Source organism: Mycobacterium shunyiense (assembly GCF_058270075.1).
Window position 1 is genome coordinate 112,439 of record NZ_JBZDPU010000001.1, and the last position, 56,719, is coordinate 169,157.

Annotated in this window: 56 protein-coding genes (2 of these 56 cut by a window edge); 19 read left to right on the forward strand and 37 right to left on the reverse strand. The window is 66.9% G+C overall.

The window, feature by feature from the left end:
• The 7 genes from AC4ELH_RS00565 to AC4ELH_RS00595 all read right to left on the reverse strand — a co-directional run.
• A protein-coding gene (locus tag AC4ELH_RS00565) for an alpha/beta hydrolase (protein ID WP_448446745.1) crosses the window boundary here: on the reverse strand, nt 1–441 show its beginning. It extends 483 nt beyond the left edge of the window; only the first 441 of its 924 coding nucleotides appear in the window; its start codon is at nt 439–441; the stop codon falls past the left edge of the window.
• A gap of 3 nt (nt 442–444) precedes the next feature.
• Complete coding sequence (locus AC4ELH_RS00570; RefSeq protein WP_448446747.1) at nt 445–1,980, reverse strand: flavin-containing monooxygenase; 1,536 nt, start codon at nt 1,978–1,980, stop codon at nt 445–447.
• Complete coding sequence (locus tag AC4ELH_RS00575; RefSeq protein WP_448446750.1) at nt 1,962–2,666, reverse strand: SDR family NAD(P)-dependent oxidoreductase; 705 nt, start codon at nt 2,664–2,666, stop codon at nt 1,962–1,964. Before AC4ELH_RS00575 ends, AC4ELH_RS00570 begins: the two co-directional genes overlap by 19 nt.
• Nucleotides 2,667–2,704: 38 nt before the next feature.
• Complete coding sequence (locus AC4ELH_RS00580) at nt 2,705–3,517, reverse strand: HpcH/HpaI aldolase family protein (protein ID WP_064886926.1); 813 nt, start codon at nt 3,515–3,517, stop codon at nt 2,705–2,707.
• Nucleotides 3,514–4,482: a zinc-binding dehydrogenase gene (locus AC4ELH_RS00585; RefSeq protein ID WP_448446752.1), complete on the reverse strand. Its 969-nt coding sequence runs from the start codon at nt 4,480–4,482 to the stop codon at nt 3,514–3,516. Before AC4ELH_RS00585 ends, AC4ELH_RS00580 begins: the two co-directional genes overlap by 4 nt.
• A gap of 1 nt (nt 4,483) precedes the next feature.
• Nucleotides 4,484–5,659: a cytochrome P450 gene (locus AC4ELH_RS00590; protein ID WP_064959970.1), complete on the reverse strand. Its 1,176-nt coding sequence runs from the start codon at nt 5,657–5,659 to the stop codon at nt 4,484–4,486.
• A 61-nt stretch (nt 5,660–5,720) separates the two neighbouring features.
• A complete protein-coding gene (locus tag AC4ELH_RS00595) occupies nt 5,721–6,425 on the reverse strand; it encodes a hypothetical protein (protein WP_064886928.1) in 705 nt (234 codons plus the stop codon).
• A gap of 75 nt (nt 6,426–6,500) precedes the next feature.
• On the opposite strand from AC4ELH_RS00595, the gene AC4ELH_RS00600 reads away from it, so the two are divergent.
• The gene (locus tag AC4ELH_RS00600) at nt 6,501–7,361 is read left to right on the forward strand and encodes an SMP-30/gluconolactonase/LRE family protein (RefSeq protein WP_448446755.1); all 861 of its coding nucleotides are present in this window, start codon (nt 6,501–6,503) and stop codon (nt 7,359–7,361) included.
• A 12-nt stretch (nt 7,362–7,373) separates the two neighbouring features.
• Nucleotides 7,374–8,195 (forward strand): thioesterase family protein, encoded by an 822-nt coding sequence (locus AC4ELH_RS00605; RefSeq protein WP_448446757.1) that lies wholly within the window; start codon nt 7,374–7,376, stop codon nt 8,193–8,195.
• A 45-nt stretch (nt 8,196–8,240) separates the two neighbouring features.
• Here AC4ELH_RS00605 and AC4ELH_RS00610 read toward each other — a convergent pair whose 3' ends face one another.
• Both AC4ELH_RS00610 and AC4ELH_RS00615 read right to left on the reverse strand, forming a co-directional pair.
• Nucleotides 8,241–9,419: an alpha-hydroxy acid oxidase gene (locus tag AC4ELH_RS00610; RefSeq protein WP_498882968.1), complete on the reverse strand. Its 1,179-nt coding sequence runs from the start codon at nt 9,417–9,419 to the stop codon at nt 8,241–8,243.
• A complete protein-coding gene (locus AC4ELH_RS00615) occupies nt 9,416–10,324 on the reverse strand; it encodes a cyclase family protein (RefSeq protein ID WP_498882969.1) in 909 nt (302 codons plus the stop codon). The genes AC4ELH_RS00610 and AC4ELH_RS00615 overlap by 4 nt, the downstream gene beginning before the upstream one ends.
• A 29-nt stretch (nt 10,325–10,353) precedes the next feature.
• Here AC4ELH_RS00615 and AC4ELH_RS00620 point away from each other — a divergent pair, with 29 nt between their 5' ends.
• Nucleotides 10,354–11,583, forward strand: a complete 1,230-nt coding sequence (locus tag AC4ELH_RS00620) for a cytochrome P450 (RefSeq protein WP_498882970.1) — start codon at nt 10,354–10,356, stop codon at nt 11,581–11,583.
• 75 nt (nt 11,584–11,658) lie between these two features.
• On the opposite strand, the gene AC4ELH_RS00625 is transcribed toward AC4ELH_RS00620, so the two are convergent.
• On the reverse strand, nt 11,659–11,850 hold the full coding sequence (locus tag AC4ELH_RS00625) for a ferredoxin (RefSeq protein ID WP_448446765.1): 192 nt from the start codon (nt 11,848–11,850) through the stop codon (nt 11,659–11,661).
• Nucleotides 11,851–11,859: 9 nt separating this feature from the next.
• Nucleotides 11,860–13,116, reverse strand: coding sequence for a cytochrome P450 (locus AC4ELH_RS00630; RefSeq protein ID WP_498882971.1), 1,257 nt, complete (start codon nt 13,114–13,116; stop codon nt 11,860–11,862).
• Between the two features lie 87 nt (nt 13,117–13,203).
• Between AC4ELH_RS00630 and AC4ELH_RS00635 the strand changes: the two genes are divergently transcribed.
• Together AC4ELH_RS00635 and AC4ELH_RS00640 are read left to right on the forward strand one after the other, a co-directional pair.
• Nucleotides 13,204–13,740, forward strand: coding sequence for a TetR/AcrR family transcriptional regulator (locus tag AC4ELH_RS00635; RefSeq protein ID WP_064931210.1), 537 nt, complete (start codon nt 13,204–13,206; stop codon nt 13,738–13,740).
• A 36-nt stretch (nt 13,741–13,776) separates the two neighbouring features.
• Entirely contained in the window at nt 13,777–15,990 is a 2,214-nt protein-coding gene (locus AC4ELH_RS00640) for a glycoside hydrolase family 3 C-terminal domain-containing protein (RefSeq protein WP_498882972.1), read from the forward strand.
• On the opposite strand, the gene AC4ELH_RS00645 is transcribed toward AC4ELH_RS00640, so the two are convergent.
• Nucleotides 15,978–17,159: a CoA transferase gene (locus AC4ELH_RS00645; protein ID WP_498882973.1), complete on the reverse strand. Its 1,182-nt coding sequence runs from the start codon at nt 17,157–17,159 to the stop codon at nt 15,978–15,980. The genes AC4ELH_RS00640 and AC4ELH_RS00645 overlap by 13 nt on opposite strands.
• 55 nt (nt 17,160–17,214) lie before the next feature.
• Between AC4ELH_RS00645 and AC4ELH_RS00650 the strand changes: the two genes are divergently transcribed.
• From AC4ELH_RS00650 to AC4ELH_RS00665, 4 genes are all read left to right on the forward strand, one after another.
• Complete coding sequence (locus AC4ELH_RS00650; RefSeq protein ID WP_064959911.1) at nt 17,215–18,354, forward strand: phosphotransferase; 1,140 nt, start codon at nt 17,215–17,217, stop codon at nt 18,352–18,354.
• A gap of 43 nt (nt 18,355–18,397) precedes the next feature.
• Entirely contained in the window at nt 18,398–18,955 is a 558-nt protein-coding gene (locus AC4ELH_RS00655) for a TetR/AcrR family transcriptional regulator (protein WP_064886940.1), read from the forward strand.
• Nucleotides 18,956–19,163: 208 nt separating this feature from the next.
• Entirely contained in the window at nt 19,164–20,648 is a 1,485-nt protein-coding gene (locus tag AC4ELH_RS00660; RefSeq protein WP_498882974.1) for an aldehyde dehydrogenase family protein, read from the forward strand.
• Complete coding sequence (locus AC4ELH_RS00665; RefSeq protein ID WP_448446778.1) at nt 20,648–21,061, forward strand: nuclear transport factor 2 family protein; 414 nt, start codon at nt 20,648–20,650, stop codon at nt 21,059–21,061. Before AC4ELH_RS00660 ends, AC4ELH_RS00665 begins: the two co-directional genes overlap by 1 nt.
• A 77-nt stretch (nt 21,062–21,138) precedes the next feature.
• Here the strand turns inward: AC4ELH_RS00665 and rlmN are convergent, their stop codons facing one another.
• Both rlmN and AC4ELH_RS00675 read right to left on the reverse strand, forming a co-directional pair.
• The gene (gene rlmN, locus AC4ELH_RS00670; RefSeq protein ID WP_064886943.1) at nt 21,139–22,230 is read right to left on the reverse strand and encodes a dual-specificity RNA methyltransferase RlmN; all 1,092 of its coding nucleotides are present in this window, start codon (nt 22,228–22,230) and stop codon (nt 21,139–21,141) included.
• A gap of 13 nt (nt 22,231–22,243) precedes the next feature.
• Nucleotides 22,244–23,098, reverse strand: coding sequence for a LysR family transcriptional regulator (locus AC4ELH_RS00675; RefSeq protein ID WP_064886944.1), 855 nt, complete (start codon nt 23,096–23,098; stop codon nt 22,244–22,246).
• A gap of 170 nt (nt 23,099–23,268) precedes the next feature.
• Here AC4ELH_RS00675 and AC4ELH_RS00680 point away from each other — a divergent pair, with 170 nt between their 5' ends.
• Complete coding sequence (locus tag AC4ELH_RS00680; protein WP_448446964.1) at nt 23,269–24,222, forward strand: DMT family transporter; 954 nt, start codon at nt 23,269–23,271, stop codon at nt 24,220–24,222.
• On the opposite strand, the gene AC4ELH_RS00685 is transcribed toward AC4ELH_RS00680, so the two are convergent.
• The 4 genes from AC4ELH_RS00685 to AC4ELH_RS00700 all read right to left on the reverse strand — a co-directional run bounded on the left by AC4ELH_RS00685 (nt 24,130) and on the right by AC4ELH_RS00700 (nt 27,193).
• Entirely contained in the window at nt 24,130–24,975 is an 846-nt protein-coding gene (locus AC4ELH_RS00685; RefSeq protein ID WP_064886945.1) for a phosphatidate cytidylyltransferase, read from the reverse strand. The genes AC4ELH_RS00680 and AC4ELH_RS00685 overlap by 93 nt on opposite strands.
• Nucleotides 24,976–24,998: 23 nt before the next feature.
• Nucleotides 24,999–25,556 carry a ribosome recycling factor gene (gene frr / locus AC4ELH_RS00690; RefSeq protein WP_055112951.1) on the reverse strand — a complete coding sequence of 186 codons (558 nt, stop codon included), beginning with the start codon at nt 25,554–25,556 and terminating at the stop codon, nt 24,999–25,001.
• Nucleotides 25,557–25,598: 42 nt separating this feature from the next.
• Nucleotides 25,599–26,354, reverse strand: a complete 756-nt coding sequence (gene pyrH, locus AC4ELH_RS00695; protein ID WP_055112949.1) for a UMP kinase — start codon at nt 26,352–26,354, stop codon at nt 25,599–25,601.
• Between the two features lie 146 nt (nt 26,355–26,500).
• On the reverse strand, nt 26,501–27,193 hold the full coding sequence (locus AC4ELH_RS00700; RefSeq protein ID WP_448446782.1) for a class I SAM-dependent methyltransferase: 693 nt from the start codon (nt 27,191–27,193) through the stop codon (nt 26,501–26,503).
• 45 nt (nt 27,194–27,238) lie between these two features.
• On the opposite strand from AC4ELH_RS00700, the gene AC4ELH_RS00705 reads away from it, so the two are divergent.
• Together AC4ELH_RS00705 and AC4ELH_RS00710 are read left to right on the forward strand one after the other, a co-directional pair.
• Nucleotides 27,239–27,670 (forward strand): MarR family winged helix-turn-helix transcriptional regulator, encoded by a 432-nt coding sequence (locus AC4ELH_RS00705; RefSeq protein WP_419186543.1) that lies wholly within the window; start codon nt 27,239–27,241, stop codon nt 27,668–27,670.
• 56 nt (nt 27,671–27,726) lie between these two features.
• On the forward strand, nt 27,727–28,848 hold the full coding sequence (locus AC4ELH_RS00710; protein WP_498882975.1) for a glycerate kinase: 1,122 nt from the start codon (nt 27,727–27,729) through the stop codon (nt 28,846–28,848).
• A gap of 6 nt (nt 28,849–28,854) precedes the next feature.
• On the opposite strand, the gene AC4ELH_RS00715 is transcribed toward AC4ELH_RS00710, so the two are convergent.
• From AC4ELH_RS00715 to rpsB, 7 genes are all read right to left on the reverse strand, one after another.
• Nucleotides 28,855–29,310, reverse strand: a complete 456-nt coding sequence (locus tag AC4ELH_RS00715; protein ID WP_055112942.1) for a DUF350 domain-containing protein — start codon at nt 29,308–29,310, stop codon at nt 28,855–28,857.
• Nucleotides 29,311–29,326: 16 nt separating this feature from the next.
• Entirely contained in the window at nt 29,327–30,490 is a 1,164-nt protein-coding gene (locus tag AC4ELH_RS00720; protein WP_064959905.1) for a glutathionylspermidine synthase family protein, read from the reverse strand.
• Nucleotides 30,491–31,045: a hypothetical protein gene (locus AC4ELH_RS00725; RefSeq protein WP_064886950.1), complete on the reverse strand. Its 555-nt coding sequence runs from the start codon at nt 31,043–31,045 to the stop codon at nt 30,491–30,493. It lies immediately after the preceding gene.
• Between the two features lie 136 nt (nt 31,046–31,181).
• Nucleotides 31,182–32,633, reverse strand: a complete 1,452-nt coding sequence (locus tag AC4ELH_RS00730) for an amidase (protein ID WP_064959904.1) — start codon at nt 32,631–32,633, stop codon at nt 31,182–31,184.
• A 59-nt stretch (nt 32,634–32,692) separates the two neighbouring features.
• A complete protein-coding gene (locus tag AC4ELH_RS00735) occupies nt 32,693–33,547 on the reverse strand; it encodes an LLM class F420-dependent oxidoreductase (protein ID WP_498882976.1) in 855 nt (284 codons plus the stop codon).
• Nucleotides 33,548–33,768: 221 nt separating this feature from the next.
• Complete coding sequence (gene tsf / locus AC4ELH_RS00740; protein WP_498882977.1) at nt 33,769–34,596, reverse strand: translation elongation factor Ts; 828 nt, start codon at nt 34,594–34,596, stop codon at nt 33,769–33,771.
• An 18-nt stretch (nt 34,597–34,614) separates the two neighbouring features.
• A complete protein-coding gene (gene rpsB, locus AC4ELH_RS00745) occupies nt 34,615–35,448 on the reverse strand; it encodes a 30S ribosomal protein S2 (RefSeq protein ID WP_064886954.1) in 834 nt (277 codons plus the stop codon).
• Nucleotides 35,449–35,782: 334 nt separating this feature from the next.
• On the opposite strand from rpsB, the gene AC4ELH_RS00750 reads away from it, so the two are divergent.
• The 3 genes from AC4ELH_RS00750 (at nt 35,783) to AC4ELH_RS00760 (ending at nt 37,724) form a co-directional block, all read left to right on the forward strand.
• Nucleotides 35,783–36,247, forward strand: a complete 465-nt coding sequence (locus AC4ELH_RS00750; protein WP_498883054.1) for a M23 family metallopeptidase — start codon at nt 35,783–35,785, stop codon at nt 36,245–36,247.
• A 144-nt stretch (nt 36,248–36,391) separates the two neighbouring features.
• Complete coding sequence (locus AC4ELH_RS00755) at nt 36,392–36,709, forward strand: hypothetical protein (RefSeq protein WP_003881050.1); 318 nt, start codon at nt 36,392–36,394, stop codon at nt 36,707–36,709.
• Between the two features lie 49 nt (nt 36,710–36,758).
• Nucleotides 36,759–37,724, forward strand: a complete 966-nt coding sequence (locus tag AC4ELH_RS00760; RefSeq protein WP_498882978.1) for a TIGR03621 family F420-dependent LLM class oxidoreductase — start codon at nt 36,759–36,761, stop codon at nt 37,722–37,724.
• Here AC4ELH_RS00760 and AC4ELH_RS00765 read toward each other — a convergent pair.
• The 10 genes from AC4ELH_RS00765 to AC4ELH_RS00810 all read right to left on the reverse strand — a co-directional run bounded on the left by AC4ELH_RS00765 (nt 37,721) and on the right by AC4ELH_RS00810 (nt 48,552).
• On the reverse strand, nt 37,721–38,620 hold the full coding sequence (locus tag AC4ELH_RS00765; RefSeq protein WP_448446796.1) for an alpha/beta fold hydrolase: 900 nt from the start codon (nt 38,618–38,620) through the stop codon (nt 37,721–37,723). The two genes, AC4ELH_RS00760 and AC4ELH_RS00765, sit on opposite strands and share 4 nt — an antisense overlap.
• Before the next feature lie 10 nt (nt 38,621–38,630).
• Entirely contained in the window at nt 38,631–39,527 is an 897-nt protein-coding gene (locus tag AC4ELH_RS00770; RefSeq protein WP_065147246.1) for a tyrosine recombinase XerC, read from the reverse strand.
• 68 nt (nt 39,528–39,595) lie between these two features.
• Nucleotides 39,596–41,518, reverse strand: coding sequence for an acyl-CoA dehydrogenase family protein (locus AC4ELH_RS00775; protein WP_498882979.1), 1,923 nt, complete (start codon nt 41,516–41,518; stop codon nt 39,596–39,598).
• Entirely contained in the window at nt 41,515–42,561 is a 1,047-nt protein-coding gene (locus AC4ELH_RS00780) for an oxygenase MpaB family protein (RefSeq protein ID WP_448446800.1), read from the reverse strand. The genes AC4ELH_RS00775 and AC4ELH_RS00780 overlap by 4 nt, the downstream gene beginning before the upstream one ends.
• 22 nt (nt 42,562–42,583) lie before the next feature.
• A complete protein-coding gene (locus AC4ELH_RS00785) occupies nt 42,584–43,207 on the reverse strand; it encodes a TetR/AcrR family transcriptional regulator (RefSeq protein WP_448446802.1) in 624 nt (207 codons plus the stop codon).
• 209 nt (nt 43,208–43,416) lie between these two features.
• Nucleotides 43,417–44,577, reverse strand: coding sequence for a lactate 2-monooxygenase (locus tag AC4ELH_RS00790; RefSeq protein WP_448446804.1), 1,161 nt, complete (start codon nt 44,575–44,577; stop codon nt 43,417–43,419).
• Nucleotides 44,578–44,600: 23 nt separating this feature from the next.
• Nucleotides 44,601–45,464 (reverse strand): siderophore-interacting protein, encoded by an 864-nt coding sequence (locus AC4ELH_RS00795; protein WP_498882980.1) that lies wholly within the window; start codon nt 45,462–45,464, stop codon nt 44,601–44,603.
• An 82-nt stretch (nt 45,465–45,546) separates the two neighbouring features.
• Nucleotides 45,547–46,674, reverse strand: a complete 1,128-nt coding sequence (gene dprA, locus AC4ELH_RS00800) for a DNA-processing protein DprA (RefSeq protein ID WP_498882981.1) — start codon at nt 46,672–46,674, stop codon at nt 45,547–45,549.
• Nucleotides 46,671–48,182 (reverse strand): YifB family Mg chelatase-like AAA ATPase, encoded by a 1,512-nt coding sequence (locus tag AC4ELH_RS00805; protein WP_064867665.1) that lies wholly within the window; start codon nt 48,180–48,182, stop codon nt 46,671–46,673. Before AC4ELH_RS00805 ends, dprA begins: the two co-directional genes overlap by 4 nt.
• A gap of 1 nt (nt 48,183) precedes the next feature.
• Nucleotides 48,184–48,552, reverse strand: a complete 369-nt coding sequence (locus AC4ELH_RS00810) for a YraN family protein (protein WP_498882983.1) — start codon at nt 48,550–48,552, stop codon at nt 48,184–48,186.
• 140 nt (nt 48,553–48,692) lie between these two features.
• Here AC4ELH_RS00810 and AC4ELH_RS00815 point away from each other — a divergent pair, with 140 nt between their 5' ends.
• The 4 genes from AC4ELH_RS00815 to AC4ELH_RS00830 are packed head-to-tail and all read left to right on the forward strand — an operon-like array spanning nt 48,693 to nt 54,918.
• The gene (locus tag AC4ELH_RS00815; protein ID WP_498882984.1) at nt 48,693–49,709 is read left to right on the forward strand and encodes an iron ABC transporter substrate-binding protein; all 1,017 of its coding nucleotides are present in this window, start codon (nt 48,693–48,695) and stop codon (nt 49,707–49,709) included.
• Nucleotides 49,710–51,284: an ABC transporter permease gene (locus AC4ELH_RS00820; RefSeq protein ID WP_498882985.1), complete on the forward strand. Its 1,575-nt coding sequence runs from the start codon at nt 49,710–49,712 to the stop codon at nt 51,282–51,284.
• Nucleotides 51,281–52,339: an ABC transporter ATP-binding protein gene (locus AC4ELH_RS00825; protein ID WP_498882986.1), complete on the forward strand. Its 1,059-nt coding sequence runs from the start codon at nt 51,281–51,283 to the stop codon at nt 52,337–52,339. The genes AC4ELH_RS00820 and AC4ELH_RS00825 overlap by 4 nt, the downstream gene beginning before the upstream one ends.
• A complete protein-coding gene (locus tag AC4ELH_RS00830; RefSeq protein ID WP_498882987.1) occupies nt 52,336–54,918 on the forward strand; it encodes an AMP-binding protein in 2,583 nt (860 codons plus the stop codon). Before AC4ELH_RS00825 ends, AC4ELH_RS00830 begins: the two co-directional genes overlap by 4 nt.
• On the opposite strand, the gene AC4ELH_RS00835 is transcribed toward AC4ELH_RS00830, so the two are convergent.
• Together AC4ELH_RS00835 and AC4ELH_RS00840 are read right to left on the reverse strand one after the other, a co-directional pair.
• On the reverse strand, nt 54,838–55,641 hold the full coding sequence (locus AC4ELH_RS00835; RefSeq protein WP_498882989.1) for an acyl-CoA thioesterase: 804 nt from the start codon (nt 55,639–55,641) through the stop codon (nt 54,838–54,840). The two genes, AC4ELH_RS00830 and AC4ELH_RS00835, sit on opposite strands and share 81 nt — an antisense overlap.
• Nucleotides 55,638–56,719: the 3' portion of a CoA transferase gene (locus AC4ELH_RS00840; protein WP_498882990.1), read on the reverse strand. 145 nt of this gene lie beyond the right edge of the window; 1,082 of the gene's 1,227 nt are visible here — the last part of the coding sequence; the start codon falls outside the window, past its right edge; the stop codon is at nt 55,638–55,640. The genes AC4ELH_RS00835 and AC4ELH_RS00840 overlap by 4 nt, the downstream gene beginning before the upstream one ends.

A 56,719-nucleotide genomic window follows, 5' to 3' on the forward strand; every position in this document is an offset into this window, starting at 1 on the left:
GGCATCGATGTCGAGTTCCCCGGCCAGCGTGGCTGCCCAGTTGAGCACCACCATCGCATCGTCGAAAGCGGCCGGATACGGATACTCGGGCGCCAGCCGATAATCCATCGCGATCACCGTGCACCTGGCCCGCCTGGCCAACTCCACGCATTGGATCTGGTCGGTGTCGAGATTGCCGAGGACGAAGGCACCCGAATGGCAGTAGACGACCACCGGCGACGGCGACGGTCCACCGCGGTAGATGCGAACCGGGATGGTGCGCCGCCCGAGTGCGACGCGGGCCCCGACGATCTCCACACCGGGGGTGTCCAGCACCTGCGCAGCGTCCCGCCGACGCTGATCCAGCGAGGTACGCACCACGCCCAACTGCTCGGCGCTCAGGTCGGTCCGGGCCTCGGCAAACCCGTGTAACGCGGGGTCGAGGCGCTCCAGCCAGGCCATGGCTCAGCCGTCCGTCCGATCGGCGGCCGCGGGGACCCGGGCCGGGTAGTTGATGGGCGGTTCGAAAGTGTAGTCCGCGGACCGGAACCGGCGGGTCATCGACCAGAAAGCTCGGGCGCTGCGCGGCCACTGGGTGACCACCCGGCCGCTCGGGGCCCGGAAGTAACTGCTGCACCGGGTCAGCCACACGGTGCCCTGCATCCACCGGTCGATGTCGGCGAGAAACGCGGCCATCGCGCCGGGACGCACCGCCACATAGGACTTACGTTTGCGCCGAAGGTGTTTCAGGGCCCGCACCACGTAGCGGGCCTGCGCCTCGAGGATGAAGATGACGCTGTTGGAGCCGACATTGGTGTTCGGCCCGTACAGCATGAAGAAATTCGGGAAGCCCGGCACCGTCATGCCCAGGTAGGCGAATGCCCCGTCACTCCAGGTGTCGTGCAGCGACGCCCCGCCTTCACCGGTCACCTCGATCTCACCCAGGTAATCGGCCGCCGCATAACCGGTGGCGCACACCACGACATCGACGTCGAGTTCCCGGCCGTCCTCGGTGACCAGGGACCGGGCCCGCAGCGCACGAGCCGGGCTGGACACCACCTCGACGTTGGGCTTGGTTAACGCCGCGATGAAATCCGGGGAGAACACCAGTCTCTTGCACCCCAGCGGGTGATCCGGGGTGAGCCGGGCGCGCAATTCCTCGTCGGCGACGGTCGATTCGAGGAGGTTGAGTGCAATCGCCTTGAACTCTTGGGTCTTGTCGCTGCCGTTCTCGATGACCGCGATGTTGGATTCACTGCGCAGCCACAGCCGGGTCCGGTAGATCTTCTTCGCGAACGGCACATGCGCGAACAGCCAGCGTTCCCGGTCGGTGTACGGGCGGTCGGGCTTGGGCAGCACCCAGGTCGCCGAACGTTGCACCGAGTACACCTTGTCGGCCACCTTCGCCAGTTCCGGAACCACTTGGGAAGCAGTCGATCCGGTGCCGAGAACGGCTACCCTGGCACCGTCGAGCGCCACGCTGTGATCCCATTCAGCGGTGTGCATGACGGTGCCGGTGAACGGCTCCTCGGCCACCAGATCCGGTTGCAGCGGCTGGGTGAACAGTCCGATGGCGGACACCACGATGTCGAAGCGGTGCTGCCCTCCCGAGGCCGTGGTCAACAGCCAACTGTTGGTGTCGACATTCCACCGCGCCGAGGTGACCTCGGTGTTCAGCTGCAGATGCGGACCCAACCGGTAGCGCTCGGCGCAGCGCTCGAAGTACTCGAGGATCTCCGGTTGCCCCGCCCACAGCCGGCTCCAGCCGGCATTGAGATCAAACGAATACGAGTAGAGGTGCGACTTCACGTCGCAGGCCAGACCTGGGTACGTGTTGATCCGCCAGGTTCCGCCGACCCCGTCCTCGCGGTCGAAGATCGTGAAATCGTCGAAACCCGCCTTCTTCAGGAAGATTCCGAGCGCCAGCCCACCCGGACCGGCACCGATGATCCCGACTGACAGTCTTGAACCGGGCACCTGCGTCATCCGATCTGCAGACATTGGCCGCCGTCGATGACGAGCTCCGAACCGGTGATGAACGCCGCCTGGTCGGACAATAGGAACGCCACCGCGTCGGCCATCTCGCTCGGCTTGCCCAGCCGCCCCAACGTGGCCCGCTCCGCCAGCCGGGCCTGGGTGGACTCGTCGAGCATCGGCGTCTCGACGGGGCCGGGAAAGATCGAGTTGACCCGGATCCCGTGACGGCCGAGTTCGGCGGCCGCCACCTGCGTGAGGCCGCGCAGTGCCCACTTCGACGAACCGTAGGCCGCGTGGTGCGGAAACGGGCGGATCGCGCCGGTGCTGCAGGTGTTCACCACCGCGGCGTTGTCCGCGCGCCGCAGCGGCTCGAGCGCTGCCTGCAGTCCCAGGAACGGCCCCAGGCAGTTCACTCGCCACAAGCCCTCGAAACCGCTCGGGGTTTCCTCGGCGATCGAGGCACTGTGCAGCACACCGGCGTTGTTCACCAGTGCGTTGAGCCCACCAAATCGGGCCACGGTGGCCGATACGGCAGCTTGCCAGTGCTCTGACGATGTCACGTCGAGCTCGACAGCCAACACATCGTCGCCGAACTCCATTGTAGTAGGGGTGAGTTCGTCGATCAGATGATCCCCCGCGGTCACCCGGTAGCCGTCGGTCACCAGCCTGCGCACGATGGCCGCGCCCTGGCCCCGGGCAGCTCCGGTCACCAAGGCCACCCGGGTGCGGCCGGGCTGTGGTCCTGCGTTCAGTTGTAGCCTCCTCGTTCGGTGCCGGTCGCGGCTTGCGCGGGGGCAGACGGACCGTCGGTATTTCCTGTTGCCTCGTTGAGGTGTTCGGTGGCACCCCGGCGCAGCGCCTGCGATTCCGAGGCCAGCGTGATCATCTGGAACCCCAAGTCGGCCATGGCCTTTCCGAGTTTTCCTGCGCCGGCATGGATCCCGGAGACCAGTCCGGCCGCATGGGCGGCAGTCCGGATCGCGACCATCGCCGCCCGCACCTCGGGATGCGTCCAGGCATCGGACAGTTGGTAACCCATCGAGATGGCCAGATCAGCCGGGCCGACGTAGATCCCGGTGAGGCCGGGCACCGCGCAGATCTCGTCGGCAGCAGCCAGACCCCGCGCGGTCTCGATCATCGCGAACACACTCACCCGGGCTTCCAGCGCTGCGGTGTCGTGTCCCAGACCAGCACGCAACGGCCCGAAGCTGCGTATCCCGGCGGGCGCATATCGCGTAGCCGCCACCGCCGAGGCGGCCTGCTCGGCCGATTCCACCATCGCGATGATCACCGCGTCAGCGCCGGCGTCGAGCACCCGGCCGATCGGTGCGGGATCGGCCGAGGGCAGGCGCACGGCGGTGGCGATCGGCACGTGCTCCAGGCGCCGCAACAGCAGCGCCACGTCCGCATCGTCGAGATACCCATGCTGAACGTCGAATCCGACGTAGTGGTATCCCGCCGCGGCGAACTCCTCGGGCCCGAGGATCGTCGGCCCGACCACCCATCCACCCCAGACCTGGGAGTTGGATGCCAACGCGTCCTGCAGGCGACTGGGGTTCATCGGGTGATCGCAATCTTGACGCGCCCGGGCACCGGACGACAGGCCAGTTCGAATGCCGCCTGCACATCGTCCGAGCCGAAAGTGTGGGTCACGTAGCTGGGCAAGAGGTCGGGATGCTCCCTGGCAAACTCGTCGGCCCGGCGCAGCACGCGCTGACGGTCCAGTGTCACACCAGATTTCAGGGTGAGGTTGTTCCGCAACATCGTGCGCATGCTGATCGGATAGCTGTCGTCGTCGGGCACCCCGAAGTAGAACACCGTGCCCCCGAACGCGGCGGCTTCCAACGCGTGGTTGAGCGTGGCGACCTGGTGCCCGACCGCCTCGATGACGACATCGGGCTTGTCCGCGTGTTCCAGATGTCGGACCCAACGGTCACTGGTGGCCCGGACCGCGTCGTCAACCCCGAACTGGGCGCTCACCGAAGAACGATCCACCGGATCCACCCCGGTAACCCGTGCGGCACCGAAAGCCTTTGCCACATAGGAGAACAACAAGCCGATCGAGCCCTGTCCGATTATCGCGACGTGACGGCCTTCCAGAACCGGCAGTTGTTCGACGGCGTAGAGGACACACGCCAGCGGCTGCAGGCCGACGGCCTGTTCCGGCGTCAGCGCTGGATCGTAGGAGACCAGCCCGGCTCCGTCGGCGATCACGCGGCCCATCAGACCGTCGAAACCCGACGCCCACCCCACCACCCGCTCGCCCGGCCGGTGGTCCGGATGGCGGCTGGCCAGTACCTCGCCCACGATCTCGTGGATGGGGAAGCCGTTCATCTCCGCCGCGCAGCATCCGGTGTCCCCCGGCAGCTTGCCTTGGGTTCCACGGAATCCCGGGAGATCGCTGCCACAGATACCGGCGGCCAGGAAGTCGAGTAGTACCTGGCCGTCGGCCAAAGATTCCGGCGATGGTTCTGAAACCTCTTGCCGCTCGAACGTAAATGGAGCGACGAGTCGATACGACCACACGTCACACCTCCACGGGAATGTTGTTCCAGCCCCACTGGAAACTCGACGGCGGCCGGGATGCCGAGGCCTCGTCGATGCGGTAATCAGGCACGCGCTTGAGGAATTCCTGGATCATGATGGTGATCTCCAGCCGGGCCACGTGTACGCCGAGGCAGAAATGCTGCCCGTGGCCGAACGACAACAGCCGTTCGATGGGCCGGTTCCACACGAAATCGTCCGGATTTTCGTACTCCCGTTCGTCTCGGGCGGCCGACGCCAGCAGTGTGATGACCCGTTGCCCGGGATTGATGGTGGTGCCGTGAACGGTGTACGGCCGCCGCACCGTCCGGGCGAACCACTGCGCCGGGGCGCTGTGCCGGATGATCTCCTCGCGGGCGACCGGCACGTTGGCGTCCAGATCGGAACGTACCGCGGCCAACTGGTCGGGGTGCCGGAGCAATTGCCACAGCCCGGTCGCAGTGATCTTCGGAACCGTCTCGGTGCCGCCGATGAACACGCCGAGCATCTGCACAGCGGCTTCCATGTCCCCGAACGCCGATCCATCCGGCAGCCGGAAGTCGATCAGGGCATCGGCGATCGGCACGCTGCCGTCGTGACCGGCTGCGCGCCGCCGCTCGATGATCGGGGTGAGGTAGGACAGGTAGCCGGGGCGGGCGTTGCCCACCTCCACCCCCTCCCCGGGTTGCGCGAGGCTGCCCGCGTTGACCGTGGCCAGCACCTCCGGCGCGAGATCGACTGGCAGTCCGACGAACTCGCACACCATCGCGGCGGCGACGATGCCACCGTAATCCTGCGTGAGGTCGAAGGTGCCGCGTGGCAGCAACTCGTCCAGGCGCTCGTTGGCCAACGTTCGGATCCTCTCGGCCAGCTTGGCCGCCGACCGCGGCCGAAACTGCGCCGAGGTGCACCGCCGCACATTCTCGTAGAGCGGGGAATCGAAGTTGGCGTGGAAGGGCATGGGATGAAGCGGCGGATCGGGCACCGGGCCGTCGTTGCGGTTCGCCAGCACGTTCGCGGCCGGCAGGGTCCCCTCCGAGGCGACGAAGGTCCCGTCGTTGAGTCCGAGCACGTTCCAGATGTCGTCGAACCGGGACAGCGCGTAGGTGTCCCATTTGTCGATGTAGTACACCGGGTACTCGTCGCGCAGGATCCGGTAGTACGGCAGCGGGTTGGCCATCACGTCCGGATCGAACGGATCGTAGGTGAAATCCTGCAGCACGGGCTGATTCACGGCAGTCCTACTTCAGCGGCGACGGCGGCAGGGCTGAAAGAATGGAATCTTCCCAGCCGTCGCGAAGCGCGGGCGCCACGCTCATCCAGGTGACGATCTCCGCGGGCGGATTGCCCTTCCACGACGGGTAGTGGTTCTCGAAGCAGTCCCAGTCGTCGTCGAGTGCCCAGTAGTGGATCACCTCGTTGAACCGGAAGGTGGTGATGAACGAACCCAGCCAACGCTTGCCGGTGCTTTCCGACCACGGCACATACAGCCGCTCGAGTTCCCGGATGTAGTCGTCCTGACGTCCGGGCTTGGTCTCCATGATCTCCTGGATCACCAGGCCCGCACCGAAGTTCGCCTCTCGCAACTGTGCGAGTGTCCGGTTGTACTTGCCGGCGTACATGATTCGGCCCTCACCACGGGCCCCGATCTCGGACAGGTAGGACGCCCACTGCAGTGCGGGCTTCTCGTGGCTGCCGCCGACCGCCTGCGCCTTGCCGATCCGGGCGTAGTCGGCGAATGCGTCGATCTCCCAGATGATCGTCACCTGCGGCCAGTGCCCGTTGTAGGGCGTGGTTTCCCAGATCGAGAACAGCCGGGCTCCGAGGTCCTCCATCATCGGCTGATAGACCTCACCGAAGATTTCTGTGAACCGATCGGTTCGACCGGACCCAAGGTCGATGGTCTCGTGCAAGTACAGCAGCGTGTGGCCGTAGAACTTCTTCATCACGACGCTCCGGTGGTTGACAGTGACACCCTGCGAGCGTGACACTTGAGGCGTGTTTTGTAAAGGTGCGGGAACATGACGGCGGGAACCGACCAAACCGGGACAACCGAACTGGCACAGGGTTTCTGTTTTGGTGAAGGCCCGCGCTGGTTCGAGGGTCTGCTCTGGTTTTCCGACATGTTGGGCGAGGCCGTGCACACGGTCACGCTGGCAGGCTCCATGACCACGCTGCCTGTCCCCGGACATTCCCCGTCCGGGTTGGGTTTTCGGCCCGACGGCACCCTGCTGATCGTGTCGACCGAGCGCCGCCAGGTGCTGCGCTACGACGGCGACGCAGTCGAACTTCTGTCCGATCTGACCGACCTGGTCCCCGCCGCCCTCGGTGACATGGTGGTCGATGAGCACGGCCGGGCCTATGTCGGATCGCAGGCCCGTACGGATGGGGTGATCGTGCGCATCGACCCCGACGGCACCACGGCTGTCGTCGCCGAACATCTCGACTTCCCCAACGGCATGGTGATCACCCCGGACGGCGCCACCCTGATCGTCGCGGAGTCCACCGCACGACGACTGAGCGCCTTCACCATCGGCGCCGACGGCGGCCTCACCGATCGGCGGGTGTTCGCCGAGAGGCTCGACGGCCCTCCCGACGGTCTCGCGATCGACGTCGAGGGCGGGGTGTGGGCGGCATTGACGTTGGCCCACGAGTTCCAGCGCATCGCGCCCGGCGGATCGGCCATCACGCATCGAATCGAAACCGACGGACGTACCGCGATCGCGTGCGCCCTCGGCGGTGTCGAGGGACGCACGCTGTTTCTGGTCACCACCACCGACGCCTATCCGGAGCGACTGATCGGCACCAAACTGTCGCGGGTCGACGCGCTGATGGTCGAAACGCCCGCTCCGGGCGATCACGACTCACATCACCACCACTGACGACAGGTAGACATGTCTGACTCTTACTACGAGCTGATCGACGAGAACGATCCGATCGGAGCGAAATTTCGCGCGACCGACATGGCGCGCGGCACCTGGTCGGCGGCGATCCAGCACGGCGCCCCGGTATCGGCGTTGCTGGTGCGGGCGCTGGAAGTGTGTGAGCACCGTGCCGAAACCCGGTTGAGCCGGGTGGCGATCGATCTGATGGGCGGCGTGCCGTCGGAAGGTGATCTGTGGGTACGTGCGCAGCTGGAGCGACCGGGCAAGCAGATCGAACTGGTCAGCGCCGAAATGCTGGCGACCGGGCCCGATGGTGATCCCCGGGTGGTGGCCCGGGCCAGCGGTTGGCGGATGTTGCGGCTGGACACCACCGCGGTCGCGCACACCGGGGTCGAGCCGCTACCACCGCTCGAGCAGGCCCGCAGCCGCGACATGGCCAAGAACTGGGAGCCCAACTACGTGCACAGCGTGGACTGGCGCTGGCTGGCGGTGCCGCAGGCCCCCGGGCCCGGTGAGTCCTGGCTCAAGCCGACGGTCGACGTGGTCAAGGGTGAGCCGATGACGCCGTTGCAGCGGCTGTTCGCGGTGGCCGATGACGCCAACGGAATCGGCTCCAAGATCGACATCCGAAAGTGGACGTTCCTCAATACCGATCTGGTCGTGCACATCCACCGAGTGCCGGACGGCGAGTGGATCGGCATCCGTGCCGACACCAACTATGGGCCCGACGGTATCGGCACCACGGTCGGGACGCTGTTCGACCAGAGCGGTGCGGTCGGCGCGATCCAACAGTCGGTGCTGGTGCGGCCGCGTCCGCCCAAGCGTTCCTAACGCGAGCAGACACTCAAGTACCCGTCAATAGCGCTTTTTGGGTACCTACGCGTCTGCTCGCCGAAGAACGTCACGGGTCAGGTCGGCGACGCTCGCCACGCCCATCAGCGTCAGCGTCGACCGGATCTCGGCAGCCAGAATGTCGAGCACTGCGCCCACCCCCGCGCCACCGGCAACGGCCAGTCCGTAAAGGTAGGGCCGGCCGATCAGTACGGCGTCGGCGCCGAGAGCCAACGCCGTCACGATGTCGCTACCGGTTCGCACGCCGCTGTCCAGCAGCACGGTGGCGCGGCCGCCGACCGCGTCCGCGATGTCGGGCAACGCGTCGACCGACGCGATCGCGCCATTGAGTTGACGCCCACCATGATTGGACACCACCACCCCGGTGGCGCCCACGTCATCGATCGCGCACACCGCATCGCCGGGTTCCAGCACGCCTTTGACGAGGAACGGCCCGTCCCAGCGCTCGCGGAGCGCGGCGACGTCACGCCAGCTGAGATCCGGCCGCATCCGGCGATTTTGGATGCTGACGGATTCCACCGCCCCTTTCGCTCCGGCGGTATGGGTGAGACTGCGCATCGTCATCCGCTGGTGTCGCAGCAGCCCGTACCACCAGTGCGGCCGGATCGCGGCGTCGGCGATCCGGCGCGGAGTGAGGATCGGCGGGTGCCCCATGCCGGTGCGTCGCTCCCCCGTCCGGTTGCCCTGCACGGGAACGTCGACCGTCACCACCAGGGTGCGATACCCGAAGTCACGAGCCCGGCTGAGCATCGAATCCGAGAACGGGCCGTCGCCCCAGGGATACAGCTGGAACCAGTGGTCGGCCGAGGTTCCCGCCGCGACTTCCTCGATGGAGTACGACGACGCCGTGGACAGCGTCAGACGGGTTCCGACACGTTCGGCGGCTTGCGCGGCGGCCAGTTCACCCGACCAGTGCGCGAGGCCGGTGAGTCCCGTGGGGGCCAGCACCACTGGCAGTTCGAGGCGCTGCCCGTCGATCGTCACTCCCACGTCAGCGCCTGGGTGCCCGGCCAGAACCCGTTGGCGTAGAGACCAACTCGAAAAGGCGCTGCGATTGGCACGCAACGTGCGCTCGTCTTCGGCCCCGCCGTCGAGGTAGGCCCACACCATTTTCGGCAGTACCCGGCGCGCCACGTCCCGATAGTCCTCGACCGTGACCAACGGGGTCGGTGTGCGCAACCGGTACTGAAAGGCCGGGCTCATTTGATCGCGATGGGCGTGACGGGTGAGCCGACCGCGTTGCTGATGTGCAGCGGCGGCGCCACGAACAGGAAACTCCACAGGCCGTCAGCAGCACAGTCGGCGGCCAGCTCGTCGAGATCGAGGATCTCGGCCAGCGGCATGCCCATGTCGCGGATCAGGATGCAGTGCAGCGGCAGCGTCTCCCTTGTCTCGCTGGGGATCACCTCGATGGCCCAGTTGTCGCTGCCCACCGCTGCGACGCCACGGTCATGCAACCAGCGCGCACAGTCGATGCCAAGGCCCGGCTCGGTGGACATCCAGTCGTCGCGGCCCTGCGCCAGCAGCCTGCCCCGCCACCCGGTGCGCACCAGCAGGAAGTCGGCCTCGCCGACCGTCACGCTCTGCGCCTGTTCGGCCGCTTCGAGATCGGCCGGGGTGATCGCGGTACCGCCTTCGAGCCAGTCCACTCCGTGCAACCGGGCGATGTCGAGCAGCACCCCGCGCCCGGCGATCTTGTCGGTGAAGGCGTCGACAGCCAACTGACGGGCTCCGGCACGGGTGCGGACCTGGTCGGTCGAGTAGCCGTTGTACAGCTTGTCGTCGTAGGCGACGTGCGACAGGGCGTCCCACTGGGTGCCGGACTGCAACGGCATGATGATCCAGTCGTCGGCGACTTGCAGACCGTGCGGTTCCCAGTCGTCGGGCTGCATGGACATCAGGTGAACCGGGTTGAGCCGGCCGCCGATACCGCTCTGGGGACCGTCCTTGCCCACCGGGATGCTCAGCTGAAACACCTTGCCCGAACGGACTTCACCGGCCGCGGCCTGCACGTGACGTGGCTCGACGAGGTTGAGGGTGCCGATCTGATCATCGGGCCCCCATCGGCCCCAGTTGGACAGTTCCCGGCCGAGGTCTTTGAAACTCACGCTTTACAGAATTGCACAATATTGTCAACATGACATCTATGGTCGCCGCCCATTTTCCGCTGCTGTCGTTCGACACCACCGACCCGGCGTTCGTCGCCGAGCCGTGGGAGCGGTACCGCGAGATCCGGGATCTGGGCGGAGTCGTCTTCAACGAGCGGATCAACCGCTGGATGGTCGGCGAGTTCGACCTGGTCAAGCAGATCCTCAGCGCACCTTCACGGTTCGGCTCCGAACGCGGCCAGGTGGAGCACGCCGCGGTGTTCGGCGGACCGACGATGGAGTTCTACGACGGTCCGCACCATGATCAGATCCGGTCGATCTGGTCCGGCGATTTCCGCCCCAGGACCTTGGCACGGCTGCGCCCGGTGATCACCGAGATCGTCCGGTCAAGGCTGGAGCCGGTCGCCGCCAGATTGCGTGACGGGGAAACCGTCGAGGTGGTCTCGGAGCTCACCCGCGGCATACCGACGGAGGTGATCGCGCACATGCTCGCAGTCGAGCCGGAGATGGTCGGCCAGTTCACCGCGTGGAGCGACGCGATGGGCGCTTCCGCCGAGGGCTACAGCATGCCGAACGGGCACGGAGCTGACTTGATCGCAGCCGGGAAACACGCAACCGCCCAACTGAATTCCTACATTCGTGAGCAGTTGCCCCGCCGCGGCTGCCCCGCCGACGACAGCTGGGATCTGATCGGGACGATGGTCGCCCACGAATACGCGTGTGAGCACATGACCGAGCAGGAGATCGTCGCCAGCAACACCCAATTGGTGTTCGCCGGCAACGAGACCACCGCCAAGCTGCTCGCTCAGATCGTCGCGACGCTGGCCACACATCCGGATCAGCGCCGAGCCCTACAGGCAGATCGCACTCTGGCGCTGGACGCGGTGGAAGAGGTGCACCGCCTGGAAACGGTGTCGCACTCCATCTTCCGCGATGTGGTCGGTGACGGCGTGACCGTCGGTGACGTTGCCATGGCCGACGGTGAACGGATCACCCTGCTCCTGGGCGCGGCCAATCGCGATCCGCGACGCTGGGAGCAACCCGACGACTTCGACGTCACCAGGCGCAAGCTGTCGCACCTGGGATTCGCGTTCGGCCTGCACAGTTGTCTCGGGATGAACTTGGCTCGTCTGGAGGCCCAGATCTTCCTCGAGGAACTGATCGGCACCGTGGGTGACTGGCAGCTGGCCGGTCCGCTGGACTACGGCACCAACTACACGGTGCGCGGGCCGAGCCGGGTACTTGTGTCGCTGGGCTGACGATTCAGTCGCCCAATGGCCAGTTATGACACGAATTCCGGAAGATCGTGCGCATAGCTGGCCGGTCGACGTGATTCAGCCCTGCATCCGCAGAGCCCCAGCCGGACACTGAGTCACAGCTTGCTGCAATCGTTCCCGGTCGCTCTCGGGGTGGTCGTTGCCGTGGATGTGCACCATGCCCTCGTCGGAAACCTCGAACACGTCCTCGGCGATCGATTCGCAGATGCCGTGCCCGGTGCACTTGCCCAGATCGACTTCCACGCGCATGGCCGCGACCTACGCGATGTGCGCGGGCACGCGCTTGATGCCGTGCACGAAACTGCTGTACAGCAGTTCGGGCTCACCGAACTCGACGGCCTTGAGCCGAGTCAGCAACTCACGGAACAGATGTCGCAGCTCGGTCTTGGCCAGCTGATTACCCAGACAGAAGTGCGGGCCGCCACCACCGAAACCGACCTGCGGATTGGGCGAACGACTGAGGTCGAAACGGCCGGGCTCGGTGAACACCGACTCGTCCCGGTTGCCCGAACAGTAGAACAGGCCCACCTTGTCACCGGCCCTGATCTGCTGGCCGGCCAGTTCGACGTCCTCGGTGGCATGCCGCGCGAACTGGATCACCGGGGTGGCCCACCGAACGAATTCCTCGGTGGCCAGGCCGATCCGGTTGTCGAAATCCTCCAGCAGCCAATCCTTCTGGTCCGGGTTGGCGGCCAGTGCCATCATTGCGTGGGTGGTGGTCTGCTTGGTGGTGTCATTCCCCGCCGAGGCGAGCAGGATCAGGAATGCCCCGATCTCCTCGTCGGTGAGCCGGTGACCGTCGACCTCGGCGTTGACGATGCTGGTCATCAGGTCGTCACCGGGGTTGGCCCGCCGGAATTTGGCCAGCTCGACCCCGGTGTTCGAGATCAGCATGATCTCGTTGATGGTGGCCATCGCCCGTTCCTCGAGCGAGGAGTACTCGTCGTCGCTCATGCTGAAGAGCTTTTCGGCCGCCTTGGCCAGTGCGGGCTGGTCGGCGGCGGGCACACCGAGCATGTCGGAGATCGTCCGCATCGGTAGCTGCGCCGAGCACGCCTCGACGAAATCGACGTCGCCGGCACCGATCAGGTCGTCGACGACGGAAACCGCGTTGCGGTGAATCTGCTCCTCGATCTTGCGCACGTTCCGCGGGGTGAACGCCGAGCTGATCAGGCGGCGGTACGTGGTGTGCTCGGGCGGATCCATCATCAGGAAGAACGTGGCGAACTTCTGTACGTCGGCCGGCATCGGATCCAGCGCCACACCCTTGGTGGAAGTGAACAACTCAGGGTGCTGGCTCACGAACTGGATGTCGGCCCGGCGGGTGATCGCCCAGAAACCCGGCTCTTCGACGTCGAAGAGCGTCGAGAGCGGCTGATGCCAGCTCAGGCCGTCACCGGCCCGCAACCGAGCGAAAGTCTCGTCGCGCTTCGCGAACGGCTGGCTCCAGAAGTCGTGCGACGTGATGTCGAATGGGCTGTATTCGCGTGCCTGCGGTGAGCTGGCAACTGTCACGGTATTCCCTCCCTGCACGGCGTCCGACCACGGTGTCGCGCCACGAATTAGCGTGACAGTTCGTCGATAGTTTGTAAAGCTGTGGGCATGGCGGAAATATCGTCCATCGACGACGAGAGCAGTACCCGCGGCCGGATCCTGGCCGCCACCGCCGAGGTGCTCGGGGCCAACGGGATGACCAAGCTCAGCCTGTCCGAGGTGGCGATGCAGGCCGGGGTGTCCCGGCCTACGCTCTACCGCTGGTTCGCCTCCAAACAGGAGCTGCTCGACGCGTTCGTCGTGTGGGAGCGCCGGTACTACGAACAAACGGTGGCGCAGGCCTCCGCCGACCTGCCCGAGGGCGAGCACCTGGATGCCGCCCTGCGCACCGTAGTCGAGTACCAGCAGTCCTACCCGGGCCTGCGCATGGTCGATATCGAGCCCGAACACGTCATCAAACGCCTCACCCAGGTCATCCCGCTGATGCGGGACCGCCTGCAGCGGTTGACCACCGGGCCCGATGCCGACATCGCCGCTGCCACCGCGGTGCGGGTGGCGGTCTGTCACTACCTGGTCCGCAGCGATGACGCCGACGATTTCCTCGCACAGCTTCGCCATGCCGCCGGTGTCCGAAACCCGCATTGACCTGGGCAAGCCGCATCCGGCGCTACGCTGGCGGCGGTGACCGACTCCACTGATGCCATCGCCGGGCTCGACCTGACCGACCAGGCCGCGCTGGGCAGCGGCGCGAGCTTCTGGACCACCAAACCGATCGGCACGGTGCCGGCCATCATGCTCACCGACGGACCACATGGCGTCCGTCGTCAATCCGGCAGTGCGACAGATCATCTGGGCATCTCCGGCAGTGATCCGGCGACCTGTTTTCCGCCCGCGGTCGGGCTCAGCCAGACCTGGGATCCCGAACTGGTGGAACGGATCGGTCAGGCTCTCGGCGACGAAAGCCGTGCGCTGGGCGTCCACGTGCTGCTCGGCCCCGGAGTCAACATCAAGCGCGACCCACGGTGCGGGCGCAACTTCGAGTACTACTCCGAAGACCCGCTCCTGTCCGGCACGCTCGGGGCGGCCTGGGTGCGCGGCGTACAAAGCCGTGGTGTCGGCGCGTCGCTGAAACACTTCGCGGCCAACAACGCCGAGCACGATCGCATGCGTGCCAGCTCCGACGTCGACGTCCGCACGTTACGTGAGATCTACCTGCGGACGTTCGAGATCGTGGTGCGCCAGGCCCGACCCTGGACCGTGATGTGCTCCTATAACCGGATCAACGGCGTCTATGCCTCGGAGAACACCTGGCTGCTGACCACGGTCCTGCGTGACGAATGGGGTTTCGACGGCGTGGTGGTCAGCGACTGGGGCGCGGTGTCCGACCGGGTCGCGGCGGTGGCCGCGGGCCTGGACCTGGAGATGCCGGCGACCGGTGGCAGCTCCGATGCCGAGGTGGTGCGCGCGGTCCGCGCCGGCGAGTTGGACGCGGCTGCCGTCGCACGGGCCGCCGCACGGGTGGCCGACCTATCGCGCCGTGCCACCCGGACAACCCCCGCTGCAACATCATTCGATGTCAATGCCCACCACGAGCTGGCCCGCGAGGCGGCCACTCGAGCCATCGTGTTATTGAAGAACGACGATGATCTGCTGCCGCTGGCGCCGTCAACCCTTGCGGTCATCGGCCGGTTCGCCCAGGAGCCCAGATATCAGGGTGGCGGCAGTTCCCATGTGAACCCGTCCCGCGTCGACATTCCGTTGGACGAGATCCGCAGGCTGGCGGGCGACCATCCGGTCAGCTACTCCTCCGGAACCGACGTCGCGGCTGCAGCCGCGGCCGCTGAATCTGCGGAAACCGCAATCGTTTTCCTCGGACTCACCGCCGAAGAGGAATCCGAGGGCTACGACCGCGAGCACATCGATCTGCCGCCCGAACAACTCGACATGTTGCGTGCCGTCGTCGAGGTCCAGCCGCGCACGGTGGTGGTACTGGCCCATGGTGGCGTGGTACGCCTCGACACCGTCGCCGATCTGGCCCCGGCGGTCATGGACGGGGCGCTGCTCGGGCAGGCCGGCGGCGGCGCGCTCGCCGACGTGGTGTTCGGCGTTGCGAACCCCTCGGGCCGGTTGGCCGAGACGGTGCCGCTGCGGCTGCAGGATTCTCCGGCCTATCTCAACTTTCCGTCCGAATCGGGTCACACCGTCTACGGGGAGCGGATGTTCGTCGGCTACCGCTGGTATGACACGCGGGATCTACCGGTGGCATTCCCGTTCGGCCACGGCTTGTCCTACACCCAGTTCACGTACTCGGATCTCGAGCTGGAGGCTACCGGTGCCGGTGTGACCGTGCGTGTGACGGTCACCAATACCGGAGACCGACCGGGCCGGGACGTGGTGCAGGCCTACGCCGGGCTACCCGGCTCCCGCGTCGGCAGGCCGGCGCGTTGGTTGGCCGGATTCGCTTCGGTCACCCTCGAACCAGGGCGCCGACAGACGGTCGAAATCGCCGTCGACCGAACCGATCTCGCGTACTGGAGCACGGATGCCGCCCGCTGGGTCGTGGAATCCGGCGGATATGAGGTGTCGGTGGGGGCATCAAGCCGAGACATCCGGCTGAGCGCGACGGTGACCGTCGCCGGCGACGAGCCGGCGCGGCCGTTCACCCGGGAGTCGACGCTGGGCGAACTGCTCGCCGACCCCACGGCAGCGCAGACCATCCTGACGGCGCTGGGTAGTGCATCCCCGTTCGGTGCTGCCGATTCCGCGCTCGGCAGCGACCTGCTGCGGATGCTGGAATCAGTGCCGGTCGGTCGGATGGTCGGGTTCTCGGCGGGCAAGGTCACCCGCGAGCAGCTCGATGAACTGCTCGCGGGCATCAACGCTCACCGATCCTGACCGCCCTGTAGCTCGGCCAGGATCTCGTCGGTGTGCGCCCCGAGGGTCGGGGCAACCATGCGTGGCTGCCACGGCGTGGCCGAGAAGTCGGCGGGGCTGGCCACCATCGGCACGGTCGACATGCCGTCGGGCACTTCGACGATGCCACCGGCAGCGTGGAACTGCTCGTCGGCGATGACGTCGTCGAGGCTGTTGATCGGCGACCAGAAGAAATCGGGCTCGCCATCGAAGAGCGGGGCCCAGTGGTCCATCGGATGGGCAGCGAAGATGGTGTCCAACTCGGCGATCAGCTCGCGGGCGTTGCGGTACCGGTCCCGCGCCGTGGCGAACCGGGTGTCGGTCAGCCAGTCCTCGCGAGCCACCACCCGGCACAGTGCGGGCCAGTGCCGGTCCCCCTGCAGCCCGACGATCCAGAAGCGCTTCCCGTCACCGGCGGCGTAGTTGTTCATACACGGGTTGGCCATTGCCTCGCGTTGACCGATCGCGATCTGTTCACCGCTCATCAGCACGGTGTTGAGATCGAAGCTGACGGTGTAGGCACCCTGCCGGTACAGCGAGGTGCTGACCAATTGGCCTGTGCCCGTGCGGTTTCTGGCGAGCAGCGCGGCGCACACCGCGGCCGCCAGCGTCATTCCGGCGGAGTGGTCCCCCATGCCACCGCGCTGAAACGGCGGAGTGTCGCCGGGGCGGGTGAGCAGATCGGCCACACCGGCGCGCGCCCAGAACGCGGCGACGTCGTAGGCCGCCCGATCCGCCTCCGGCCCGGTCAGGCCATAGCCGGTGACCAACCCGTACACCAGACGTGGATTGCGCGCCGCGACGGTCTCGAAGTCGAGTTCGAGCCGGCGCAACGCTGCCGGGCGCACATTTGTCAGGAAAACGTCTGCGGTAGAAAGCAATTCCCGTGCGTTGTCACGTCCCTCGGTGGTGGCAAGGTCGAGGACGATGCTGCGCTTGGACCGGTTGTCCATCTCGAAGGGCGGGTTGGCCGCCACGCCCAGGTCCGGATCGAGGCCGAGCATCCGACCGAAGGTTCGCGCCGGATCACCCGAGGGCGGTTCGATCTTGATGACGTCGGCGCCCCAGTCGGCGAGGATCGCTCCGGCGGCCGGCGCGGCGACCCACACGCCCAACTCGATGACCCGAAAACCCTCCATCGGACCCGCCATCAACGCTCCTTCCGAAAATGCTTTACAATCTGATTGAGATTTGTAAACTTGGCCAATGCTCACACCGGCCCGCCGCCTCGTCCCTGTCGCCGGCTTGGCCGCACATATCGGCCATGGCGTGCAACGTATCGCAACCGACGCGGCCGTCAGCCGAATGCGTGCAATGCCCCGCCGCATCGGCGACCTCGACCCGGCCTACCTGTCGCAGCTCACCGGGCGCAGGATCGAATCGGTATCGATCATCGGCGGTGACGCCGGCACGTCGTCGCGGGCGCGACTGGCACTGACGGGAGTCGACGCGCCGGAATCGGTCTTCGTCAAGATGCCCGCCGAAACCGCGGCCACCCGGATGATGGGCGAGCTGGGCCGGCTGGGGCACACCGAGGTGCGCTTCTACCAACAACTGGCCGACGGCCTGCCCGGAGTGCCCCGCGCCTACGGCGCCGCCTTCGATGCCCTGACCGGGCGGTACGTACTGGCATTGGAAGACCTGACGCTCAGCCCATGCGAGTTCACCGACACCCTGCATCCACTGGACAAGGACCGCGCCGCGCAGACCGTCGAGCTCCTGGCCCGGGTCCACGCTTCGTTCTGGGGGCGGCTGCCGGCCAGAACCGGCACCGGGCCGCTGGGCTGGCTGTATTCCGCGTCCGGGGACCACACCTCGCTGATGACCGGTTCCCTGCTCAAGCTGTCGACGAAACGGCTGGCCGAGAGCACCGACATACCGGTGGCCGACGGCCGGTTCATCGACGAGAACTATCGCGCGGCGGCCCAACTACTGGACCGGCCACCACACACCGTGATGCACGGTGACGCGCATCCGGGCAACCTGTTCTTCCGCGACGGCGAAGCGGGCCTGCTCGACTGGCAGGCCGTGCGCCGCGGCCATCCGGGCCGAGAGCTGGCCTACACGCTGGTCACCTGCATGACCACGGCCGACCGGCAGGCTGCCGAACGCGACCTGCTCGACGAGTACCGAGGCGCACTCGCCGCGGCGGGCGGACCGACACTGGGTCACGATGACCTGTGGGAGCGCTATCGGCTCGGTGCGATCTACGCCTACGCCGCACCGGTCATCACCGCCGGACTCGGCGGTATGCAGGATGAAGGTATCGCAATAGAAGGAGCCAGGCGGGGCGTGGCAGCCTTGGCCGACCTCGAGACTGTGGCAATACTCAAGAAGTTGCTGTGATGGTCCTACCATTTGGTGAACCACGAACAACCAAGGCCTGGACGTGAATGAACCTCTACCCGCGCAGCGGGACGCATCAGTCGAAGACACCTCGACACGCCACCGAATCCTGGTCGCGACGGCCGAGGTGCTGGCCCGCAGCGGTCAGACCAAGCTGAGCCTGTCCGAGGTGGCGCTGCAGGCTGGCGTTTCCCGGCCCACGTTGTATCGCTGGTTCGCCGACAAACAGGAGCTACTCGACGCGTTCGGTACCTACGAGCGCGAGATGTTCGACCACGGCATCAGCCGCGCGACCGTAGGCCTGCGCGGCAACGAGAAGCTTGACGCCGCACTGCGTTTCATCGTGCAGTATCAGCAGTCGTATTCGGGGGTCCGGCTGGTCGACATCGAGCCGGAAGTCGTGATCGCCCAACTGGCCAACGTCATCCCCCTCATGCGCGCACGACTGCTCAAGCTGCTGTCGGGCGCCAATGCCCCGGTCAAGGCGGCCACCGCGATCCGGGTCGCGGTCTCGCACTACATCGTGCGCAGCGATGACGGCGACCAGTTTCTGGCGCAGCTGCGTCATGCCGTCGGCCTGAAACAGCCCGACTCGAACTGAGAACTCCAGCCTCGCCGCTACTTGTTTCTGCTCGGTTCTGATTGTTTCTGCTCGGTTCTGAACCCCTTTCCGTCACGCCGGCGTGACTCTCGGCGCCGACCGCCACTCTGGCGTGACATTCGGAACTCTACGATCGCAGAGACTTCCCGATCGGTCAATCCTCGTTTTGAGGGGTGACACGACACGTAAATTTTGTAAAGCTATCGGCATGACTCAGGTGCAGAGCGACACCGGCGTGCTCGCCGGTGACGAGCGGATGCTCATCGACGGGGAACTCCAATACACCAGCGGCGGCGCGAAGTTCGACGTCGTACACCCCGCCAGCGAGCAGGTGGCGGGCCAGGCCACCGACGGCACGGTGGCCGACATCGAGCGTGCCGTCGGTGCCGCGCGACGAGCCTTCGACGAAACCGACTGGAGCCGCGACGTCGAGTTCCGCTACCACTGCCTGATGCAGCTGCACGACGCGCTGGATGCCGAGAAAGAGCGTCTGCGCCGGATTCTGGTCACCGAGGTGGGCTGTCCCGTGACCGTCACCGGCTCCCAGATCGAAGATCCGATCGGCGAGGTCAAGCACTGGGCCGAACACGGCAGGAATTTCGAGTACGTGGTCGACAATGGCGTCCACCAAACCCAGCTCGGGCCGGCGCGACGCAAGATCGCCTATGAACCGGTCGGTGTGGTCGGCGCCATCACCCCGTGGAATGTGCCGTTCTACCTCAACGTCGCCGAGACCGTTCCGGCCTTGATGGCCGGCAACACGGTGGTGCTCAAGCCCGCGCAGCTCACTCCGTGGTCAGGTACCGAGCTGGGTCGCATCGTCGCCGAGCACACCGACATTCCGGCCGGCGTGTTCAACGTCGTCGTCTCGAACGCCAATGAGGTCGGCGCCGCGCTGTCGGCGGATCCGCGGGTGGACATGATTACCTTCACCGGTTCGACCGCGACCGGACGCGCCATCTTGGCCGCCGGCGCGTCGACGGTCAAGAAGACGATGCTCGAGCTCGGCGGCAAGTCCGCGCACATCGTGCTCGACGACGCCGACTTCAACTCGGCACTGCCCATCGCGGCGATGATGGCCTGCGTCATGAGCGGCCAGTCCTGCATCCTGCCCAGCCGGATCCTGCTCCCCCGCAGCCGTTACGACGAAGGCGTCGAGCTCCTCAAGGGCGCGATGGAGCACTTCCCGGTCGGCGACCCGTGGACCCCGGGCATCATGCAGGGCCCGCAGATCAGCGCCACGCAGCGCGAAAAGGTGCTCGGGCTCATCAAGTCGGGTATCGATTCGGGCGCCCGCCTGGTCACCGGCGGCGGCGTTCCGGAAAACCTGCCCACGGGTTACTACACTCAGCCCACGCTGCTCGCCGACGTCGACCCCGATTCGCAGGTCGCCCAGGAGGAGATCTTCGGACCCGTGCTGACGGTCACCCCGTATGACTCCGACGACGAAGCGGTCGCCATCGCCAACAACTCCATTTACGGCCTGTCCGGGGAGGTTTCATCCGGTGACGTCGACCGGGCCTTCGGCGTCGCACGCCGCATCCGGACCGGCAACGTCACCATCAACAGCCGCAGCCACTTCGGTATCAACAGCCCGTTCGGTGGCTCGAAGCAGAGCGGTCTGGGCCGGCGCAACGGCGAGGAAGGCTTCAAGGAGTACTTCGAATCCAAGACCATCGGGATGCCCGAATAGTGAGCGAGCATTCCGACATCTCGGCCCTGCTGTACCGGTACGCGCGGGCGGTCGACTCCAAGGACTGGGAGCTGTACCGGTCGGTGTTCACCGAGGACGCACACATCGATTACTCGTCGGCGGGGGCCGTCGTGGGCAGTCGCGACGAGGTGGTCGACTGGTTCGCCGCCAACTTCGGGGTGATCCCGTGGAGCATGCACTACATCACCAACGTCGAGATCCTGGAAAGCGACGGCGACGCCGCAACGGTGCGGGCGATGTTCTACAACCCCATGCAGTTGCCCGGGATGGCCGAGATCAGCGCGTGCGGCGGGTACTACCATCACGAGTTGGTGCGCACCCTCGACGGTTGGCGCAGTCGCAGTCTGCGCGAAGAGAACCTGTGGTTCACCAACGCGCCGGGTCAAGCCTGACGACCCACGTTGACATTGAATCGACGCAGACGTCTACTCGACCTTTTGCACCATCAGTTCAAAGTCGACGCCGCACCTCAGCCCTCGGCGGCCAACTGGCCACAGGCCGCGGCGATCTCACGCCCCCGGGTGTCGCGCACGGTGCACGACACGCCCTTGGCCTGAACGCGTTTGACGAACTCACGCTCGGCGGGTTTGGGACTGGCGTCCCATTTGCTGCCCGGCGTCGGGTTGAGTGGGATGAGGTTGACGTGCACCAGCTGCCCCAGCTTGCTGTGCAGCTTCTTACCGAGAAGGTCTGCGCGCCAAGGCTGGTCGTTGACATCGCGGATCAACGCGTACTCGATGGACACGCGACGGCCGGTGACGTCGGCGTAGTACCGCGCCGCGTCCAGAACTTCGTCCACCTTCCACCGGTTGTTGACCGGCACCAGGGTGTCGCGTAGTTCATCGTCGGGGGTGTGCAGCGACACGGCAAGGGTGACGCCGAGGCGTTCGTCGGCGAGCTTGCGGATGGCCGGAGCCAGACCGACCGTCGACACCGTCACCGACCGGGCGCTGATCCCGAAACCGTTCGGCGGCGGCGCAATGATGCGCTTCACCGCCGCTACCACCCGGTTGTAGTTGGCCAGCGGCTCACCCATGCCCATGAAGACGATGTTGGACAGCCGCCCGTCATGTTCGAGCCGCATGGCCGACGACGCCGACCGGACCTGTTCGAGGATCTCGGCGGTGGACAGGTTGCGCATGAGGCCGCCCTGGCCGGTCGCGCAGAACGGGCAGGCCATGCCGCAGCCGGCCTGCGAGGAGATGCACACCGTGTTGCGCTGCGGATAGCGCATCAGCACCGACTCGAAGGTCGTGCCGTCGCCGGCGCGCCACAGCGTCTTGCGGGTCTCCCCCGCGTCGCACTGGACCTGCTTCACCGGGTCGATCAGCGTCGGGAACAGTGCCTCGGCCACCTGATCTCGCACCGCGGCAGGCAGGTCGGTCATCTGCTTCGGGTCGGCGATCAGGCGGCCGTAGTACTGGTTGGCCAGCTGTTTGGCCCGGAATTTCGGCAGCCCCAGCTCGGTGACGGCAGCAGCGCGGCCGTCCTCGTCGAGGTCGGCAAGGTGCCGCGGCGGCATGCCGCGTCGCGGGGCTTCGAAGACCAATTCCTGCTTCATGTCTTTTCCAGTATCAGGCTTGTTCGGCGAGAACATCGTGAACAGTGCGCTCAACGGTGTCCAGGACATCGTTATCCACCCCGGGACGGCCGCGGACGAAGACCGATGCGCGGCTGGCCGGGGGCAGCCCCTCGGCCAGACACAACCCGTCGGGCAGCCGGCCGATCATCGGCAGCAGAGCCACCCCGAGACCAGAGCGCACCGCTGCGAACAGGCCGGAGAGGTTCGCGGATTCGGCGGCGATGCGGTAGTCGGTCCCGCTGCGGTCGAGCGTGGCGAACGTGGGTTCGCGCAATGTGCAGGGTTCGGAGAACATCACCACCGGCAACGGCTGGTTCACCGCGTGCGCAGCGAGGCTGCGCCCCGAAACCCATTTCAGTGCAAGCGTTCCCGAGGCGTGAGCGGGGTCCATCCCGGAACCGTCGAGCATCACGGCAAGGTCGACCAGACCGTGTTCGACGGCGTCGGCGAGCGTGACATTGCGGTCGAGGCGAAACCGCAGCCGCCAGTTCGGCAACCGCTCGCCCAGCGCCGCAGTGAGGGCGGGCAGCATGACATCGGCGCCGTGCTCGGTGGCACCGATCAGCAGCACCTGCTCCTCGGCTGCACCGAGATCGGTCAGCGCCGCGTCGTGGGCGGCGAGGATGCCCCGGGCGTGCCCGAGTACGCGGTGGCCCAGTTCGGTGAAGGCGACCCCGCGACCGGACCGTTCGACGACGGGGCCACCCACGACGGCCTCGATCCGCCGCACATGCTGGCTGACGGCCGACTGCGTCATGTGCAACACCGCGGCGGCACGGTGAAACCCGCCACAGTCCGCCACCGCCACCACGCTGCGCAGCGGCGCGATGTCCAGCACCTGACCCATGCGATCAAGGTACTCCGATCAGTACTCACGATCAAAGACCTGGTGTTTCACCCTATTCATCGGGTTATTCCGCCGAATTGATTAGCATCGATGATCAATCGTGATTGCCGATAATCGTTGGACCGCGCGCACGAGGCTCGCTCACGATAGGGATCATGCCGCCCACTCCGATGCCGATGCGCACGGCGACCACCGTGACGTTCTTCTACGCCCTGGGTTATCCGATCGGGAACCTGGCCGTGCACGCCCTCTCCCCGATGGCGGTGTTGGCGGTTCGTTTCGGGGCGGCAGGACTGATCCTCGGCACCTGGGCCGGGCTGGCCCGGGTCGGCTTCCCGACGGGCCGGAAGCTGCTGCACGTCGCGGTGGCGGGTCTGCTCATGCAGGCGGTGCAGTTCTGTGCGCTCTACGTTGCGATTCAGCAGGGCGCCCCGGCAGTGCTCTGCGCGGTGGTCATTGCGATGAACCCGGTGGCGACGGCACTGCTGGCCGCGGTGTTCCTACGTGACCGGCTGACACCACGCCGGCTCGTCGCGTTGGTGCTCGGTATCGCCGCAGTGCTGGCAGCATGCGCGACGCGACTGGTCACCTCAGGTGGTATCGACCCGGCAGTCGGATTGCTGTTGGTGGCATTGCTCGGTCTGGCGGCAGGCGGGGTGTATCAGCAGCGGTTCTGCTCTGATGTCGACTTCCGGGCCTCGACCTCCGTGCAGAACGCCGTCGCGTTCCTACCCGCGTTGGCGCTGGCGCTCAGCACCCCGATCCAGGTGCATGACGCCACCAAAGCCGTGCCGGCGGTGGCCGGCGTGGTGCTGCTCAACGCCATCCTCGGGGTGTCGCTCTACGTGCGGGCCATCAACCTGCACGGGGCGTCGGCGGTCGCGATGCTGTTCTGTGTGATCCCCGCAGTCGCCGGGGTGTTGTCCTGGCTCATGCTCGGCGAGCGGGTGAACATCGGCATCGCCGCGGGACTGGTCCTGGGTGCGATCGCCTGCTGGCTGAACGCGTCTGCCACACGCAGCGAACGCGGTCTACGCGAGGAGCGTGAGCACGATCCAGCCGACGACGGCGGACGGCAACATCGCGTCGATGCGGTCCATGATCCCGCCGTGGCCCGGCAGTAGCGTGCCCATGTCCTTGATGCCGAGATCGCGTTTGACCTGCGATTCGACCAGGTCCCCGAGCACACCGGTGATCACCAGCAAGAGGCCGAGCGGTACGCCCACCCAGGCCGGCTTGTCCAACAGGAACGCCACGGACAACACCGCTGCGGTGACACCGAACAGCAGCGATCCGCCCAAACCTTCCCAGGACTTCTTCGGACTGATCGCCGGCGCGAGCAGATGCTTGCCGAACAGGACGCCCGCGACGTAGCCGCCGATGTCGGCGAAGACGACCGTCACGATGATGGTGAAAACCCGGACTCCGCCGTGGTCGGCGAAGATGAGCAGCGCGGTGAAGGCCGCGAACAACGGCACCCACGTGGCAAGCAGGATCGTGGCGGCGACATCTCGCAGGTAATTGACCGGTTGCTGGTCCAGGCCCTGCCCGACCAGACGCCAGACCATGCAGACGACGATCGTGCCGCCATAGGCGCCCAGCAGACCGACGGCCCCGAAGGGCCACGTCAGCCAGATCATCGCCTGGCCACCCAGCAGCAGCGGAACGGCGGGCAATGCGTAACCGTGCTCACGCATCCGCCGGATCACCTCATGGGTGGCGATGGCGATGGCGATGGCCAACAGCGGCAGCCACCAGATGGGCGCAAAGAGCAGGGTGCCTATCGCGAGGGCGCCGAGGACCACGCCGACGGTGATGGCGGCCGGCAGGTCACGGCCGGCGCGCGAGGTCTTCTGCGGTGGCTCGGTCTGTGCCACGGGACTGGGGTGCTGAAGGTCGCCTAGACCTCCAGCAACTCGCCTTCCTTGTGCTTGACCAACTCGTCGATCTGACTGGTGTAGGTGTGGGTGGATTTGTCGAGATCCTTTTCCGCGCGCCCGACCTCGTCCTCGCCGGCCTCGCCGTCCTTCTTGATCCGGCTGAGCTCTTCCATCGCCTTACGACGAATGTTGCGCACGGACACCTTGGCGTCCTCGCCCTTGGACTTTGCCTGCTTGACCAGCTCGCGGCGGCGCTCCTCGGTGAGCTGAGGGATGGAGATCCGGATGATATTGCCGTCGTTCGTCGGGTTGACCCCGAGGTCGGAGTTACGGATCGCGTCCTCGATCGGCCGGAGCTGAGCGGCCTCGTAGGGCTTGATGACGACGAGCCGCGCCTCGGGCACGTTGATGCTCGCCATCTGCGTGATCGGCGTCATCGACCCGTAGTACTCGATGTTGATCCGGGAGAACATGCCCGGATTGGCCCGGCCGGTGCGGATCGTGGCCAGGTCGTCACGGGCCACACTCACGGCCTTTTCCATCTTCTCTTCGGCGTCGAAGAGAGTTTCGTCGATCACTTCGGGTTCTCCATCGATCTTGCTCCTCGCGTGCGCGGCAGGTCAGGTGGTGGTGGTGACCAGTGTTCCGATCTTCTCACCCGCCACGGCACGGGCGATATTGCCTTCGGTGAGCAGGTTGAACACCAGCATCGGCATGCGGTTGTCCATGCACAAACTGAAGGCAGTGGCATCGGCGACCCGCAGGCCACGGTCGATGACATCACGATGGCTGACTTCGGTGAGCAACTCGGCGTTCAGGTCCTCGCGTGGGTCGGCGGTGTAGACGCCGTCGACAGCCTTGGCCATCAGCACCACGTCGGCCCCGATCTCGAGAGCCCGCTGCGCGGCCGTCGTGTCGGTGGAGAAGTACGGAAGGCCCATGCCGGCACCGAAGATGACGACGCGACCCTTTTCCAGGTGTCGCACGGCCCGCAACGGGATGTACGGCTCGGCGACCTGCCCCATCGTGATGGCGGTCTGCACGCGGGTGTCGATGCCCTCTTTCTCCAGGAAGTCCTGCAGCGCAAGGCTGTTCATCACCGTGCCGAGCATGCCCATGTAGTCGCTGCGGGTGCGTTCCATCCCGCGCTGCTGAAGTTGGGCGCCGCGGAAGAAGTTGCCACCACCGATCACGACCGCGACCTGAACTCCGCTACGCACCACTGCGGCGATCTGGCGGGCCACCTGGTGCACGACGTCGGGGTCGAGGCCGACCTGGCCGCCGCCGAACATCTCTCCGCCGAGTTTCAGCAGAACCCTTTTGTAAAACGGACGAATGGGTGCTGCGCCCTCGCCGGCGACATTCGGATCCGCCATCGGTCTCCTCGGCACTCCTCGCATGTAGAGAGCCACCCGGGTTACCCCTGGACGGCCTCTCCATCCTGCCCTATGGCGGGCGGCACACCTAGTTTGGGTGAACTCTGCAGGACCGAGTGTCGCCGGCGGCGCAGCTCAGCCTGCGCCTATCCCAGGTGCGCCTGAAGCAACCAGGCGGCCATCGACTTCCGGTCCTTGCCCTCGTCACGGAGGTCCATTCGGGCGAAATCCGCGAAGTTGGCAAATTCCGCAGGCACGTGCGCGTGGATGCGGGCCGGCCGCACGTCGTCGATCACCCAGTACTTGCCGACGACCTCACGCAATTCGTCCTCGCTGACCGGATTGGCCGGTCCGGAATCGCCCATCGTCCCCTTGTCGAACACCAGCACAAAGTAGGAGGCGCCAGGAGCAGCGGCCCGCACGATCGACTGCTGGTAGCCGTCCCTCAGTTCCACGGGCATGGAGTGGAACAGCGTGCTGTCGACGATCGTGCCGAAACGGCCGTCGTAACCGGTGAAGGCACTGATATCGGCCACTTCGAAGGTCGCGTTGGTGAGCCCGCGTTTGGCCGCCTCGGCCCTGGCCAACTCGATGGCGGTGGCCGACTGATCCAGCCCGACCGTGGTGAATCCGCGCTCGGCCAGGTCGAGAGCGGTGGCCGCCTCACCGCAGCCGGCGTCGAGCACCTCCCCGTGGAATTTGCCCTCGGCGATCAGGGCCGCGATCTCGGGCTGCGGTTCGCCGATGCTCCACGGCGGGCGTACCCCAGCGAACTCCGGAGCCTCACCGCGGTAAGCGGATTCGAACATTGCGTCTGACATTTCGCTTGGCGTGGTCATACGTCCGGTATATCAACCTGGTTGATATGTGTCAATATGCTTGACATGAACTCCGATAAGGGAGCCGCCCTGGAGGAGCAGCCACTCGGCTACTTGATGTATCGCGTGGTCGCGGTGCTGCAGCCACGGGTCTCCGCGCAACTGCAACCACTGGGCCTCAAACTGCCCGAGTTCGTCTGCCTGCGCATCCTGTCCATGGCCCCGGGTCAGTCCAACGCCGAGCTCGCCCGCCACACCAACGTGTCACCGCAGGCGATGAACAACGTGCTGCGCGGGCTACAAGACCGAGGGGCGGTGCGCAGGCCGGCCACCGTCGACTCCGGACGCGCACTACCCGCCGAGCTGACCGCCGAGGGCGCCGAATTGCTCGAACGTGCCGAAGCCGCCGTGTACGCCGCCGAGGAGGAGGTGCTCGATCGCCTCGACGCCGAGCAGCGACGCGAGCTCAAGCGACTGTTGGCCCACGCCGTTCCCTGAACCGGCATGCCGTCTGGCGCGCCGTGTGGCGCCGCAGTCGGTAATGTCGCCAGCCGATGAAGATCGTGCTGGCCCCGGACTCGTTCAAGGAGTCGATGACCGCGTCGCAAGCGGTCGCAGCGCTGCGCGAGGGCGTCCGGTCTGCACTGCCGGAGGCCGAATGTATCGGGGTGCCGATGGCCGACGGCGGTGAAGGCACCGTCGACGCCGTCGTCGACGCGCTCGGCGGTGACCGCATCACCGAGACGGTGCAGGACCCGCTCGGCCGACCGGTCGCGGCCACCTACGGCTATGTCGCCGAGCGTCACCTGGCCGTGATCGAAATGGCCGCCGCCTCCGGCCTTGAGCTGGTGGCACCGGAGGATCGTGACATCCTGCGCGCCAGCACCTTCGGAGTCGGACAGCTCATCACCTCAGCCCTGGAGCACGGCGCGACCGAGCTGCTGATCGGCATCGGCGGTTCGGCTACCAATGACGGCGGGGCCGGCATGCTCACCGCGCTCGGCGTCGCCTTCACCGACACCGACGGTGCCGTTCTGCCACCCGGCGGCGCGGCACTGGCCCGGCTCCACCACATCGACGTCGCCGGCCTGGACCCCAGGCTCGCCGAAGTGCACGTCCGGATCGCCTCCGACGTCACCGCACCGCTGCTCGGAACCGGTGGTGCCAGTGCGGTTTTCGGACCGCAGAAGGGAGCCACCCCGTCAGACGTCGCAACCCTCGAAGCCGCCCTCGCCCGCCTGGTCGAAGTGACCCAGACCGCTCTCGGCCACGCCCGGCCCGATCGCCCGGGTGCCGGGGCCGCCGGGGGCCTGGGTTTCGGGCTGATGGAATTCCTTGCCGCCGAATGCGACCCGGGTGTCGAGGTGATCGCCGAGACCGTGGGGCTGGCGCAGGCACTGATCGGAGCGGACTGGGTGTTCACCGGGGAGGGCAGCGTGGACGCCCAGACCATGCTGGGCAAGACGCCGTTCGGCGTCGCCCGGGTGGCCGGGCACACCGGCACCCAGGTGGTGATCTTCGCCGGTCGGGTGTCCCCCGACGCCGACGTCCTGCTGGCCAACGGCGTGGCAAAGCTGGTCGCCATCACCGAGCCGGGCACCCCGCTGGATCAGGCCCTGCGCGACGGCCCCGCTGCGTTGACCCGCGCGGCCGCCACGGTGTGCCGGTCCCTGTAGCGCCAGCTACAGGATCGCCGCCGCGACGATCAGCCCGAAAGCCAGGTAGGAGGCCGTCACGACCAGGACCTGGGGCGTGAACCGCTCGGAGGCCAGCACCATGCCGATGTCGATGCCTTTGATCGCGCCGATGAGCCGAACTGAAAACGCCTGGGCCGCAATGCCCAAGAGCCCGAACACCAGCGTCATGATGAGCCCCTGGACGAGGTCACCCGACGAGGAGTAGATGGCGAGAACGATGATGAAAGCCATCGACACCACGCCGGAGGCCGTCACAGCGGCAGCATTCGGGCGGCCCGCTCGTACCAAGGTCCGCAATGGCCCGGGTGTGGTCCAGTCGATCACGTAGAAACCCAGGACCATCAGTGCCACACCGACAATCGTGTACAACACGATCGCCGAGACGCCGTGGCCGAGAACCGACCAGTAATCGGAGTCGAGCGCAACCAGAGTGGTTGTCATAGGTATTCCTTCCGGGTCACTGCGGGATGCGGTGTGGCACAAAGGCAGCGCCGTTGTCGGTGACGAGACCCGAGGTCTCGCGGATCCCGAGTCCGGCAGATTCGTCGCCGACTATCCACGCCCCCAACGCGGGGCGCATGTCGTCGAACTGCGGTAGCGGATCGAGCAACTGGTACACGTAGCCCTCTTCGCCGTAGACACCGCCGGTCTCGGTCTCGAAGCCGGCGCCGACGATGGTGATGTTGGCGCCCTCGCGGCCCAGCTTCGGTTTGCGAACGTAGTCGGTGAGCTCGTGCGGGTCATCGACATAGGCGGGCAGCAGATTCGGATGCCCCGGATACATCTCCCACAGCACGGCCAGGATCGCCTTGTTGCTCAGCAGCGTCTTCCACAGCGGTTCCACCCACATGGTGGCCGGCAACGATTCGACCGCCCGACGGCCGAAATCGTCGTCGAGCATCCACTCCCACGGGTAGAGCTTGAAGATCGACGACATCGGAGCTTCCTCCAGGTCGACGAACCGGTCGAGGTCGCGGTCGAACCCGATGTCCTCGATGGCCAGGCCCACGGTGTGCAGGCCGGCTTCTGCTGCGCACTCCTGGAGGTAGGCCACGGTGACGTGATCCTCACCGGTGTGCTCGGCACCCGACCAGGTGAAGTAGGTCTCGGCGCCCGGGAGGCGGTCACGGACCTCAGCCCAGCGGGCAACCAGCTTCTCGTGCAACGAGTTCCACTGATCGTCGGCCGGGTAGACGTCGGTCTTCCAGTGCCACTGCAGGATCGCCGCCTCCAACAGTGTGGTGGGCGTATCGGCGTTGTATTCCAGCAGAACCGGCGGTCGACGACCGTCGTAGCGCAGGTCGAATCTGCCGTAGAGATGCGGGTCGCTGCGCCGCCACGACTTCTCGATGTGCTCCCAGCTCCATTCGGGAAGCCCGAAGTCGCGGTAGCGCCCGGTCAGCACGACGTGCTCGACAGCCTCCAGACACATCGAGTGCAGCACCTCGACCGAGGCCTCGATCGACAGCACCTCGTCCATGTCGAAGACGTAGTGCACCGACTCGTCCCAGTACGGGCGGTCGGCGCCGGTCGCGTCGCGTGCCGGAGTGCCATAACACATGCCTTGGTCGGCGACGATCTGTTCCCAGCCTGGTCGCGGGGAACTGCGTTGGCGGTGCATTCAGCTCCCCGAACTCTTGCCGTAGCTCGACGACGAGCCGAAACCGCCGCGCGAGATCGACGTCCCCGACTTGGTCTTGGCCGTCGTGCCCTTGGGCTGTTCGATGGTCCCGCCCCGGGCAATGGTGCCGACACCGCTGTTGTTGCCGCCGTAGTAGTACCGGTATGGCGAGCCGAGGTAGATGAAGGTGCCCCCGGAGCCGCTGTGGCCGCTGGAGCAATACGAGTCGGGCACCACCTCGTTGGTCCCGTCCTTGACACACGAGGCCGCGATTTCCTCTTTGTGCAACAAGTGGTAGCCCAGCGCGATCACCCCGACGACACCGACCACCGCCACCGAGCCCATCAGGATCTTCTTGCCGGTGGCGGCACGCTGTTCGCGCGTCTCCTCCTGCTGCCTGGCCCACGCCTCGGCGGCCTCGCGCTCCTTCTGCATCTTGTCGCGCTGCCGCGCCTCGGCCACGGTCGGAGGCCGTGGCGTGGCTGTGGCCGGATCCTGCCAACGAATCGATCCCTCGCCGGCCTGGTTCCACTGCTCGTCTGGCCCAGACGTCATTCACACCCCCGCAAACTCTGACACCTGACGGTCATCATAAGAGCACATCGCCACCCCTGAGCGCAGCACCTGAGCAAAACCCGGGCGTGGAGGCGGGAGCGCGTCTCAGATCTGGCTCCGGCCGCGTAAAAACAGTCTACTTCACTGCTTTTCGCGCCCGCTTCCGCGGAGCTGCGGGAACCGGATCCTGGATACGCGGCCAGGGCCTGGCCTCCTCCAGCTCGTACGCCAGCTCCAGCAGCAGCGCTTCGCGGCCACGGGTCGCCGACAGCATCATGCCCACCGGAAGGCCGGTTTTCGTCTGGGCCAGCGGCAGCGAGATGGCCGGGTCCCCGGTGGCGTTCTGCAGCGGTGTGAACGCCACCCACCCCAGCAGCCGGTCGATGATCTGCTGGTAGTCCGCCGTGGGATCGAGCCGGCCGATTTCCAGGGTGGGCTCGGCCAGGGTGGGCATGAGCACCGCGTCATAGCTGTTGGACAGCCGCTCGGTGATCCGCCGCGACCGGGCCAGGTGGGCGATCGCCGCCGGGACCCGATACAGGTTGCGCGATGCGTGTCGTTCCAGGCCCAACGTGAGATTGTCGAGCTTGTCGCGGTCGAAGCTCGGGCCGAAGGATCGCTTCCCACCGCGTACCAACGCATAGGCCAGGAACGACCAGTACAGCAGGAAATCATCCTTGAACCGGGGCTGGACCGGATTGCCGATCACGGTGATCTGGTGCCCCAGCTCCTCGAGCAGCGCTGCGGTCTTGTGGGTCAGCTCGGTCATCTCCGGGCCGGCATCGTGCACGACGGACTGCGTGCACACCGCGATGCGCAGACGCTGTTTGCCCGGGCGGCTGACATCGCCGATCGGTGGCAGTTTGGGGTTGCGGTAGACGCGTTCCATCTCCCGGTACAGCGCTGCGGTATCACGCACCGACCGGGTGAGCACCCCGTCGGCCACGATCCGCAACGGCATCATCCGCAGATCGTGATCCTGCGGCAGCCGACCCCGGGTGGGCTTGAGACCGACGAGCCCGTTGCAGGCCGCCGGGATCCGGATCGATCCGCCGCCGTCGTTGGCGTGCGCGATGGGTACGACTCCGGCCGCGACGAAGGCACCCGAACCCGACGAGGACGCGCCCGCGGTATAGAGCGGGTTCCATGGATTGCGCACCGGGCCGAGCCGAGGGTGCTCGCACGCCGCGCTGAAACCGAATTCCGAGAGCCGGGTCTTTCCCAGCGCCACGAGGCCGGTGGCGAGGTAGGCGCGGGCGAAGTCGCCGTGCGACGTTTCGGCGCGGGGTTCCCACGCATCGGTGCCGCGCATCGTCGGCATGCCCTCGACCGCGGAGTTGTCCTTGACGAAGGTCGGGACACCGTCGAAGTACCCGCCGTAGGGGCTGGGGGCGGCGCCGCGGGCGTGGGCCCGGTCGAAGGCCTCGAATGCCAGCCCGTTGAGGGTGGGATTGACCGCCTCGACGCGCGCCACTGCCGCCTCGATCAGGTCGGCCGCCGATACCCGCCCGGCTCGCAGCTCTTCCACCAGGCCGACGGCGTCGTGTTCACCGAGGGCGTCGTCGCCGAAGGCGAAGATTCGACTCATGACCAGACGGTACCAACTGGTACCGATCGGGCGGCGGGCTCTCGCCGCCCAACCGCCGCTTACTGCGTCCGGGCCACGCTCTGCAGCACAGCCAGATGCTCGTCGACGGTCCGCAGACCGGCTCCCATGGTGTTCACGGTGACGTGGGTGGCCCCGGAGTCGGCCCACGCGGCGATGTCGGCCACCACCTTGTCCGGATCGCCGGTCCAGGTCACCCGACCCTCCATGCCGATCCCGGCGGGATCTCGCCCGGCGGAGACGGCCGCACGCTCAACCCTGGCCCGGGCGTCGTCGAGTTCCAGCCCCGGCCCGACCATCGGGAACCAGCCGTCGCCGAGTCGCCCGGCCCGCTCCAGGGCGCGAGCGGAGGCAGCGCCGAACCACACCGGGATCGGACGCTGCACCGGCAGCGGCGCCAGACCCGCACCGGTCACCCGGTGGTGGCGACCTTCGAAGGTCACCGACGATTCGGTCCACAGCCGACGCATCAACTCGACCTGCTCCTCGGACCGCTTGCCACGGTTTCCGAAATCCTCGCCGAGCGCCTCGTACTCGACCGCATTCCAGCCCAGCCCGACGCCCAGGCGCATCCGCCCACCGCTGAGCAGGTCGACCTCGGCGGCCTGCTTGGCAACCAGAACGGCCTGGCGCTGCGGCAGGATGATCACCCCGGTGACCAGTTCCAACGAGGTGACTGCGGCCAGGTAGCCGAACATCACCATCGGCTCGTGAAAAGTGGTGTAGAGGTCATATGGGCCCGACCAGTCCCGGTGAACAGCCGGATCGGCGCCGACCACATGGTCGTAGGCCAGGATGTGGGTGTAGCCCAACTCTTCGACACGCTGGCCGTATGCGCGCACCGCTCCCGGATCTCCGCCGAGTTCCGTCTGCGGAAACACCACACCTACGCGCATGTCACCTCCAACACCACTCCCCAACCCATTCGTACCTGCCACACTCCCACATCGGCAAAGCCTGTTGCCCCGCCGTGAGCAACTACCCGGCACCGACCGGGTCACGAATGAACAAAACCCCGCGCTTTCCGGGATCGCCGGAATGAGCGCGGGGTTTTGCGACGGGCGGCGACGGCCGAGCCGTCAATCGGGTGTGATGTGCCGCCCGAGTCTTCTCGGTGTCAGGCCTGACCGACCTCGAACCGCACGAAGCGGGTCACGGTGACACCGGCCTCGTCGAGCAGCGCCTTGACGGTCTTCTTGTTGTCGGACACCGACGGCTGGTCCAGCAGCACGACGTCCTTGTAGTAGCCCGTGACGCGACCTTCGATGATCTTGGGCAGCGCCTGCTCGGGCTTGCCCTCTTCCTTCGCGGTCTCCTCGGCGATGCGCCGCTCGTTGGCGACGATGTCGGCGGGGACGTCCTCACGGGTGAGGTACTTGGCCTTGAGCGCGGCGATCTGCAGGGCGACCGCGTGGGCGGCCTCCTTGCCCTTCTCCGCGTCGCCGGCGGTGTACTCCACCAGGACACCAACGGCCGGCGGCAGGTCCGCGGCACGCTTGTGCAGGTAGGTCTCGACCGTGCCGTCGAAGTAGGCAACCCGACGCAGCTCGAGCTTCTCGCCGATCTTGGCGGACAGGTCGGCGATGGCCTGTTCGACCGTGGTGTCGCCAACCTTGGCGGCCTTGAAGGCATCCACATCGCCGGCCTTCGCCGCAGCGGCGGCCGCCACGACCTGGTTGGCGAGCTCCTGGAATTCGGCGTTCTTGGCGACGAAGTCGGTCTCGGAGTTCAGCTCGATGAGCGCGCCGTCCTTGGCCGCGACCAGACCCTCGGCGGTGGCGCGCTCAGCGCGCTTGCCGACGTCCTTGGCGCCCTTGATACGGAGCAACTCGACGGCCTTGTCGAAATCGCCGTCCGATTCGGCCAGCGCGTTCTTGCAGTCCATCATGCCGGAGCCGGTCAGCTCCCGAAGGCGCTTGACGTCGGCGGCGGTGTAGTTAGCCATTTAAGACTTCTCCTGGAATTACGAAGCGTCAGTGGATGTTTCGGGTGCAGCAGCGGCCTCGCCTTCGGCGGTACCAGCGGTCGCACCGGCGAGCAGCTCCTGCTCCCACTCGGCGAGCGGCTCAGCAGCACCCTCGGTGTCCTGCTTCTCACCGGCACCCTGACCGGCGCGAGCCTGCAGGCCCTCGGCAACCGCGGAGGCGACGACCTTGGTCAGCAGGGCGGCCGAACGGATGGCGTCGTCGTTGCCCGGGATCGGGTAGTTGACCTGATCGGGGTCGCAGTTGGTGTCCAGGATCGCGATGACCGGGATACCGAGCTTGATGGCCTCGTTGACCGCCAGGTGCTCCTTGTTGGTGTCGACGACCCAGATGGCCGAGGGCACCTTCTGCATGTCCCGGATACCGCCGAGGCTGCGCTCAAGCTTGTTCTTCTCACGCGTGAGCATGAGGATTTCCTTCTTGGTGCGACCCTCGAAGCCACCGGTCTGCTCCATGGCCTCGAGCTCCTTGAGGCGCTGCAGGCGCTTGTGCACGGTGGAGAAGTTGGTGAGCATGCCGCCCAGCCAGCGCTGGTTCACGTAGGGCATGCCGACGCGGGTGGCCTCTTCGGCGATGGACTCCTGCGCCTGCTTCTTGGTGCCGACGAACAGGACGGAGCCGCCGTGGGCCACCGTCTCCTTGACGAACTCGTAGGCCTTGTCGATGTAGGTCAGCGTCTGCTGCAGATCGATGATGTAGATGCCGTTGCGGTCGGTGAAGATGAACCGCTTCATCTTGGGGTTCCAGCGTCGGGTCTGATGCCCGAAGTGAGCGCCGCTGTCCAGCAGCTGCTTCATGGTCACAACAGCCATGAGCTCATTCCTTTATGTGTCGGTTGTCGCCAGGCGTCGGGTGATGCCAGGCCCTGGTGCCTGCCCGGACGCCGAACCCGATCCGGGAAATCCCAGGTCAGGACCGTCGGCATCCGTGTACGACCCCATCAAGGCGATCAATATGCGCAGACACGCGAAGTCAGCCCGCAAGCGAGCTGCGGGTAGAAGTTTACACGCTGGGCAGGGGTGCTTTTACCACGCGGCAAACGCGGGTCCATCCATCCACAGCCCCCGACTTTGGGGCTTCCGGACCGCCCGGGGTTGACGCTGAACTGAAGCAGTGAGGTTTGCCGTGACGGCGCTGCTGCTCAGTATGACGTGGATCTGGCCGGCGGCCGCCCACGCCGAGACCTCCCGACTGCAGTGGCCGGTGTCCCCCCGACCGACGGTGACCAGGGGTTTCGACGCCCCCTCCCCCAACTGGAACCGCGGCCACCGCGGCGTCGACCTCGCGTCCGCGCCGGATCAACCGGTCTATGCCGCCGGCCCGGGAACTGTGGTGTTCGCCGGTGTGCTGGCCGGGCGGCCGGTGGTCTCGCTCGCCCATCCCGGTGGGCTGCGCACCAGCTACGAGCCGGTACAGGCCACGGTCCGGCCCGGACAGACCGTCACCGCCGGCCAGCTGCTCGGCACGCTGCTGGCCGGTCACCCCGGTTGTGCGGCGACCGCCTGCCTGCACTGGGGCGCGATGTGGGGCGCCGCTGCCAGGGCGGACTACGTCAACCCGTTGGGGCTGCTCGCCGAGACCCCGATCCGGCTCAAGCCGGTGCGTGGGTAAGCGGGCTGAATCCCTGGTTGTGGCCAACGATCCCGCGGCGTCGGTGTCTGGAATTTGGTGCGGATGATGCACTGAAGCGGCCGCTAGCCTCATTCCTGGCCGCCGACGCGAAGGGCACACATGAGTAGGGCGCGATGGATCCTTATGTCGATATTCACCGTGGCGCTATTCGGTGTCGGCCTGGCGCTGACGATTCCCGGGCTGGAGCTGGCCTTCCGCACCGATGTCACCTGCGGCGACTGGGTAATGCGCCCTGGGGATCAGTGCCGCAACATCGTTCGAAGCTCGTCATTTCTCTATGACTACGACCAGCAGCGATCTCGAAACCGGGATGAAGGCTCCAGTCTGGTCACTTTCGGTGGGCTCCTGTTGTTCGGGGGCGTCCTGTCCGTGTTCGGTTTGGTGACATCGCACCTGTACTTCAAGCGCGAAGCCGCGGACAGGACGACGACCACCGACTAGACAGATTGCGCACGCGCACACGTCGCTGAGTACGGCCTAGGGTCGAAATATGACCGTCGCGTCGCATTTCCACCGCACCCGGCCGATGCGATTCGGTCTGCACACCGCACTCCCCCGCAGTGCCGATTTCGCCGAGTTCGCGCGCACCGTCGAACGATCCGGGTTCGACGTCATGACGATCCCCGACCACCTGGCACCGACACTGGCACCGTTCAGCGGGGCGGCCACCGCCTGTGCCGTCACCTCACGCCTGCGCACCGGCACACTCGTGCTCAACAACGATCTGCGTCATCCGGTCGACACCGCACGGGAAACCGTAAGCGTGGCAGCGCTGTCGGGTGGACGGTTCGAGTTGGGCCTGGGTGCGGGCCATATGAAGGCCGAATATGACGCGGCCGGACTGAAATTCGACAACGGCGCCACCAGGGTGGACCGGTTGATCGAATCGGTCGACGTGATCCGCCCACTCCTGGCCGGTGAGCCCGTGGACGTGGACGGCGCGCACTACTGCGTGCGGGCGGACACCGGCTCGCTGGTCGCACCGGCAGGAGTCGACGTGCCGCTGCTCATCGGTGGCAACGGCACGCGCGTGCTGCAGCTCGCCGGCCGGGTCGCCGATATCGCCGGGCTGGCGGGTTTCAGTCACAACCATGACGCCACGGAGGTCCGGCTGACTCACTTCGACGCGAAGGGCCTGCTGGACCGGATCGCTGTTGTGCACGATGCCGCCGGCGACCGGTTCGAAGCCATCGAGCTCAACGGGTTGCTGCAGTTCGTGGTCCACACCGACGACCCCGCGGCCGCGGCAGCCGAGGTGGCCGGGCCGTTGGGCGCCTCGACGGAACTGCTGTTGGAATCGCCGTTTGCATTGTTCGGCAGCTACGAGCAGATGGCCGAGTCTCTGGCCGAGCGGCAGCGTCGGTTCGGGATCAGCTACTGGACGGCGATCGACGCATGGACGGGCCGCGAGTCGGCGCTTCCGCACCTGGCCGAAGTCATCAAGCTGCTGCGCTAACGGCCGACGACGCCCTCCAGAAACCCGGTCATCGCCTCCAGCACAGCGTCCGGACGGTCGCGCTGCACCCAATGTCCGGCTCCTGCAATGATTTTGAGCTCCGCGTCCGGGATCAACTCCGCGGCCGCCCGGGCCCGCGCAACCGGCACGCCCGGATCATGGTCACCGTGGACGATCAGCGCCGGGCGGGGAAACGATGACAACCGTCCGCTGTAGTCCGTGCGCAGCCGGTTCCACCGGACCTGATCGCGTTGCCACTGCTCGAACGCCGAGAATCCCTCCGGTTGGCCCGCGGCAGCCATGACCTCGTCCATCAACGCATCGGTGACCTGGGCGGGGTCGGTGATCAGGGCCTGCATGCTGCGCACCATCGCTCGGCGGTTGGTGCCCACCCACCGCGTCACCGCTCCGAGCAGACCGGTACGCAGCGTCACCCACGTGACCAGTTGCCGCACACCGGACATCGGCCCGTCCGAGAGGCGCGGCATCAGGCCGTAACTGCCCAGCAGCATCGCACCCGTCACCCGCTGCGGCCGGTCCAGGACATGGCCGATGGTCATACCCCCACCGAGTGACAGCCCGCCGATCGCGTAGCGCTGCAGGTCGAGTCCGTCGACGAACTCCCCCACGTAGCCGACCAAACGGTCCTGTGTCACGGGCAACCGCGCCGGCGGACTGCAGCCATAGCCGGGATGGTCGGGCGCGATCACGCGGTAGCCCGCCTCGGCCAACCGGGGGCCGATACCGCCCCAGGACAACGACGCGCTGTCCACGCCTCCACCGTGCAGCAACACGACGGTCGGCGCCGTGTGGTCGGTGGCCCAGCTGAGATAGGACACCGGCCCGCAGGGCAGATCGACGGTGGTTCGGGTCGGCTCGACAGTCAACTCCGGCACGATCTCCTCTTCAGGCTCGTGGGTGCGCCTGGTCGTGCACCGCGCGCAACCGTTCCACTGTGACGTGTGTGTAGAGCTGGGTGGTGGCCAGCGAACTGTGTCCCAACAACTCCTGTACGACGCGCAGGTCGGCACCGCCTTCCAGCAGGTGGGTGGCCGCGCTGTGGCGTAGTCCGTGGGGACCGATGGCGGGGGCACCGTCGACCGCAGAGACGGTCTGGTGCACCACGGTACGGGCCTGACGGGGGTCGAGGCGCTTGCCGCGGGCCCCGAGCAGGAGCGCGGGGCCGGAATCGGCAGTGACCAGCTCGGGCCGCCCGTCGGTGAGCCAGGAGGTCAACGCGACCAGTGCCGGTTCCCCGAACGGGACCGTGCGCTGCTTGTTGCCCTTACCCAACACCCGCAGCACCCGGCGCGGAGTGTCGATGTCATCGATGTCCAGACCGCACAGTTCGCTGACCCGAATACCGGTGGCATACAGCAGCTCGACGATCAACCTGTCCCGCAGCGCGAGCGGGTCACCTTCCTGCACAGCTGAATTCATCGCTTCCATGGCGTCCACTGCCTGGTCGCGGCGCAGCACCGCAGGCAGCGTGCGGTGAGCCTTGGGCACCTGCAACCGCGCGGCGGGGTCATTCGGCAACAGTCCCCGCCGTGTCGCCCAGGTGGAGAAGGTCTTGACCGAGGAGGTTCGGCGCGCCAACGTGGTCCGCGCCGTTCCGGCTGCAGCCTGGGCGGCCAACCACGAGCGCAACCTCGGCAGGGTCAGAGTCTCCAGTCCGCCGCCGGTGAAATCGAACAGCGCAGTCAGGTCACCCCGGTAGGCGCGGCGGGTGTGTGCAGACCTGCCGCACTGCAGCGCCAGGTATTCGTCGAACTCGGCGAGCACATCCTGAACTACGGGCACCGTGCCACCGTGGCAGAACTACGCCCGCGCTGCACCCGACGCGCCGAGCCGCTACCGTCGCGTGACCATCACGGGTTCATCTCGTAGCGGCCGGCCAATCCGCGCACACCTGCCACCACACGATCGCGGCGGGCGCCGTCCGCAACTGGCTGCTTGACGATGTCGAGGGCGCGCTGCTGTTGCACCGCAGTAGCATCCGGATGGCAATGCAGCTTGGTCGCGTGCGTGGACATGTCGGTGACGAGCACCTCGAACAGCTGGTCGATGAAATCGGCGTCGATCGCCTCGGTCTCCGCCTGCTCCAGAATCAGCTGGGCATACGGGATCAGGGTGAACATCTCACCGATCGCGAACAAGAAGTCGACGTTGCGTTGTTGGTCGGCGTTGGGTGTCGCCACCGCCAGCAGCGTCTGCAACGCCTGCGCCTGGGCCAGGAATACAGCGACGTTCGGCGTCGACGAGAACCTGCGCAGCACCGACTGCCAGTCTCCGAACCTGATCTTCGCCAACCCACTGCTCGACCCCTGGCGGAACAAGAAGTCGTCGTTGGTCGCATCCCTGCGCGTCGGAATCTGCGGGACCTCAGCCAGCAACGCCTTGAGTGGTGGAATGCGCTGCGCCACAGGTGAACCAGCGATGACTCCACCGGCAGCACGCAAACCGCCGGCGAGTGCGCTCACCACCGGCGCCGGGGCCCGGCCGACCGGCAATGCGGACAGCGCCACAAGTCCGACGCTGGACGCGCCGAACATGTAGTTCTGCATGAACTTCAGTGACAGCGCCATGTTGACGTGCACCGTGCCCTCGAGGCGTGGCAATCCAGTGAGGCCGAGCAATGCCATGGTGAAGTACATGTCGGATTCGAAAGCGCGGGCGGCGATGGTATCGGCGAGCAATGTCACGATCTTCTCGCCCTCGCGGGTGACGTTCATCTTCTCGATCGCGTTGAACAACAGGTAGCGCCGGTCGTCCGCGCTTGCGCTGCGCATGTAGTCGATGGCCCGCTCGCTGTAGAGCTTCATCCCGATCAAGCGGGCGTAGCCGTCGGCGAGCATGCGGCGGATCTGCGGGAACTCAGTGACCCGCTGGCCGAACAGCACGCGGTTCTCGGCGTGGGTGACGGCCTCGTACATGGCGTGCTCGCAAGCCCCGATCGCCCCGAATCCGAGGTTGAACTTGCCGATGTTGACGGTGTTGATCGCGGCGTTGAAGGCCGCCTTGCCCTCGTGCAGGATGTCGTCGGCACTGACCGGATAGTTCTCCAGGTCGAACGCCGCGACGTACATCTGGCCGTCGACGACGTTCTTGCGCAGGTGGTAGTTCGAATGCTGGCTGTCGGCGGCGAAAAAGAGGTACCCCTCGAAGTCCTGCGCGGGACGGCGCCGGTCGAGATCAGAACTGTCGATGATCGGTTTGTCGGAGCGACGGCCGAACACCGAGACCATGCCGGCCAGGTTGCCGTTGCCGATGTAGTGCTTGCCGCCGTTCGCCGAGTACGACCCATCCGCGTTCGGTGTCAGCACCATGTCGGTCGAGTAGACATCGGCGCCGTGGTCCTGCTCGGACAGCCCGAAGGCGAAGATCTCCCCTGAATCCAACAGGGCGGCAGCCTTCTTGCGCGCCACCGTGCTCTCCGACTGCCAGATCGGACCGAGGCCGAGGATGGTGACCTGCCAGACGTACCAGTACTGCATGCCGTAGAACCCGAGGATCTGGCTGTACATGGCATTGCGCGCGGTGTCCCAGCGCTTGTCGGGATCGCCGGCGGCCTCCGACGCCGGAGTCAGGAACGTCGCGAAGATGCCCTCCCGCTTGACCAGGTCGAGAAAATCGCTGTACCAGACCCGATCCCGGTCCTGCTGCTTGAGCCACCGCTTGCCGTGGGACTCGAAGAAGTCGATGGTGGCCCGGAAGATTTCCCTGGTTCTGCTGTCGAACTGGTCGAAGTCGGTCCGGTTCGGGTCGAACAGGACATCAGATCGTGCGGTCACGCCAAACTCCCTAAGTAGGACTGAGATTCGATGAGGCCTTCATCGCTGGGCCGTTGCCCCTGGCCGAACACCCGCTCGTGCTGGCGGGCCCGCAACTCCTTGTGTGCCTCGGCGGGCTTGACGTAGCCGTAGCGCTTGCGCCCTTCTTCCGGGCTGAGCACCTCGGTCGACCGGGGCGGTATACCCATGATGTAGGGGCCCGCGATCGGCACCACCGACGGCGAAATGATCTTGGCCACCAACAGCTTCAACTGGGGAACCCGGTCGACCACGCCGAAGCCGAGCTTGAGCACCGGCCGCACGGCCAGGTCGATCACCCGTGGCTGGTCGAACCCACTGAGCCGGCGCATCCAGCGCGGCATGGTGGCAATGGTTCCGGCGCGCAGGAACCAGTTGAGAACCTCGACGGCCGGTTTCGCAGCACGCGGTGCGGGCGGCAGCACCACCTTGGCGTTGAGCAGGTGGTCCATCATCGCGCGGGCGGCCTCGCTGACGGCGAGGTGTGACCGCATCTGCTCGAAGTAGTCGTTGATGCCCTCGCGGGTCCGTGGGACGTCGGCCGGATCGCAGGTCTGGAACTCGGCGGCCCGGGCACAGTCCTGCCAGTAACGGGCCTCCTCCTCGGCCGTCAGCTTGCCGCCGCCGTACAGCTCGTAGGCCTTGAGCACCGAATGCCAGCCGGTGAGCAGGATCCACAGCTGCGACTGGGGGTCATTGGCGTCGTACTTGTTGCCACTCAGGGGTTCGGTACCAATGGCTTTCGAGTGGACTTTGACCAGCACATCGGCGGTCTTGAGCACCGATTCGGTGTCGGCGAAGGCGACCATCGCGAAGTAACGCACGGTCCGGTCGTAACGGGTGCGGGGCCGATCGTAATTGGCGCCGGTGGTATCGACCGCGGCGATCAGTGCAGGGTCGAGTTCCTCGACCACCACGGCACGCTGCAGTCCGATGATCGGCGTGGTCGCATGGCCCCAGACCTTCCAGGTCACCGAATTCGGTCCGAAGAATCCGTAGTCAGCCATCGGCTGCAGATCAGACATGTGACAACTCCTCTGTACGGGATCAGGCGGTGCGAAACGCCCGATAGGTGGACGATCCGATGAATTCGCCCAATGTGGTTGGGGTCCAGTCTTTTCCGTCGTCATGCAACAAGGTTCGCACCGCGCCTTCACAGGTAGACACGAATTGCTCGACCAGCACCGGCAGCTTCTTGTCGGCGGCGGTGGTGCCCCAACGTTCCAGCGTGGGCGCCAGCCGGCGGGAGACCTTGCCGACCATCAGCGCGCGGCCGTTGCGGAAGTGTTTGGCCACGGCCGGATCCGGGTCGGCGCTCATCACGAGCCGCCACGAATCGGGCCGGCCGGCCACCGTCTCCAGCAGCGCCTGGAAGCCCTCGACGAAGACGGTTTCGTCGGCGTCGGCGCGACCGTAGGGCAGCGCGTCGATCGCCCCCTGGACCAGCAGCGCCAATTCCCGCTCGAGCAATGCCCTCAGCAATTCGACCCGGTCGGGAAAACATGAGTACACCACCGGGCGGGTGACCTTGAGTCGCTGTGCCACCGCACCGATCGTGACCGCGGCGACTCCCTCGTTCACCGCGATCGCCAGCGCCGCATCCAGCACCTGCGGGCGCCGCCGCTCGGGCCCCAGGTGGGCGGCCCTTCCGCGAACGGTTTCTACACTCATGAAGGAAAATGCTACACCTATGAATAATCAATGGCCAGGCGTCATGAGCTGCCTTTTTACGTGTGGCGTTAGCTGCGACTGCTACTCGCGGCTTTCACCGCGGTTCGTCACACTGGAGTGGCTGCCGAGCCCGAGCGCCACTCCAGCGTGACGATGAAGCCGCCAAACCAGCCCACCCGCCGAACGTGGCGTCGAGCGGGCTCCGGAGGTCAGTCGACGCGCCGCAGCGTCTCGGGCGTGAGGTCGGCCAGCGTCGGATAACCGTCGACGCCCATGATCAGGTCGGCCTCGGCGAGCAGCGACCGCAGCACATGGACGATGCCGTCAGTGCCGCCCAAGGCCAGCCCGTAGGCATACGGACGGCCCACACCGACCGCGGTGGCGCCCAGCGCAAGCGCCTTGACGATGTCGGCGCCGTTGCGGATTCCCGAGTCGAACAGCACCGGCAGCCCGTCGGCGGCCTCGACCACGCCGGGCAGGCAGTCGATCGCCGGCAGGCCACCATTGGCTTGGCGCCCACCATGATTCGAACAGTAGATACCGTCGACGCCACCGTCTTTGGCCCGCCGGACGTCGTCGGGGTGACAGATGCCCTTCAGGATCAGCGGCAGCTTGGTCAGCGACCGCAGCCACGGCAGGTCATCCCAGGTCAGCGGATTGCCGAAGAGGCTGACCCAGCGCAGCACCGTGGCCTGGGGATTCCCCTCGGGCGGCTGCTGCAGGCCGGCGCGGAACACCGGGTCACTGGTGTAGTTGGCCAGACATTTGCCGCGTAACTGCGGGAAGTTCGAGGTGGACAGGTCGCGAGGGCGCCAACCCGGCACCCAGGTGTCGAGCGTGACGACGATGCCCTTGTACCCGGCCTTCTCGGCACGCTGCACCAGACTGGCGGCCAGGTCCTTGTCGGTCGGTGTGTACAGCTGGAAAAAGCCTGGGGTGTCGCCGAATTCGGCGGCGACGTCTTCCAGCGGATCCTCGGTGAGGGTGGACACCATCAGCGGCACCCCGGTCCGCGCCGCGGCGCGGGCACCGGCCAGGTCGCCGTGACCGTCCTGCCCGCAGATGCCCAGCACCCCGATCGGCGCCATGAACAACGGGGACGGCAGTTTGAGCCCGAACACCTCGACGGACAGATCGCGCTCCCGGTGCGCGTTGAACATCCGGGGCATCAACCCCCACCTGTCGAAGGCGGTGCGGTTGACCTGCTGAGTGCGCTCGTCACCGGCACCACCGGCCACATACGACCAGATCGAGGCCGGCATGGCCGCCTGGGCCTTGGCCTCAAGTCCTGCGTAGTCCATCGGCATGGTCGGCAGTACGCCGGACAGCCCCTGGAGGTAGATCTCGAGTTGGTAATCGCCGAATGCCATGACGGCTACCTTGCCATCTGGCGTCAGCCCGCGGTGTCGGCCTCCGCTTTTGCCAGCTCGGCCTTCCATTGCCGGAACGTCTCCTCGGTGCGTCCACGACGCCAGTAGCCCGAGATCGAGGCGGCCCACTTCGCCCGGACGCCGCGCTCCTTGCGGATGTACGGGCGCAGATTGTGCATGACGGCCTGGGCCTCGCCGTGGATGAACACCTGGACCTGGCCTGGCAGCCAGGCCGCCTCTTTGACCGCGGCAATCAGTGGTGCGTTGTCTCCGGCGTGGTCGTCGCCGACCAGGTCGGCGCGCCCACCCCGGTGGATCCATGTGACCTCGACACCATCGGGAATGGTGAGCGCGATTTCATCCCCCGGGCCGGCCACCTCGATGAAGACCTTGCCGATCGCGTTGTCGGGCAAGGCTTCCAGTGCTGCACTGATGGCGGGCAGCGCGGCTTCGTCACCAGCCAGCAGATGCCAATCAGCGGCCGGGTCGGGGGTGTAGGCCCCGCTCGGCCCCATCAGGTAAGCGGGCTGACCGGGTTGGACCGCCGCAGCCCACGGTGCGGCTACGCCCTGCTCACCGTGCACGACGAAGTCGATGGTGATCTCGCCACGCTCGGCGTCGACGTTGCGCACGGTGTAGGTGCGCACCGTCGGTCGCTGCTCGGCGGGCAATTCCTGAAAGCTGTCCAGTGTCAAAGGCTTCGGCAGCGCCGCGACATCGACACCGTCAGGGACGATGGCGATTTTGACGTAGGCATCACTGAACTCGTTGGGCGAGAACGTGTCGAAGCCATTTTCACCGTTGCCGCCCAGCACCAGCCTGACCATGTGGTCGGTCAGTTGCTCGCGGCGCACCACTTCAAAAGTGTGCACGGGACGTCCTGCCATACCGCCTCCAAAACTCGCTCGGCCGGATCTCTTTATTAGCCGACCTCATCGACTATACGGAGACAGGCCCCGCGAATGGGGTCTACCGGCGCCGGCGCAACCGCCAGCACCCGTCCTCGCTGACGACCATCCCGGCGAGCTCCAACGTCGTCAACGGCCCCAGTATCTGATGCGGCGGAAGGGCGGCGAGCATCGCGATCTCGTCCACGGTGTGGGCGCCGCGCGACGGCAGCGCGTCGTAGACCTGTTTCTCAATCGGCGAGAGCTTGTCGAGCGGCGCCACCGGATGCGGCTCCTCCGATGCGAGTTCGCCTATGCGGCCGACGAGTTCGACGATCTCCTCGGCACGGCCGACCAGATTGGCACCACCTCGGAGCAGCGCATGGCATCCCGCCGATGCCGCCGATGTCACCGGCCCTGGCACCGCGCACACCGACCGGCCCAGCAACTTGGCCCACCCGGCTGTATTGGCCGCACCGCTGCGCAACCCGGCCTCGACGACCACCGTCGCGCCCGAGAGTGCAGCGACCAACCGGTTGCGAGTGAGAAACCGCAGCCGGCCCGGCGCCACGCCAGGCGGATACTCGCTGACCAACAGGCATTCCTGGCGGATCCGGTGGAACAGTGCGCTGTGCCCGGCCGGGTACGGATTGTCGATGCCGCCGGCCACGATCGCGACGGTCATGCCCTCGCAGGCCAGGGCGGCGCGGTGCGCTGCTCCGTCGATTCCATACGCACCGCCGGACACCACCGTCACCTCGCGCTCAACCAACCCGGCGGCCAAGTCAGCGGTCACGTGCTCGCCGTACGCCGTGGCCGCGCGGGTACCGACGATCGCCGCGGCGCGCTCAGTCACCTCGTCGAGCCGGACCGGCCCGCTCGCCCACAACACCAACGGCGGATGATCATTGGAACGCTTGCGATCCTTGCCCACGCCCAGCGCGCGGAATCGCAGCAGCGGCCACTCATCGTCATCGGGGGTGATCAACCGCCCGCCCATCTTGTCGAGGATGTCCAGATCCCTGACTGCACAATCCAATTCCCGACGGGCCTCGACCCGGCTCGACAACTCCGACTCGACTTCACCGGATTTGACCCGATCGGCCGCCTCGACAGGACCCACCTGCGCGACGAAGGCCGCCAGTTCCGCGCACGGCGGCTCAGCGACCCGTGACAGATAGGCCCAGGCACGCCGGACCTCGTCGGTCATGACACACCCCCGGCCCGACGGAAGCCCAACGCCGTGGCCACGTCCTCACGCGCCGGCATGGTCCGGCCGGCGAGATCGGCCAACGTCCAGGCGACTCTCAAACTCCTGTCGGCGCCGCGCATGCTGATCACCCCAAGGTCGAGTGCGGACCGCAACGGCTCCATGGCGGCTCTGGGCAGTCGGAACTCACGCCGCAGCAGCGAACCGCCGACCTCGGCGTTGGTACCGATCCCGTACGGCTTCCACCTTTCCTGGGCGGCGAGGCGGGCTGCCGCAACGCGGTCGCGCACCACGGCGCTCGACTCTCCGGCCTGCGGGGTGAATGCTCCGACGCTGACGGGATGCAACTCCACCTGCAGGTCGACGCGGTCCACCAATGGCCCGGACAGCTTGCCGCGATACCGCAGCCTGGCCTGGGCCGAACAGACACAGTCCTGCGATTTGGGCGGCGCGCACGGGCACGGATTGGCCGCCAGAACCAGTTGGAAGCGGGCTGGGTAACACGCCACCCCGTCCCGGCGGGCCAGCCGGATCTCACCGTCCTCCAACGGGGTTCGCAGCGCTTCGAGGGCACTTGAGCCCATCTCGGCGAACTCGTCGAGAAACAACACACCGCGGTGTGCCCGACTGACCGCTCCGGGGCGAGCGAACCCGCTTCCGCCTCCGACGAGCGCCGCCACGGTCGAGGTGTGGTGAGGAGCCACGAACGGCGGCCGCGTGATCAGCGGTGTATCCCCTGCCAGCAGCCCTGCCACGGAGTGAATCGCGGTGACCTCCAACGACTCCCCCGGCGACAACGGCGGCAACAAGCCTGGAAGACGCTGCGCCAACATCGTTTTACCGATGCCGGGAGGGCCGGTGAGCATCAGGTGGTGAGCACCCGCGGCGGCCACCTCCAGGGCGTAGCGGGCCTGAGCCTGACCGACCACGTCGGCAAGATCAGCTGTGGGCTCGGGGGCGCACCCCGGCGCGGCCACCCGCGCCACCAGATCCCCTTTGCCGTCGAGCCAGGCCTGCAGCTGACGCAACGTGCGCACACCGCACACCTCGATCCCGTCCACCAGACTCGCCTCGGCCAGGTTGTCGACGGGCACCACCACGAGGGGCCAGCCCTCCTGCTTGGCGGCCAACACCGCCGGCAGGACGCCGTGGACCGGACGGATACGGCCGTCGAGGGCGAGTTCGCCGAGCAGAACCGACTTTTCCAGCCGGGCCCAGGCCGTCTTGGTGTGCGCCGAGAGCACCGCAGCCGCCAGCGCCACGTCATAGACCGAACCGACCTTGCGCAACGTGGCCGGGGACAACGCCAACGTCAGGCGCGACATCGGCCATTCGTTGCCACAGTTGGTGATCGCCGCCCGCACCCGATCCCGCGACTCCTGCAGGGCGGTGTCGGGCAACCCCACCAGATGCACGCCCGGCAGCCCCGAGGTGATATCCGCCTCGATCTCCACGATGACGCCGTCCACCGCACGCACGGCCACCGAATAGGCTCTGCCCAAACCCATTTCAACCCACCCCCTTGAGGTGCGTCAGCTCGGGTTCTCGGCGGCGGCCGAGGCGCACCCCGATCACGTCGATGCGCAGTGCGGCGAAACGAACGTCCTGCTCGGCCAGCCACAGCGCCGCCAGCCGGCGGATGCGGCGCACCTTCTGGGCCGTCACCGCCTCGGCCAGCCCGCCGAAACCATCGCCGGTGCGGGTCTTCACCTCGACGAAGACCGCCGTGTTGGTGGCGACGTCCACGGCGATCACGTCGAGCTCGCCGTAGCGGCATCGCCAGTTGCGGGTCAGGGTGCGCAAGCCCTGTGCCGTCAGATACTCGACGGCCAGCTGTTCGCCCAGTGCGCCGATCTCGGCCCGTGTCAGAGAACTCATGCCCACACCGTGCGGACCCGGTCCGACAGCATCTGCTCAATCCGGCCGAGTTATCCCCAGCGTCGAGTTCATCCACAGGTCTCGCCCACCCCGGTAGTGTCCTTAGGTGATGCTCAGCTAACGCCGAAAGGATTCACTTGATGCTCACACGCTGGAGCCGCCGGGTTGCTGTTGTCCTGTCTGCCGTCGCGGTCGCCGCCGGGATGGTCGCGTGCTCCAGTTCGGGGTCTGACGAGCTGTTGATCTACAACGCCCAGCACGAGTCACTCACCAAGGAGTGGATCGACGCGTTCACCAAAGAGACCGGCATCAAGGTCACCTACCGGCAGGGCGGTGACACCGAGCTCGGCAACCAGCTGGTGGCCGAGGGCAACGCCTCCCCGGCCGACGTGTTCCTCACCGAGAACTCGCCGGCGATGGCGGCTGTCGAGAAGGCCGGGCTGTTCGCCGACGTCGAGCAGCAGACCATCGACCAGGTCCCGGCCCAGTTCCGCCCGTCGTCGAACAAGTGGAGCGGCGTGGCGGCGCGCTCGACGGTCTTCGTCTACAACAAGGCCAAGCTGCCGGCCGATCAGCTGCCCCACTCGATCATGGATCTGCAGCAGCCACAGTGGAAGGGTCGCTGGGGTGCGCCGCCGGCCAAGGCGGACTTCCAGGCGATCGTCGCGGCCATCCTCGAACTGAAGGGTGAGCCGGCGACCGCGCAGTGGCTCGCCGGGTTGAAGACCAATGCCGTTGTGCTCCAGGACAACATCGCCACGCTTCGCGCCGTGAACGACGGTCAGGTCGACGGCGGGATCATCTATCACTACTACTGGTTCCGTGATCAGGCCAAGACCAGGGAGATCAGCGGAAACACCGCCCTGCACTACTTCAAGAACCAAGACCCCGGCGCGTTCGTCAGCCTGTCCGGCGGCGGCGTCCTGAAATCCAGCAAGAAGCAGGATCAGGCCCAGCAGTTCCTCCGGTTCATCACGGGCAAAGCCGGTCAGGAAGTGCTGCAGAAGGGCACCTCGTTCGAATACCCGGTCGCCAGTGGTGTCGCGGCCAACCCGGCCCTGCCGCCGTTGGACACGTTGCAGGCGCCCGCGGTCAACCCGTCCAATCTCGATGCCGCCAAGGTCACCGACCTGATGACGAAGGCTGGCTTGCTGTAATTGGTCGCGACAGAAGCACCACCGGCTCAACCCGGACCGCAGCAGCGTTCCGCACGTCCCCGGCCGGGGGCAGCGCTGAGCTCCGCCGTGGTGCTCTTGCTGGCAGCGACCTTCATCCCGCTGGGTTACGTCGCCTGGTCGGTCATCACCACCGGCCCGGGTCGGGTGATCGAGCTGGTGGTGCGGCCCCGGGTCGGCGAACTCCTGCTCAACACCGTGGGCCTGGTCGTGATCACCGTGCCCGTGTGCGTCGCGCTCGGAGTCGGAGCAGCCTGGCTGGTTGAGCGCACCGATCTGCCGGGACGGACGTGGTGGCGGCCGGTGTTCGTCGCACCCCTGGCCGTGCCTGCGTTCGTCAACAGCTACGCCTGGGTGAGTGTGGTGCCGTCGTTGCACGGATTCTCGGCCGGGGTGCTGATCGCGACGCTGTCGTACTTCCCGTTCGTCTATGTGCCCGCCGCGGCCACGCTGCGTCGCATCGACCCGGCACTCGAGGAATCGGCCCGCGCACTCGGTTCGGGGTCCTCGGGCGTGTTCTTCCGGGTGGTGCTGCCGCAGCTCCGCCTGGCGATCCTGGGCGGCGCACTGCTGATCGGTGTCCACCTGCTGGCCGAATACGGCGCGTTCGCGATGATCCGCTTCTCGACCTTCACCACCGCGATCTTCGAACAGTTCCAGGCCACGTTCGACGGCGCGGCCGGCGCCACGCTGGCCGCCGTTCTGGTGCTGCTGTGCCTGCTGCTGTTGGTCACCGAAGCCGCGGCCCGCGGCAATGCCCGCTTCGCACGGATCGGCTCCGGAGCGCAACGGGCCAGTGCGCCGATGCGCCTGGGCCACACCATGGTGCCGGCCACCGTCGGATTGCTGGCCCTGGCCGCCCTGGCACTGGGAGTTCCGCTGTGGACGCTGACGCGGTGGACGTGGATCGGTGGCGCGCAGGTGTGGGACGCCACCGAGATCGGTACCGCGCTCGCCCAGACCGCGACGCTGGCCGCTGCCGCCGCGGTTCTGACCACCGTGCTGGCCTTCCCGTTCGCCTGGGTCGCCGTCCGCTACCGCGGCCTGCTGGCCCGCTCGATCGAGGGCGCCAACTTCATCACCAGCTCGATGCCCGGCATCGTCACCGCGCTGGCCCTGGTCACCGTCGCGATCCGCTACGCTCCCCCGCTCTATCAGACTGCCGCCCTGGTGATCTGCGCCTACGTGCTGCTGTTCCTGCCGCGCGCCCTGGTCAGCCTGCGCTCGGGCCTGGCACAGGTCCCGCCGTCAGTGGAAGAAGCCTCACGTTCGCTGGGGGCCTCACCGGCGCGGACGTTCGTGCTGATCACCCTGCGGCTGACCGCCCCGGCCGCCGCGGCCGGGGCCTCGCTGGTTTTCGTCGCCGTGGCAACGGAATTGACCGCGACGCTGTTGCTGGCACCGACCGGCACCCGCACCCTGGCCATGCGGTTCTGGTCGCTGAGCAGCGAACTCGATTACGCCGCGGCGGCACCCTACGCCCTGATGCTGATCGCCTTGTCCATACCCGTGACCCTGATGCTGTTGCGTCAGTCGACAAAGGTGGCTGCCCTGTGACCGACGATGTCCTGCAGGTGCGCGGACTCCGCAAGTCCTTCGACGGCACTGCGGTGCTCGACGGCATCGACCTGACCCTGACGCCGGGCACCATCACCGCGGTGGTCGGGTCGTCCGGGTGCGGTAAGACCACGCTGCTACGGGTGATCGCCGGCTTCGAATCCCCCGACGCCGGCACCGTGACCATCGGTGGGCGCGAAATGGCAAGTCCGACAAACACTGTCGCACCCCATCGACGCGACGTCGGTTACGTGGCACAGGACGGTGCATTGTTCCCCCACCTGACGGTGGCCCAGAACGTCGCTTACGGTCTGCATGAGCGCGGCACCGCGGCCCGGGCCAGGGTCGGCGAGCTGCTGGCCACCGTGTCCCTGGATTCGTCGTTCGCGCAGCGCCGCCCGCATCAACTCTCCGGTGGCCAGCAGCAGCGCGTCGCGTTGGCCCGGGCGCTGGCTCGCCGGCCGGTGGTCATGCTGCTCGACGAGCCGTTCAGCGCGCTCGACACCGGTCTGCGTGCCGCCACGCGAAAGTCCGTGGCCCGTGCGCTGTCCGAGACCGGGGTGACCACCCTGATCGTGACGCACGACCAGGAGGAGGCGCTGTCGATCTCCGATCAGGTCGCGGTGATGCGCGAGGGCAGGTTCACCCAGGTCGGAACACCCGAGCACGTGTACCGCCAACCCGCCGACCGGTTCACCGCCGAGTTCCTCGGGGACTGCATCACGGTGGCCGGCACCGTCACGTCAGGTTGGGCCGACAGCGCGCTGGGCCGGATACCGGTACAGGCCGGCGCCGCCGACGGTCCGTGCACGCTGGTGCTGCGGCCTGAACAGCTTGTCGCCACCGCGATTTCGGACAGCGAGGGTGATGCCCACGCCGCCGCCAGTGTGGGAACCGTGGTCGGCACCGAGTTCCTCGGCCACGATGTGCTACTCACCATCGAGCCGGCCGCGGCCGGTGAGCCCATCGTCGTACGTCAGCACAGCCTGAATCCGCCGGCCCGCGACACCAAGGTCCGGATCGATGTGCGGGGCGCGGGAACGGCGTTGCCTTGAGCCACATCGTCTCCGCGTTGAGGGCGCACGGTGACCGGATCGCGGTCTTCACCGAGACCCGGCAGATCAGCTACTCGACCCTCGCCGACCTCGTGTCACAGTCCGCGATGACGCTGGGCACCGAACGACGCCTCGTGCTTCTCGAAGCACGCAACGACCTGCCCACCCTGGTGCACTACCTGGGCGCACTGGCCGGTGGCCACGTGTCCTTGCCGGTACCCGCGGACGGCGACCACGGCACGATCCTGCGGACCTACTCCCCCGACACCGTGATCGACGCCGCAGGCATCCACCACCGGCGCACCCACAGCACGCACCGGCTGCACGACGATCTGGCACTGCTGATGTCGACCTCGGGCAGCACCGGGTCACCGAAGCTGGTCCGGCTGTCCTACACCAATCTCGCCAGCAATGCCGCCGCCATCGCCGAGTACCTCGCGATCAGTGAAACCGATCGGGCGGCAACGACATTGCCACTGTCGTACTGCTACGGACTGTCGGTGGTCAACAGTCACCTGCTGCGCGGAGCCGGCCTGGTCCTCACCGATCGCTCGGTGGTCGACGACGAGTTCTGGGACCTGTTCACCCGTTACCGGGCCACCACCTTCGCCGGGGTAAGCCACACGTTCGAACTGCTCGACCGCATCGGCTTCGACACCATGGACCTGCCCCATCTGCGGTACCTCACCCAGGCGGGTGGGCGGATGGCACCCGATCGGGTGCGCCGTTTCGCGGCACTGGGACAGCGCCGTGGCTGGCAGCTGTTCGTGATGTACGGCGCCACCGAGGCGACCGCCCGGATGGCTTATCTGCCACCGGAATTGGCTCTGGCACACCCCGAAGCCGTCGGACGTCCGATTCCCGGCGGCAGCCTGTCCATCCGTTCCGGTGACGGCTGGCCCGAGGGCACAGGTGAACTCGTCTACCGCGGCGCCAACGTGATGCTCGGATACGCGCAGCGACCCGAGGACCTGGCCCTCGGCGCCACCATCTCCGAACTCCGCACCGGCGACATCGCCCGGCGCACCTCGGACGGCCTGTACGAAGTCATCGGCCGCAGTGGCCGATTCGTGAAGCTGTTCGGCCTGCGCATCGACCTCGACCGTCTCCAGACCACCCTCGCCGACCACGGAGTGACGGCGTTGTGCGCCGACGACGGCGAAGCCCTTGCGGTGGCCGCCGTTGACACGGGCGCAACGACTGCCGGTGAAGTGCAGCAGTTGACCGCCACTCTGGCCGGCGTGCCCGCCGGTGCGGTGCGCTCGGCGCTCGTCTCCGAACTGCCCCGGTTGATCTCGGGCAAGCCCGATTACGCCACGGTGCGCACGTTGGCCGCCGCACCCCCAGTCGGCGACATCTCGGACCTGAAGGGCCTGTTCGCCGAGGTTCTACACCTGCCTGCTGCGTCCGTCGACCGCGACGCCAGCTTCATCGATCTCGGCGGTAACTCACTGTCCTATGTGGCGATGTCGGTTCGGCTGGAACGCGCCCTGGGACGGCTGCCGAAGGATTGGCACCGGATGCCGCTGCGGGACCTGGAGCACCATTGCGCGCCCCGTCGGCGTCGATGGGCAACCGTGGAAACCAGCGTCGCCCTGCGTGCCGCAGCCATTGTCCTCATCGTCGGTTCGCATGCCGAGTTATTCGCACTGTGGGGCGGTGCGCACATCCTGCTCGGGGTGGCCGGTTACAACTTCGGCCGGTTCTGCCTGACCCCGGCCCCGCCGTCGACGCGGCTACGTCACCTACGCAACACGATCGCCTGGATCGCCGTGCCCTCCATCGTCTGGGTCGCCGTCGCGCTGGTCCTCACCGACGACTATCACGCGTCGAACCTGTTGCTGGCCAACAAGTTCCTCGGGCCGCCCGACAGCATGACCGCCGGACGATTGTGGTTCGTCGAGGTCCTCGTCTGGATCCTGGTGGCACTGACCGCGGTATGCGCACTGCCGGGCGCCGACCGGCTGGAGCGACGCCGCCCGTTGGCCTTCGCCGCGGCGTTCCTCGCACTCGGGTTGGTATTGCGTTACGACCTACCCGGTTTGGGTCTGGGCCGCGAAGCCTGGTTCACGGTGCTGGCGTTCTGGTTCTTCGCGGCCGGGTGGGTGGCGGCCAAGGCCACCGCCACCTGGCAACGCGCCCTCGTCACCGTCGTGCTGGCGGTGGGCTTGCACGGCTACTTCGGCAACACTGGCCGGGAAACCCTGGTACTGGCCGGGTTCGCACTGCTGATCTGGCTGCCCGCGGTGCGCTGTCCCGCGCCGATAGCGACTGGCTGCGGGCTGCTCGCCGGGGCCTCGCTGTACACGTACCTGACGCACTACCAGGTCTATCCGTTGTTCGGCGACCACCGGGTGCTCGGTGTGCTGGCGGCGCTGATCGTGGGGGTGGCGCTCACGTACCTGATCAACGTGACCCGAAGGAAGTTCGCGAGAAGACGCGTAGGTGCCCGGATCGCGACGAAAGTGGGTCCCTACGTGTCTGCTCGGCAGGGAAACTCAGTCCGCCAAGCGGTCGGCGACCAGCCCCTCCTGCACCAGCGTGGCGGCCACCGCACCGTCGGCACGCAGCAGGCTTGACGTGATCAGCCCCCGCCCCCGCTCAGCGGCAGGTGAGCGTGACTCCAGCAGGTTCCACTCCCCGGCCCGCACCGGACGGTGAAACCAGATCGACGAATCCGTGGTGCCACTGCGGTGACTGCGCGACCGCATGCTGTGCCCATGCACAGCCAACGCCGGATCGATGCCGTACAGGTCCGTGATGTACACCGCGATCAGCATGTGCACCAACGGATCGTCCGGCAGCTCGGTGGTGACCCGCCACCACATGCGGCGCACGAACTCCTCGCCCGAACCGTCGTCGGCGATGCGGATGTCGAACTCGTCGAGCGGCAGGGACGGCGCCGGGCCGGGCGGGCCGGTGCACGGAAGCACCTCGGGGTCGTGTGGCATCGCACCGAGCCCGTGTGCGGGGCCGGCGAGGGCTGTCGCGAACGACACCGTGGCCGTGGTCAGCATGCGGCCATGTTCATACGATTCGACACGTCGCGCCGAGGCGGTACGCCCGTCGTACACGCGGTGCACGCGCTGCTCGACCGGTTCCCCGGCGTCCCCGCCGCGCAGGAACTGCAGGTGCATGTTGGTCGGTGACCGGTCATCCCCCACCGTCCGGCAGGCGGCGGCCAGGCTCTGTGCGGCGAGCAGACCACCGTAGGCCCGCTTGCCGGCCGGACCGCTGGCCTGCCCGGTGAACACATCGCCGTCGGCGGCCCGTACGTCCAACAGCTTCAGCAGAGCACTCATTGATCGGTACCCGTTGCGACAGTGCCCGATTCGGTCAGCGCGGCAATCTCGTCGGCACCGAGCCCGAGGTGTTCGGCCAGCACCGAGTTCGTGTCGTCGCCGAGAGCGGGAGCAGGGACCGCAGGCGGATACATCCCGCCGATCGAAACCGGCAGGCCCGGCGCCAGGTAGGTGCCGATGCGGGGTTGCTCCAGCGGGGTGAACAGCGGATTGGCGACCACCCGCTCGTTGACGGCGACCTCCGCGAAGCTGCGGTACCGCTCCCAGAGCACCGAGGTGCCCGACAGCGCCGCACTGATCTCCTCGGCGGTGTGTTCGCTGAACCACAAGGTGAACAGGCCAGTCAGGGCGTCTCGGTGGATGTACCGCTGCCCCTCGTCGGTGAAGTCTGCGCCGAACGCCTCGGCAAGGGCGGCAACGGCTTTGGTGGTGCCCGTGACCTCGGTGAGGTCACGGAAATGCCGTCCGGTGAGCGCCACCAGCATGAAGCCGACGCCGTCACTGCTGGTGAAGTTCTGTCCGTAGGTGCCGTACAGCGTGTTGCCGAGCCGTTCGCGGCCGGTACCGTTGATCATCACCTCCGTCAGGAATCCGAGATTGCCCGCGGTGGCGAGGGCGACGTTCTCCAGCGGGATGCTGATCCGGGCGCCTTCACCGGTGGAATCACGGTGGCGCAGTGCGGCACTGACCGCCAGCGCCACGTACAGCCCACAGCTGACATCCCAGGCGGGCAACACATGGTTCACCGGGGTGGACAGCTGGGCTGGCCCGGTGACTATCGGGAAGCCCAACCCGGCGTTGACCGTGTAATCCACCCCGGTGCCGCCGTCGGCACGCCCGGACACCTCGACGTGGATCAGGTCGGGACGCTGCGCGGACAGCACGTCGTACGAATGCCATTGCCGTCCAGCCACATTCGTGATGAGCACACCGGCCTCGGCGATCAGCCGTTGCACCAGCTGCTGGCCCTCCGGTGAACGCATATCGGCAGCCACCGAACGCTTGCCCTTGTTCAGCCCGGCCCAGTAGATGCTGTCGCCACCGTCGGTCAGCGGCCAGCGGTGATAGTCGGCAGCAC

Coding starts and splice junctions, on each gene's coding strand:
- AC4ELH_RS00570 (WP_448446747.1), bottom strand. CDS start 1,980: ATGTCTGCAGATCGGATGACGCAGGTGCCCGGTTCAAGACTGTCAGTC.
- AC4ELH_RS00580 (WP_064886926.1), bottom strand. CDS start 3,517: ATGAACCCCAGTCGCCTGCAGGACGCGTTGGCATCCAACTCCCAGGTC.
- AC4ELH_RS00590 (WP_064959970.1), bottom strand. CDS start 5,659: ATGGCCAACCCGCTGCCGTACTACCGGATCCTGCGCGACGAGTACCCG.
- AC4ELH_RS00595 (WP_064886928.1), bottom strand. CDS start 6,425: ATGAAGAAGTTCTACGGCCACACGCTGCTGTACTTGCACGAGACCATC.
- AC4ELH_RS00600 (WP_448446755.1), top strand. CDS start 6,501: ATGACGGCGGGAACCGACCAAACCGGGACAACCGAACTGGCACAGGGT.
- AC4ELH_RS00605 (WP_448446757.1), top strand. CDS start 7,374: ATGTCTGACTCTTACTACGAGCTGATCGACGAGAACGATCCGATCGGA.
- AC4ELH_RS00610 (WP_498882968.1), bottom strand. CDS start 9,419: ATGAGCCCGGCCTTTCAGTACCGGTTGCGCACACCGACCCCGTTGGTC.
- AC4ELH_RS00620 (WP_498882970.1), top strand. CDS start 10,354: ATGACATCTATGGTCGCCGCCCATTTTCCGCTGCTGTCGTTCGACACC.
- AC4ELH_RS00625 (WP_448446765.1), bottom strand. CDS start 11,850: ATGCGCGTGGAAGTCGATCTGGGCAAGTGCACCGGGCACGGCATCTGC.
- AC4ELH_RS00635 (WP_064931210.1), top strand. CDS start 13,204: ATGGCGGAAATATCGTCCATCGACGACGAGAGCAGTACCCGCGGCCGG.
- AC4ELH_RS00645 (WP_498882973.1), bottom strand. CDS start 17,159: ATGGCGGGTCCGATGGAGGGTTTTCGGGTCATCGAGTTGGGCGTGTGG.
- AC4ELH_RS00650 (WP_064959911.1), top strand. CDS start 17,215: ATGCTCACACCGGCCCGCCGCCTCGTCCCTGTCGCCGGCTTGGCCGCA.
- AC4ELH_RS00660 (WP_498882974.1), top strand. CDS start 19,164: ATGACTCAGGTGCAGAGCGACACCGGCGTGCTCGCCGGTGACGAGCGG.
- rlmN (WP_064886943.1), bottom strand. CDS start 22,230: ATGAAGCAGGAATTGGTCTTCGAAGCCCCGCGACGCGGCATGCCGCCG.
- AC4ELH_RS00675 (WP_064886944.1), bottom strand. CDS start 23,098: ATGGGTCAGGTGCTGGACATCGCGCCGCTGCGCAGCGTGGTGGCGGTG.
- AC4ELH_RS00680 (WP_448446964.1), top strand. CDS start 23,269: ATGCCGATGCGCACGGCGACCACCGTGACGTTCTTCTACGCCCTGGGT.
- pyrH (WP_055112949.1), bottom strand. CDS start 26,354: ATGGCGGATCCGAATGTCGCCGGCGAGGGCGCAGCACCCATTCGTCCG.
- AC4ELH_RS00700 (WP_448446782.1), bottom strand. CDS start 27,193: ATGACCACGCCAAGCGAAATGTCAGACGCAATGTTCGAATCCGCTTAC.
- AC4ELH_RS00705 (WP_419186543.1), top strand. CDS start 27,239: ATGAACTCCGATAAGGGAGCCGCCCTGGAGGAGCAGCCACTCGGCTAC.
- AC4ELH_RS00710 (WP_498882975.1), top strand. CDS start 27,727: ATGAAGATCGTGCTGGCCCCGGACTCGTTCAAGGAGTCGATGACCGCG.
- AC4ELH_RS00715 (WP_055112942.1), bottom strand. CDS start 29,310: ATGACAACCACTCTGGTTGCGCTCGACTCCGATTACTGGTCGGTTCTC.
- AC4ELH_RS00720 (WP_064959905.1), bottom strand. CDS start 30,490: ATGCACCGCCAACGCAGTTCCCCGCGACCAGGCTGGGAACAGATCGTC.
- AC4ELH_RS00725 (WP_064886950.1), bottom strand. CDS start 31,045: ATGACGTCTGGGCCAGACGAGCAGTGGAACCAGGCCGGCGAGGGATCG.
- AC4ELH_RS00730 (WP_064959904.1), bottom strand. CDS start 32,633: ATGAGTCGAATCTTCGCCTTCGGCGACGACGCCCTCGGTGAACACGAC.
- AC4ELH_RS00735 (WP_498882976.1), bottom strand. CDS start 33,547: ATGCGCGTAGGTGTGGTGTTTCCGCAGACGGAACTCGGCGGAGATCCG.
- tsf (WP_498882977.1), bottom strand. CDS start 34,596: ATGGCTAACTACACCGCCGCCGACGTCAAGCGCCTTCGGGAGCTGACC.
- rpsB (WP_064886954.1), bottom strand. CDS start 35,448: ATGGCTGTTGTGACCATGAAGCAGCTGCTGGACAGCGGCGCTCACTTC.
- AC4ELH_RS00750 (WP_498883054.1), top strand. CDS start 35,783: ATGACGTGGATCTGGCCGGCGGCCGCCCACGCCGAGACCTCCCGACTG.
- AC4ELH_RS00755 (WP_003881050.1), top strand. CDS start 36,392: ATGTCGATATTCACCGTGGCGCTATTCGGTGTCGGCCTGGCGCTGACG.
- AC4ELH_RS00760 (WP_498882978.1), top strand. CDS start 36,759: ATGACCGTCGCGTCGCATTTCCACCGCACCCGGCCGATGCGATTCGGT.
- AC4ELH_RS00780 (WP_448446800.1), bottom strand. CDS start 42,561: ATGTCTGATCTGCAGCCGATGGCTGACTACGGATTCTTCGGACCGAAT.
- AC4ELH_RS00785 (WP_448446802.1), bottom strand. CDS start 43,207: ATGAGTGTAGAAACCGTTCGCGGAAGGGCCGCCCACCTGGGGCCCGAG.
- AC4ELH_RS00790 (WP_448446804.1), bottom strand. CDS start 44,577: ATGGCATTCGGCGATTACCAACTCGAGATCTACCTCCAGGGGCTGTCC.
- AC4ELH_RS00795 (WP_498882980.1), bottom strand. CDS start 45,464: ATGGCAGGACGTCCCGTGCACACTTTTGAAGTGGTGCGCCGCGAGCAA.
- dprA (WP_498882981.1), bottom strand. CDS start 46,674: ATGACCGACGAGGTCCGGCGTGCCTGGGCCTATCTGTCACGGGTCGCT.
- AC4ELH_RS00805 (WP_064867665.1), bottom strand. CDS start 48,182: ATGGGTTTGGGCAGAGCCTATTCGGTGGCCGTGCGTGCGGTGGACGGC.
- AC4ELH_RS00810 (WP_498882983.1), bottom strand. CDS start 48,552: ATGAGTTCTCTGACACGGGCCGAGATCGGCGCACTGGGCGAACAGCTG.
- AC4ELH_RS00815 (WP_498882984.1), top strand. CDS start 48,693: ATGCTCACACGCTGGAGCCGCCGGGTTGCTGTTGTCCTGTCTGCCGTC.
- AC4ELH_RS00835 (WP_498882989.1), bottom strand. CDS start 55,641: ATGAGTGCTCTGCTGAAGCTGTTGGACGTACGGGCCGCCGACGGCGAT.